General features: G+C 28.4%; 52 protein-coding genes (1 of these 52 cut by a window edge). 36 read left to right on the top strand and 16 right to left on the bottom strand.

Translation table 11 applies throughout. The annotated features are described in order from the left end of the window. Positions 1–223 carry the 5' portion of an IMP dehydrogenase gene (gene guaB / locus KI686_RS11540; RefSeq protein WP_237589465.1) on the bottom strand. It extends 1,253 nt beyond the left edge of the window, so the window shows 223 of its 1,476 coding nt (coding positions 1–223); it begins with the start codon at positions 221–223; the stop codon falls past the left edge of the window. Between the two features lie 219 nt (positions 224–442). Here guaB and KI686_RS11545 point away from each other — a divergent pair, with 219 nt between their 5' ends. The 3 genes from KI686_RS11545 to KI686_RS11555 all read left to right on the top strand — a co-directional run bounded on the left by KI686_RS11545 (position 443) and on the right by KI686_RS11555 (position 4,227). Further along, positions 443–1,657 carry an imelysin family protein gene (locus tag KI686_RS11545; protein ID WP_237589466.1) on the top strand — a complete coding sequence of 405 codons (1,215 nt, stop codon included), beginning with the start codon at positions 443–445 and terminating at the stop codon, positions 1,655–1,657. A gap of 85 nt (positions 1,658–1,742) precedes the next feature. After that, positions 1,743–3,155, top strand: coding sequence for a di-heme oxidoreductase family protein (locus KI686_RS11550; RefSeq protein WP_237589467.1), 1,413 nt, complete (start codon positions 1,743–1,745; stop codon positions 3,153–3,155). Between the two features lie 10 nt (positions 3,156–3,165). Beyond that, positions 3,166–4,227, top strand: a complete 1,062-nt coding sequence (locus tag KI686_RS11555; RefSeq protein WP_237589468.1) for an imelysin family protein — start codon at positions 3,166–3,168, stop codon at positions 4,225–4,227. Positions 4,228–4,323: 96 nt separating this feature from the next. Here the strand turns inward: KI686_RS11555 and KI686_RS11560 are convergent, their stop codons facing one another. The 5 genes from KI686_RS11560 to KI686_RS11580 all read right to left on the bottom strand — a co-directional run bounded on the left by KI686_RS11560 (position 4,324) and on the right by KI686_RS11580 (position 11,590). After that, positions 4,324–6,723 (bottom strand): TonB-dependent receptor family protein, encoded by a 2,400-nt coding sequence (locus KI686_RS11560; RefSeq protein WP_237589469.1) that lies wholly within the window; start codon positions 6,721–6,723, stop codon positions 4,324–4,326. A 4-nt stretch (positions 6,724–6,727) separates the two neighbouring features. Beyond that, entirely contained in the window at positions 6,728–8,110 is a 1,383-nt protein-coding gene (locus KI686_RS11565; RefSeq protein ID WP_237589470.1) for an HTTM domain-containing protein, read from the bottom strand. 64 nt (positions 8,111–8,174) lie between these two features. Beyond that, on the bottom strand, positions 8,175–9,284 hold the full coding sequence (locus tag KI686_RS11570) for an imelysin family protein (protein WP_237589471.1): 1,110 nt from the start codon (positions 9,282–9,284) through the stop codon (positions 8,175–8,177). A gap of 88 nt (positions 9,285–9,372) precedes the next feature. After that, positions 9,373–10,563 (bottom strand): DUF4856 domain-containing protein, encoded by a 1,191-nt coding sequence (locus KI686_RS11575; protein ID WP_237589472.1) that lies wholly within the window; start codon positions 10,561–10,563, stop codon positions 9,373–9,375. 172 nt (positions 10,564–10,735) lie between these two features. Then, positions 10,736–11,590, bottom strand: a complete 855-nt coding sequence (locus tag KI686_RS11580) for a hydroxymethylglutaryl-CoA lyase (protein ID WP_237589473.1) — start codon at positions 11,588–11,590, stop codon at positions 10,736–10,738. 70 nt (positions 11,591–11,660) lie between these two features. Here KI686_RS11580 and KI686_RS11585 point away from each other — a divergent pair, with 70 nt between their 5' ends. Continuing rightward, positions 11,661–12,833: an MFS transporter gene (locus KI686_RS11585; protein WP_237589474.1), complete on the top strand. Its 1,173-nt coding sequence runs from the start codon at positions 11,661–11,663 to the stop codon at positions 12,831–12,833. A 14-nt stretch (positions 12,834–12,847) separates the two neighbouring features. Here KI686_RS11585 and KI686_RS11590 read toward each other — a convergent pair whose 3' ends face one another. From KI686_RS11590 to KI686_RS11600, 3 genes are all read right to left on the bottom strand, one after another. Continuing rightward, entirely contained in the window at positions 12,848–13,072 is a 225-nt protein-coding gene (locus KI686_RS11590) for a DUF8828 family protein (protein WP_237589475.1), read from the bottom strand. Positions 13,073–13,094: 22 nt separating this feature from the next. Beyond that, positions 13,095–14,420, bottom strand: a complete 1,326-nt coding sequence (locus KI686_RS11595; protein ID WP_262913991.1) for an MATE family efflux transporter — start codon at positions 14,418–14,420, stop codon at positions 13,095–13,097. A 200-nt stretch (positions 14,421–14,620) separates the two neighbouring features. Continuing rightward, entirely contained in the window at positions 14,621–15,184 is a 564-nt protein-coding gene (locus KI686_RS11600) for a fasciclin domain-containing protein (RefSeq protein WP_237589477.1), read from the bottom strand. A gap of 148 nt (positions 15,185–15,332) precedes the next feature. Here KI686_RS11600 and tpx point away from each other — a divergent pair, with 148 nt between their 5' ends. The 7 genes from tpx (at position 15,333) to KI686_RS11635 (ending at position 23,019) form a co-directional block, all read left to right on the top strand. Continuing rightward, positions 15,333–15,830 carry a thiol peroxidase gene (gene tpx / locus KI686_RS11605; protein ID WP_237589478.1) on the top strand — a complete coding sequence of 166 codons (498 nt, stop codon included), beginning with the start codon at positions 15,333–15,335 and terminating at the stop codon, positions 15,828–15,830. A 9-nt stretch (positions 15,831–15,839) separates the two neighbouring features. Next, complete coding sequence (locus tag KI686_RS11610; protein WP_237589479.1) at positions 15,840–16,226, top strand: diacylglycerol kinase family protein; 387 nt, start codon at positions 15,840–15,842, stop codon at positions 16,224–16,226. Positions 16,227–16,259: 33 nt separating this feature from the next. Then, entirely contained in the window at positions 16,260–18,713 is a 2,454-nt protein-coding gene (locus KI686_RS11615) for an FtsK/SpoIIIE family DNA translocase (protein ID WP_237589480.1), read from the top strand. Positions 18,714–18,751: 38 nt separating this feature from the next. Then, complete coding sequence (gene lolA1, locus KI686_RS11620) at positions 18,752–19,408, top strand: outer membrane lipoprotein periplasmic chaperone LolA1 (protein ID WP_237589481.1); 657 nt, start codon at positions 18,752–18,754, stop codon at positions 19,406–19,408. Between the two features lie 61 nt (positions 19,409–19,469). Further along, a complete protein-coding gene (locus KI686_RS11625) occupies positions 19,470–20,915 on the top strand; it encodes an LptF/LptG family permease (protein WP_237589482.1) in 1,446 nt (481 codons plus the stop codon). Positions 20,916–20,925: 10 nt separating this feature from the next. Beyond that, on the top strand, positions 20,926–22,071 hold the full coding sequence (gene ribB / locus KI686_RS11630) for a 3,4-dihydroxy-2-butanone-4-phosphate synthase (protein ID WP_237589483.1): 1,146 nt from the start codon (positions 20,926–20,928) through the stop codon (positions 22,069–22,071). A 213-nt stretch (positions 22,072–22,284) separates the two neighbouring features. Then, a complete protein-coding gene (locus KI686_RS11635) occupies positions 22,285–23,019 on the top strand; it encodes an SDR family oxidoreductase (RefSeq protein ID WP_237589484.1) in 735 nt (244 codons plus the stop codon). Positions 23,020–23,022: 3 nt separating this feature from the next. On the opposite strand, the gene pepE is transcribed toward KI686_RS11635, so the two are convergent. Next, complete coding sequence (pepE, locus tag KI686_RS11640) at positions 23,023–23,724, bottom strand: dipeptidase PepE (RefSeq protein ID WP_237589485.1); 702 nt, start codon at positions 23,722–23,724, stop codon at positions 23,023–23,025. Between the two features lie 95 nt (positions 23,725–23,819). On the opposite strand from pepE, the gene KI686_RS11645 reads away from it, so the two are divergent. From KI686_RS11645 to KI686_RS11685, 9 genes are all read left to right on the top strand, one after another. Beyond that, positions 23,820–24,623 carry a peptidase associated/transthyretin-like domain-containing protein gene (locus KI686_RS11645; protein WP_237589486.1) on the top strand — a complete coding sequence of 268 codons (804 nt, stop codon included), beginning with the start codon at positions 23,820–23,822 and terminating at the stop codon, positions 24,621–24,623. Between the two features lie 9 nt (positions 24,624–24,632). Next, on the top strand, positions 24,633–25,445 hold the full coding sequence (locus KI686_RS11650; protein ID WP_237589487.1) for a hypothetical protein: 813 nt from the start codon (positions 24,633–24,635) through the stop codon (positions 25,443–25,445). 10 nt (positions 25,446–25,455) lie between these two features. Further along, positions 25,456–26,250, top strand: coding sequence for a peptidase associated/transthyretin-like domain-containing protein (locus KI686_RS11655; RefSeq protein WP_237589488.1), 795 nt, complete (start codon positions 25,456–25,458; stop codon positions 26,248–26,250). Positions 26,251–26,252: 2 nt separating this feature from the next. After that, positions 26,253–26,780, top strand: coding sequence for a DUF6702 family protein (locus KI686_RS11660; protein WP_237589489.1), 528 nt, complete (start codon positions 26,253–26,255; stop codon positions 26,778–26,780). A gap of 61 nt (positions 26,781–26,841) precedes the next feature. After that, positions 26,842–28,962, top strand: a complete 2,121-nt coding sequence (locus tag KI686_RS11665) for a M1 family metallopeptidase (protein WP_237589490.1) — start codon at positions 26,842–26,844, stop codon at positions 28,960–28,962. Between the two features lie 219 nt (positions 28,963–29,181). Beyond that, a complete protein-coding gene (locus tag KI686_RS11670; protein ID WP_237589491.1) occupies positions 29,182–31,404 on the top strand; it encodes a M1 family metallopeptidase in 2,223 nt (740 codons plus the stop codon). Between the two features lie 176 nt (positions 31,405–31,580). Continuing rightward, positions 31,581–32,321 (top strand): SDR family oxidoreductase, encoded by a 741-nt coding sequence (locus tag KI686_RS11675; protein WP_237589492.1) that lies wholly within the window; start codon positions 31,581–31,583, stop codon positions 32,319–32,321. A gap of 18 nt (positions 32,322–32,339) precedes the next feature. Continuing rightward, entirely contained in the window at positions 32,340–32,816 is a 477-nt protein-coding gene (locus KI686_RS11680) for a DUF1097 domain-containing protein (RefSeq protein ID WP_237589493.1), read from the top strand. A 4-nt stretch (positions 32,817–32,820) separates the two neighbouring features. Continuing rightward, a complete protein-coding gene (locus KI686_RS11685) occupies positions 32,821–33,747 on the top strand; it encodes a helix-turn-helix domain-containing protein (protein WP_237589494.1) in 927 nt (308 codons plus the stop codon). Between the two features lie 99 nt (positions 33,748–33,846). Here the strand turns inward: KI686_RS11685 and leuB are convergent, their stop codons facing one another. From leuB to KI686_RS11710, 5 genes are all read right to left on the bottom strand, one after another. After that, positions 33,847–34,902 (bottom strand): 3-isopropylmalate dehydrogenase, encoded by a 1,056-nt coding sequence (gene leuB / locus KI686_RS11690; protein WP_237589498.1) that lies wholly within the window; start codon positions 34,900–34,902, stop codon positions 33,847–33,849. Positions 34,903–35,004: 102 nt separating this feature from the next. After that, complete coding sequence (locus tag KI686_RS11695; protein WP_237589499.1) at positions 35,005–36,525, bottom strand: hydroxymethylglutaryl-CoA lyase-like TIM-barrel protein; 1,521 nt, start codon at positions 36,523–36,525, stop codon at positions 35,005–35,007. Between the two features lie 30 nt (positions 36,526–36,555). Further along, positions 36,556–37,155 carry a 3-isopropylmalate dehydratase small subunit gene (gene leuD / locus KI686_RS11700; protein WP_237589500.1) on the bottom strand — a complete coding sequence of 200 codons (600 nt, stop codon included), beginning with the start codon at positions 37,153–37,155 and terminating at the stop codon, positions 36,556–36,558. Between the two features lie 89 nt (positions 37,156–37,244). Continuing rightward, positions 37,245–38,642, bottom strand: coding sequence for a 3-isopropylmalate dehydratase large subunit (gene leuC, locus KI686_RS11705; protein ID WP_237589501.1), 1,398 nt, complete (start codon positions 38,640–38,642; stop codon positions 37,245–37,247). Between the two features lie 243 nt (positions 38,643–38,885). After that, positions 38,886–39,806 carry a 1-phosphofructokinase family hexose kinase gene (locus KI686_RS11710; RefSeq protein WP_237589502.1) on the bottom strand — a complete coding sequence of 307 codons (921 nt, stop codon included), beginning with the start codon at positions 39,804–39,806 and terminating at the stop codon, positions 38,886–38,888. Positions 39,807–39,908: 102 nt separating this feature from the next. Between KI686_RS11710 and xerA the strand changes: the two genes are divergently transcribed. From xerA to KI686_RS11730, 4 genes are all read left to right on the top strand, one after another. Then, on the top strand, positions 39,909–41,066 hold the full coding sequence (gene xerA / locus KI686_RS11715) for a site-specific tyrosine recombinase/integron integrase (protein ID WP_237589503.1): 1,158 nt from the start codon (positions 39,909–39,911) through the stop codon (positions 41,064–41,066). Positions 41,067–41,152: 86 nt separating this feature from the next. After that, complete coding sequence (locus KI686_RS11720) at positions 41,153–41,359, top strand: hypothetical protein (protein WP_237589504.1); 207 nt, start codon at positions 41,153–41,155, stop codon at positions 41,357–41,359. A 12-nt stretch (positions 41,360–41,371) separates the two neighbouring features. Next, the gene (locus tag KI686_RS11725; RefSeq protein ID WP_237589505.1) at positions 41,372–42,016 is read left to right on the top strand and encodes a P63C domain-containing protein; all 645 of its coding nucleotides are present in this window, start codon (positions 41,372–41,374) and stop codon (positions 42,014–42,016) included. A gap of 62 nt (positions 42,017–42,078) precedes the next feature. Continuing rightward, complete coding sequence (locus tag KI686_RS11730) at positions 42,079–42,318, top strand: hypothetical protein (RefSeq protein ID WP_237589506.1); 240 nt, start codon at positions 42,079–42,081, stop codon at positions 42,316–42,318. Positions 42,319–42,638: 320 nt separating this feature from the next. Here the strand turns inward: KI686_RS11730 and KI686_RS11735 are convergent, their stop codons facing one another. Further along, positions 42,639–42,824 (bottom strand): hypothetical protein, encoded by a 186-nt coding sequence (locus KI686_RS11735; RefSeq protein WP_237589507.1) that lies wholly within the window; start codon positions 42,822–42,824, stop codon positions 42,639–42,641. A gap of 211 nt (positions 42,825–43,035) precedes the next feature. Here KI686_RS11735 and KI686_RS11740 point away from each other — a divergent pair, with 211 nt between their 5' ends. The 12 genes from KI686_RS11740 to KI686_RS11795 all read left to right on the top strand — a co-directional run bounded on the left by KI686_RS11740 (position 43,036) and on the right by KI686_RS11795 (position 52,088). Further along, entirely contained in the window at positions 43,036–43,536 is a 501-nt protein-coding gene (locus KI686_RS11740) for a hypothetical protein (RefSeq protein WP_237589508.1), read from the top strand. 213 nt (positions 43,537–43,749) lie between these two features. Further along, positions 43,750–45,123 carry a DUF8370 family protein gene (locus KI686_RS11745; protein ID WP_237589509.1) on the top strand — a complete coding sequence of 458 codons (1,374 nt, stop codon included), beginning with the start codon at positions 43,750–43,752 and terminating at the stop codon, positions 45,121–45,123. 133 nt (positions 45,124–45,256) lie between these two features. Continuing rightward, positions 45,257–45,529 carry a hypothetical protein gene (locus KI686_RS11750; RefSeq protein ID WP_237589510.1) on the top strand — a complete coding sequence of 91 codons (273 nt, stop codon included), beginning with the start codon at positions 45,257–45,259 and terminating at the stop codon, positions 45,527–45,529. Then, a complete protein-coding gene (locus KI686_RS11755; RefSeq protein ID WP_237589511.1) occupies positions 45,529–45,870 on the top strand; it encodes a hypothetical protein in 342 nt (113 codons plus the stop codon). Before KI686_RS11750 ends, KI686_RS11755 begins: the two co-directional genes overlap by 1 nt. Positions 45,871–46,036: 166 nt before the next feature. After that, a complete protein-coding gene (locus KI686_RS11760; RefSeq protein WP_237589512.1) occupies positions 46,037–46,723 on the top strand; it encodes a hypothetical protein in 687 nt (228 codons plus the stop codon). 179 nt (positions 46,724–46,902) lie between these two features. Beyond that, positions 46,903–47,826 (top strand): hypothetical protein, encoded by a 924-nt coding sequence (locus KI686_RS11765; protein ID WP_237589513.1) that lies wholly within the window; start codon positions 46,903–46,905, stop codon positions 47,824–47,826. A 170-nt stretch (positions 47,827–47,996) separates the two neighbouring features. Continuing rightward, positions 47,997–48,908, top strand: a complete 912-nt coding sequence (locus KI686_RS11770) for a hypothetical protein (RefSeq protein WP_237589514.1) — start codon at positions 47,997–47,999, stop codon at positions 48,906–48,908. Between the two features lie 183 nt (positions 48,909–49,091). Then, positions 49,092–49,508, top strand: coding sequence for a hypothetical protein (locus KI686_RS11775; RefSeq protein ID WP_237589515.1), 417 nt, complete (start codon positions 49,092–49,094; stop codon positions 49,506–49,508). Between the two features lie 132 nt (positions 49,509–49,640). Then, positions 49,641–49,862 carry a hypothetical protein gene (locus tag KI686_RS11780; protein ID WP_237589516.1) on the top strand — a complete coding sequence of 74 codons (222 nt, stop codon included), beginning with the start codon at positions 49,641–49,643 and terminating at the stop codon, positions 49,860–49,862. A 341-nt stretch (positions 49,863–50,203) separates the two neighbouring features. Continuing rightward, on the top strand, positions 50,204–50,671 hold the full coding sequence (locus KI686_RS11785; protein WP_237589517.1) for a type II secretion system protein GspG: 468 nt from the start codon (positions 50,204–50,206) through the stop codon (positions 50,669–50,671). Between the two features lie 173 nt (positions 50,672–50,844). Next, positions 50,845–51,282 carry a hypothetical protein gene (locus KI686_RS11790; protein WP_237589518.1) on the top strand — a complete coding sequence of 146 codons (438 nt, stop codon included), beginning with the start codon at positions 50,845–50,847 and terminating at the stop codon, positions 51,280–51,282. Between the two features lie 158 nt (positions 51,283–51,440). Next, the gene (locus KI686_RS11795; RefSeq protein ID WP_237589519.1) at positions 51,441–52,088 is read left to right on the top strand and encodes a GIY-YIG nuclease family protein; all 648 of its coding nucleotides are present in this window, start codon (positions 51,441–51,443) and stop codon (positions 52,086–52,088) included. Positions 52,089–52,371 lie beyond the last annotated feature (283 nt).

Genomic DNA, 52,371 nt, shown 5'->3' on the forward strand with positions numbered 1-52,371 from the left:
GTAAAACACCAATACCACCTTCTCTTGCAATAGCAATTGCTAAAGCAGATTCTGTAACAGTATCCATTGCTGCAGAAGCAATTGGTACATTAATAGTAATATTTCTTGTAAATTTTGTTTGAATACTTACTTCTCTAGGAAGTACTTCTGAAAAGGCAGGAACTAATAAAACATCGTCATAAGTTAAACCTTCTCCTAAAATTTTGTTGTTGTGTGCTGTCATGTTGCAATTAAGATATAATTGCGTGCAAATTTACAATTTTTAATTGAATAAAAAGATTAAAATACAGTCACATATAAATAAGCTTAACTTTTAATTCACATTACAAGGTGCTTTATCAATTTTATTATTTTTAATTATTCTAAATAAAGTTTGTGTAATATGATAAAAGTCATTTAATTTGCATCATATTTAAAAACAATCTAAATAAATATAACTATAATGAAATTGAATTTTACAAAACTAACCTTACTTTTATTTGTAAGTGTTTTAACTGTTTCTTGTTCTAAAAATGATGATGAAACACCAACAGATATAGTAACAAAAGCAGAATTTATTTCAAATTACGCTACAATTGCAGCTGCTAATTATGATGATACATACAACACAGCAGTAGCAATGAAAACAAAAATTGACGCTTTTATTGCTGCTCCTTCAGAAACTACTTTAACAGAAGCAAGAGAAGCTTGGTTATATGCTAGAGATTTTTACGGACAAACAGAAGCTTATAGAGAAGCTAATGGACCTATAGATAATGAAAATTTATTAGGTACAGAAGGGCAAATAAATGCATGGCCTTTAGATGAAGGTTATATAGATTATGTATACAACACTACGGGAGGTATTGTACAAAATGGTTTAGTTGGTGATACTTCTTTTGATTTAACAGAAGCTAACATTATTGCTAAAAATGAAGATGGTAAAGATGATAATATTTCTACGGGTTGGCATGCTATTGAGTTTTTACTTTGGGGACAAGACTTAAACTATAATAGTGTAACACATACAACAGATGATTATTCTACTTCTGGTAATAGACCTTATACAGATTACACTACAGCAGATTTTTCGGATAGAAGAGCTACTTATTTACAAATTGTTACAGATTTATTAGTTAGCGATTTAAATGATTTGAACAATACTTGGGCTGTTGGTGGTTCTTACAGAACTACTTTTGAAGCTTTAGATGAAGATGTAGCTTTAACAAACATCTTAAACGGAATTGGTTTTATTTCTAATGGAGAAGTTGCATTAGAACGTTTAGACCCAGCTATAGATGAAGGACAAGAAAATGAACACTCTTGTTTTTCTGACAATACAAACCAAGATATGTGGGCTAATGTACATGGAATTAACAACATTATTATTGGTAGTTACACAACAGAAAGTGGTGCTGTTATTTCTGGTGCTTCTTTAATAGAACTAACAAATGCTAGTAATACAACTATTGCATCTGCTTTAGAAACTAAAGCTTCTGAAACAGTTTCTAAATTAAACACATTATTAAGTTTAGGTAAAAACTTTGATGAAATTATTAGTGAAGAAACATTAGGTTCTAACGGTCCTGCTGGTCAATTATCATCAGCATTAAAAGCACAAGGAACAGCTATTTCTGATGCAGCTAATACATTAGGTGTTAGCATTACAATTAACTAATCTATTAGATTAGACATATATTTTTTAAATAAAACTGGAGACTTTATTAGTCTTCAGTTTTATTTATTTTTGCAAAAAAGAATAAATGAAGTATTTATATATAGGAGTTTTAATATTTATATGTTTTTCTTGTACTTCTGATGGTTTATCTGATGAAGAATATATCAGTATAAATTACGAATTAGATGAAGAAAAATTAGTATCTGATTTATCTATTGAAGCTTTTACCGCAGATAAAGCTTTTGGTAGAGGGATTCCTATTTTATCAGATTTAGAACTTGCTTTTTTTGGTGTTGGTAATGCCATGTTCGATCAAAGTTGGGTTTCTGCTCCTGCCTCTACTACTTCTAGAGATGGTTTAGGTCAAATTTTTAACGCAAGAGCCTGTAGTGCTTGTCACTTAAGAGATGGTAGAGGAAAACCTGTCTTAGAAAATGGCGCTGGTTCAGAAGGATTTTTAATTAGATTAAGTTCTGGTAATGATCTTATAACAGGACCTATAGGTTTTGGTAATTATGGAGATCAATTACAAGATGATTCTAATTTGGGTATTGATAAAGAAGGTACAATTAACGTTCATTTTGAAACAATAACAGGTACTTATCCTGATGGAGAAACTTACGAATTAAGAAAACCTATTTATACAATTGTTGATGAGAATTATGGTAGTTTAAGCAATGCTAAACAATCTCCAAGAGTTGGCCAACAAGTAATAGGTTTAGGTTTTATAGACGCTTTAAGTGAAGCCAGTATTTTAGCCAATGAAGATATTAATGATATTGATGGTGATGGAATTTCTGGAAAAGCAAATTATGTTTGGAATGTTAAAGAAAATAAATCTACCATTGGTAAATTTGGTTGGAAAGCCAATCAACCTACATTAGAACAACAAATTGCTGCCGCGTTTAGTGGTGATATGGGATTAACAACTTCTATTTTTCCTGATGAAAATTGTCCTCCTGGTATTGATTGTGATGAACTTTATAATGGTAATAATGAAGGTGAAACTGTAGAAGTAACCGACACTCAAATGAGCAGAATAATGGTTTATCAAGCAGCTATTTCCGTTCCAATAAGAAGAGATTATAATACAATTGATGTCTTAGAAGGTAAAGCTTTATTTAGTGAGTTAGAATGTGCTAAGTGCCATATTAATAATTTTACAACGGATAATAATTATTCTTTATTAACTCAATTAGAAAACATAACTATAAGACCGTATTCTGATTTTTTATTGCATGATATGGGTGATGATTTAGCAGATAATAGAGCCGATTTTTTGGCTAACGGAAATGAATGGAGAACACAACCTCTTTGGGGATTAGGAATGATAGAAACCGTAAACGATCATACTTTTTTATTACACGATGGAAGAGCTAGAAATATTGAAGAAGCTATTTTATGGCATGGTGGTGAGGCAGAAAATGCCAAAAACAACTTCAAAAATTTATCTAAAGAAAGTCGTGAACAAGTACTTAAATTTTTAAATTCATTATAAATAACAAAAAATGAAAAAACTTTTTTTCTTTTTCTTTTCTATAGCTTTTTTATTAGCCTCTTGTAGCAAAGAAAATTCAGATACTACATCATCAATAGATCTTTTTCATGAAGAATATTATAATGTAAACATATTACCTGCTTTAAATAATTTTAAAACAGAAATAGAAAAGCAAGTAACTCTTACAGAAGCTTTTCAAACAAATATAAATCAAGAAAACTTTACTGCTTTACAAGAGCAATGGTTAAACTCTGCCATTTCTTACTCTAAAACTAGAGTTTATAATGTGGTTGATGTAAAATCACTTTATTTTGATATCATCATTTATAATTTTCCTGCAAATCCAACATTAATAGAAGGTAATATTGCAGATAAAACTACTTTTGATACCGATTATATTAGCAATAGTAGTACAGTTTCTAAAGGTTTAGCGGGTATAGAATATTTGTTATATGAACCAAATAATGATAATCTTGCTCTTTTACAAGAAGATTCTTACAGAGTAGATTATTTATTAGCTATTTCTAAAGAAACATTAAGACAAATAAATCTATTAATTGATTTTTGGGAAGATGGTTACAAAACAACTTTTTCTAATTACAAAAGCTTATCGTGTATAGAAAATGCACGCTGTTTGGCTTTTAATCAACTTATAAATATTATAGATATTATTAGAGTTACTAAAATTGGTAAACCTGCCGGATTAGAAAGTTCTTCTAATATAAATCTAGATATTTTAGAAGCGTACAGAAGTAAAAGTTCTTTACAACTAATAAAAAGTTCTTTAGAAGAAGTGCAAAATGCATATACTTTAAGTAGTGTAAATTTTGCAAATATTGTTGATGAAATAGCGGGTTCTACAGAAATTTCTACAGAAATTGACAACAGTTTTACTACCGTTTTTAACAATATTGATGCCATTGATAACAATTTATACACAGCAATTTCTAATGGTGATGAAAGTGTAGAAACTCTTTACACTTCTTTATTTAGTTTATTGCAATATTTTTCTGTAGATGCAGCAAGTACATTGTCTGTTAATGTTTTACCTACAGATAATGACGGAGATTAACTATAGTATTTGAAAGAAACTTTTATAAAAATCAAACAAAAAAACAACCTATAATTAAATTGTAGGTTGTTTTTTTTACTTCTAAGTTTATTAATTTTAAAACTTAAACTCTAAAGTAATGTAATAATTTCTTGGTGACGATGGAATAATACCCGGTCCTGGATAACCTGTGGCTCTGCGTGTAAAATAACTATTATCTAACAGATTATTTACTCCTGTTTCTATCTTTAAAAACTTGTATTTATAAGAAGCAGAAACATCTAAAATATCATACGCTGGTATTTCTCCAGTAACGCCGCTTATACTACCTCCTGTTGCGTTAGTTGCATCAGAAAATTGACGCGATAAATAAGAATATTGAATGCTTGCTAAAAAGTCTTTATAACCAAAACGAGCTCCTGTTTTTATATTGATGTTTGGTATAAATTCAACCTGATTACCTACTACTCCATTAATTTCTGACTTTGTATATTCTGATGTTATAAAAGAAGAATTAATAAAGTAATTTAATACATAATTAGAATTATTGATAAACAGTTTTTTTAGATTAAAATCAATCAAACTTTCTATTCCTAAAATTCTGGCATCACCAATATTATCTCTTTCTGCTTTACCGTCATCTCTTGTGTAAATATTAATTCTATCATTATAAAACAAACCAAAAACATTGGCATCATAAGAAAAAAAGTTTTTATAATTTCCTCTAAAACCAGCATCAATAGTAAACCCTTTTTCATCTGTAATATCTGGTGAAATTTCAAAAGCAGGGTTTGCTGTACTTATATCAGAAAATGTTACAGAACGGTAATTTTGAGATATATTACCATAAAATTCTGTTGTTTTATTTAATTTATAACTAGATCCTAAGCCTAATAAAACAAAAGTTCTTTCGTTAGTTTCTTCTTCATCTCTTAGGTTTTCATTAATTACATTTCCTGCAGCATCGGTAACAATATCTTTTATAATTTCGTCTCTTTTTGTGTTGATGTACTCTAATCTAAAACCAGGTGTAATTGATAATTTATCATTTATATAAAAAATATTTTCACCAAATAAGCATGTATTTAAATTCGGGAATTTACTGTCAGACTGGTTTGCATAATCTGGATATTCATCTAAATACATATTAAAATCGGCATCAGAACCATCAGAACCAGGACCTTGCATATTGGTGTTTTTTGCTTTGTAAAATTTTGTACCAATTAAAAAAGTAGACTTTTTATCAAAAATGGTATAATTATTTACCAAACGAGACTCAAAACCAAAGTTTTTAAATGTACCTTTTATCAAATCTCTTTCTTCACCAGAATCAACTTGATTTACTCTATTGGTTCTAAAACCTAATGCATCTCTAGAAGCATCTAATCCAAAGAAATTAAAAGAAAAATTGGTGTTATCAGAAAAAGCATGTTCCCATTTTAAATTATATAAAAACCATTCTACTTGAAACCAATTACGTGCTCTGTTACTTTGTAACGGCTCTTCGTTAAACATATCATCAGTTAAACCGCCTGCTTGTTGCGCTAAATATTTTAAACCTGTTAACTCTAAAGACAACTTGCTTTTATTATTTATTTGATACCCTAAATGTGCAAATATGTTGGTAGATTCAAATTCAGAATTTGGTCTAAAACCGTCTCCTTTTTTATAATTGATGTAGGCATAATAACTAAACTTACCATACGTATTACTTAAACTTGTAAAATTTGTATACAAACCATAACTTCCCAAAGTATTTCTAAAAACAATTTCTTGGTTTTTTGTTGGTTTTTTAGTGATAAAATTAACCAAACCTCCAAATTGCGTTCCGTATTGTAAAGAAGCAGCACCTCTAATTACTTGTATTTCATCCAATCCTTCGGATGCGGGTGTATAATAACTTTCTGGATATCCTAAAACATCTGCACTAATATCGTATCCGTTTTGGCGAGTATTAAAATTAGCAGTTCTATTAGGATCTAAACCCCTACCGCCAATGTTTAATTGCAAACCTGCATCATCATTTTGATAAATATTTAAACCTGCAACTTGATTAAAAATTTGACGCGCATTATTGGTAGATAAAGCTGCTGCGGACTGATTAACTAAAACCACTTCTGTTTTTTTACCCGCATAAATTGCAGTGCCTTCTACATCTTTAAGCCTTTTTAACTCAAAAACTTTACGTTTTCTAGATTTAATTTCAATTTCTGATAATTCTTCTGAGAAAGAATCTAATACAATTTTTATATCTGTGTAATTATCTACCTTTAAAACAACTCTTTTAACTTTATAATTATCCGCATAAAAAACTAAAGAAACCGTTTTAGTATTTATAGAAAAAGAAAATGCTCCCAAAGTATTTGTTTCTGCTAACAAACCACCAGATTCATTATAAATTTCTACTTTATTTAAAGTCTTGTTTTCATCAGAAACTACGGTTCCTGATACTTTATACTGACTGTAAATTGTAGTTTGTATTAGGGTAAAAACGATTAAAAAGAATCTAAATTTCATATATCTATAGTCCTGTTATTTTTATGTTTGATGAAAACGGAATAATCCAATCTTTGTGTTTAAAGCTTTCTTTTTGTTGATATAAATCTACTTTTGAATCGATATATCTAGTACTTAAGCGTCCGTTTAAAGCCACGTAACTTTCTGCAAAAATAGCTATATTTTTATGTCCTTGGCTTTTAAAATGATCTCCTAAAAAATGTGCATATTCTAAAATAAAATCGGGCTGAAAACTCATTTGTTTTTCTTGAAATGTGGTTAAAAAATCTTTGTTATCCACCATAAAAAAACGCCCTGTTTTTGTGTCTACTACTTTAAAATTTGTCATTCCTGCTTTTTCCATTAGCATTACTCGCCAAGAAAAACGATATCCTTCTTCTGTCCAAAATAATTCTCCCGGATATAATAAATATCTAAAAGGTAATACAAGCTGAATGATTAGAAATAGACTTAAAAACGGAATAAATAATTTTCTCTTATTTGTTGAAAAATTATAATTATTAATTAATTTTAGATTTCTCGACTGCGCTCGAAATGACAATTTTGACAAAAAATTTTTTATGAAATCAATAATTTTTTGATGAAATTTAGCATCAAAAAATATTAATGTAGAAACAATCATTATAAAAGGAAACATGCCAATTGGAAATAAAACTCTAGTAAAAACATGAAAAATCACTACCAATACAAAAGCAAAAATTCTAGTTCTTTTGTACAATAACAAAAACGGAATAGACAAATCGTACAACATTCCAGACCAACTCATGGCAAAATGAAACCATTCTTGTTGCATAAAGTTATTACCAATTAAAGGCAAATCGTATTTAGAAGGCAACCAAATTTTTAGCGGCATTGCTCTAAATAACCAATCGGAATTTAATTTTGCCAAACCAGCATAAAAATAGACAATACCCAAAAGTATTTTAATAATATCTATTGTCCATTTTGGTATGTTGATATATTTCTTTTTTTTAAATAAATTATCAATAGAAAAAGTAGCATTTGCAGGTAAAAAAATAAGTACAAAACTTATAATCGTTATAAAATAATAATGATTTAAATAAGTAGTTTTATCCATTAATTCTATATAAGTAAAAGATAGAAAGAAGGTAATTATTGCCAGTCTATATTTATAACCAACAGCTATAAATAGTGCTGATAAACCACAAATAACAAATAATAAATAAGTGTAATTTCCTATTGGCTTTATCCAACTAAAACCATAATAAGAAAAAAACATTTTTGGTTCTAAGTACAGTTTTTCTATCCAACCGTTTGCCCAAAAACGGACAATGCTAGCAAACATCATTAAACCAAAAAACAAACGAAACACAGCCAAAGGAGCTGCGTTTGTTTGTTCTTTAAAATTGTACTTCAAAAATTTCATCAAAATAAAAAACCTAAGATTTTATCTATTAGTAAATTCTTAGGGTTTGATTTATACTAATATTTTAATCTCCATCTGCATCAACATAATCTACACTTATATTAAAAGCTTGTAGCATATCTACTTTTAGTAAAACTACTACTTTTTGTAATTCATCATAAGCTTTTAAAATAGCGATATCATTTGTATTAATTTGCTCGTAAAAATCTGAATTTAATGTGTTTATTTGAGTTCTTGCTACTTCTATTTGATTGATAATACTTGTAGAAATATCTTCTCTTTCTATATCTATTAAGTAATCATCAAAACCAACACCAGCTGTTGATGAGTTATAATGATTTCCTTTAAACAAAGCCTCTACAGCTACTAAAGCTTCTAAAGCTAATTCTTTAGAGTAAATTCTACTATAATATGCCTCTACTTTTTCTGGCAAAGCTGTTGATGAAAATACTCCTGCAGGAATACCAAACTTATTGGCTCTCAATCCTTTTTCGTAATAATAAACGTAATCATTAACCAATATATTTACAGCACTTGTTGCTGTATTAGATGTACTTGAAACAAACTCATTTCTATAACTAGACCAATCTATAAAAACTTGCTCTGTTAAGGTAGTCATTTGATTTAAAACATCAGTTAGGTAATTTTTGTAACCTTCAGAATTTTCATCTGTTGTGTATTTTTCAATGATAGTAACATCTGAATCTGCAACACCATATAATAAATAATCTATGGCAGGAAAACCTTGTGCATCTTGGTTATTTACACTAGTTAAATCATAAGAACCATTAGAAATGTTTGTTTCTACATCTAAAACGGTTAACGGATATACATTCATGTAAAATGAATATTGAATCTCTTCTGCTTTACCAAAGTTAAAAACTTCTAAATATTGCCAAGTTTTATATGCTACTAACCAAGAAGATCTTAAATTTTCTAAATTTGTTTGATTTGGAGTTTCCGTAAACGTTTCTCCAGCAGACTTTAAAGCTGTCATTTTTGTGCTAAAGTCTGTGTAGGCAGGAATAATAATATTGTCTGCAATATTGGTTAACATTGCACCTCTATCAAAATTATCTACAACTATTTCTTCCTCTTCTTCTGATGTTGATGAACTACATGAAACAAAAATTGTTGCAACAAATATAAAAAGGATATGAACTTTTTTAATCATTTTATTCTTATTAAATCTAAATATATTGCAAAAATAAGGAAAAGAAATCAATTGAGATTTCTTTTCCGTTCTTATAAATTTTAGACTATTAACTACCTGCTTGAGTAACAGTAAAGTTAAATTTAGATGCTATAGTATTAGAAATATCATCTAAAGTTGTAGATGTTACATCCCAAAAACCATTACCTGCTTGTAAAGTACTCATAAATCCATCTACTTCAGATTTTGTAAGATATGGCTCTGTAGAATTTGGTTTTCTTGTAAACTGTAAGCTATAAACAAAACCTAAACCTTCTGATAAGTCATGAAAAGCAGAAGCGTAATCTGAACCTAAATTTGCTTTACCTTGTTGTAAATAATACACAGCTCTTATACCAATAATTTCAGAAATTTTTTCTTTTATTATAGCTGCTTGCTCATCTCTTGTTGTATAATCTTTATTTACAATTGCAGCTCTACCTAATTTAAAAGCATCATAAATATCTGCAGCAATTCCTGTAAAATCTGCATCACCTTCTACTCTATCTAAATACTTGTTTAAAAAACTATCGGCACCTAAAACAGGTAATGTTACATCTGCTTCTAAGCCGTATAAATAACCAAAAGCTTCATCCCATTTATGCTCCATTGTAGTATAATTGTTATCGCCATCTAAAACATCTGCATCATTATTTGCTACGTTGTCTCCAGCATCTAAAACAGCTGGACTTAAATAATTGTTTAAGATTTGATCTACCATTAAACCACCAATAAGACCTTTGTTTATTACTTGGTTGTATTCTAATCCTTTTGCATTTACATATCTTGTAGATCCTCCACCTGCTTCTTGAATTTTACCTGCTGTACCAGAAACGGCATCTACATTCCAATTAGGATAAACTTCGCTTACTTGTGCTGCTATCCACGAATCAAATTGAGATTTAATTAGAGATGCATCTGATGTGTTTGCAGAATAAAAATCTGTTGAAGCTGCTGTTTTACTTCTTATACTTTTATCTGAAGCATTTAAATCTGCATCAGAAAAATTTGATTCTCCTTCAGAATGTGCAAATTTACCACTTAAAGAGGCTGTTGTTTGGGTATTATCTGAAAGTGCAGATACAAACTCCTCTCCCATTTCTATTCTTGTAGTTTGTCCTGAAAAACTTACAGTTGTTATACCATTTCTTTCAAATGTATAAGTTGATGGTGCTACTGTTAATTGTGTATCGTCTTCATTGTTATTGTTACACGAAATTAAAACTGTTGCAATTGCTAATGATAAAATAATCTTCCTCATCTTTTATTTAGATTAAATTTAAATACTGTTAATTTGATACAATATTACATCTCAGATTTTTTTTTAATCTCTTTATGCGATGAAATGACTTTTTAACAAGTTAAATTGTAATTTTTTATAAGTTGAAATGACTTGATTAGAAGATTTTAATCAAAAAAAGATAATTATAGGTTTAAAAAGTCTCTAAAGCTTTGTTATAAGCGCTTTCAAAACTCATAGGTCTAATATTTGTATCTACTTTTTTTGCAGTAAAATAACTTAATAGTTTTTCTGTTGGCATATTACCCGTTAACTCATCTTTTGCCATTGGGCAACCTCCATAACCTTTCATAGCTCCATCAAACCTATTACAACCAGCTTTAAACGCTGCATCAACTTTTTCGTGCCATTTGTTTGGTGTTGTATGTAAATGAGCACCAAACTCTATAGTTGGGTATTGTGTAATTAAATTGGAAAATAAATAATCTATAATTTTAGGTGTAGAGCTACCAATAGTATCAGAAAGTGATAAAATTTCCACTCCCATTTTAGATAATTTTTCTGTCCACTCGCCTACTATTTCTACATTCCAAGGATCTCCATAAGGGTTTCCAAATCCCATAGATAAATAAGCTACTACTTTTTTATTAGACTTGTAAGCTATGTTTAAAATTTCGTCTAAGGTTTCTATAGATTCTGAAATAGTTTTGTGAGTATTACGCATTTGAAAATTTTCTGAAATAGAAAAAGGATATCCTAAATAATCTATTTCTTCAAATTTAGATGCATCATTTGCTCCTCTTATATTTGCTATAATTGCTAATAATTTACTAGTAGTTTTAGTTAAATCTAATTTTGATAAAACAGCGGCTGTATCTCTCATTTGAGGTATTGCTTTAGGAGAAACAAAACTTCCAAAATCTATAGTATCAAAACCAACTTTTAATAAAGAATTTATGTACAATGCTTTTTGTTCTGTAGAAATAAAATGAGACTTTATTCCTTGCATTGCATCACGTGGACATTCTATGATTTTAACTTTTTTCATTAAAACCAAAGATAAAAATTCTATTTACTTGGCAAAATTTTAAATTTATTATTATTACATTTATTCGTTTATGAACAAACAAAAAATAATACTCCCTATTATAATTATCTCTCAATTCTGTTGTACCTCTTTGTGGTTTGCAAGTAATGGAGTAATGACAGATTTAGTAAATAGCTTTAATTTAGAAAATTTTGCTTTAGGTTACCTTACTTCTGCAGTTCAGTTTGGCTTTATAATTGGCACTTTTGTTTTTGCCCTTTTTACTATTGCTGATAGGTTTTCTCCTTCTAAAATATTTTTTTTCTGTGCAGTTTTAGGCGCTTTTTTTAATCTACGTCTAATTTTTGAAAACCAAACTTTCTTTACTTTAATAGGTATGCGATTTTTAACAGGATTTTTCTTAGCAGGAATTTATCCTGTAGGAATGAAAATTGCTACAGATTATTACCAAAAAGGATTAGGAAAATCTTTAGGTTATTTAGTAGGAGCTTTAGTTTTAGGTACAGCTTTACCACATCTTTTAAAAGATATGATGTCTGGTTACTCATGGAAAAACATCTTGATAGCAATTTCTATTTTAGCTTCTTTTGGTGGCCTAATTATGTTAATTTTTGTACCAAATGGTCCTTACAGAATGAAAAATACTAAATTAGATATTACTCTTTGTTTTTCTATTTTTAAAAACTTAAACTTTAGAAAAGCTGCATTTGGGTATTTTGGGCATATGTGGGAACTTTATACCTTTTGGGCATTTGTACCAATTCTTTTAAAAACATATAACAACATACATACAGAATCTCAATTCAACATTCCGTTATTGTCTTTTTTTATTATTGCAATTGGTAGTTTATCTTGTGTTATTGGTGGTTATTTAGCCGAAAAATATGGCACTAAAAAAATTGCTTTTTTAGCGCTTTTATTGTCTTGTTTTTGTTGTTTAATTTCTCCTTTAGTATTTTATGTGAACAATAAAATGGTTTTTATAACATTTCTATTGCTATGGGGAATTTTTGTAATAGCAGATTCTCCTTTATTTTCTACTTTAGTGGCACAAAATGCACCTTCTAAAAGTAAAGGTACTGCTTTAACTATTGTAAACTGTATTGGTTATGCAATTACAATTATCAGTATTCAAATAATTAGTAATTTAACCAATTCTACAGACTCTAATTTAGTTTATTTAGTATTGGCTGTTGGCCCTATATTAGGTTTAATGGCTATGAGAAGTAAAAAGATTGCTTAAAATAGAAATAGAAATTACTCGTATTTTTTCATTTCTTCATCATAGAACTCGCCAGCTTTATCCATTAAATCTGCTAATTCTGTGGCAATATCTTCTTCATTTTCACCTGTTAAATCTTCAAACCACTCAATTTCATCATCTTTTAAATTAATCATAAAACGTGGAAACTCTGTATGCAATACAAAAATATCTTCCGGAAAATTGCTGTTGTCTGCTAATAAAAATTTAGGTAAATTCATCCTGTTTATTTTTTGTTTTTTTTTAAATTAAAGTATGTTTTTCTTTTATCAATTTTAAAGTTAACCAATTAAATCTGATAAATAAGAGAATAGAAGCTGTTGTTAATCCGGCTAATAAACCTAACCAAATACCAAAACTACCGTACATTTCTTCTGTACCAAGGTAATAAGACACCGGAAAACCAATAACCCAATAAGAAATAAAAGTAAGTATTGTTGGTATTTTTACATCTTGTAAACCACGTAAAGCGCCTAAAACAACTACTTGTATACTGTCTGATATTTGAAAAAAAGCTGCTGCCAATAATAATTTAGAAGCAATAGAAAGTACTGCAATATTATCTACATAATTTGCTTCATCATTTAAATCTACATAGATATTTGGTAAACTTTTATGAAAAATAAAAAATATTAAAGCAAAAAAAGTGGCAAATAAAATACCTAATAAAAATATAGAAAATGCAATTCTTCTTAACTCTTTATAATTTTTTAATCCTTTTTGATTACCAACTCTAATCATAGATGCTACACTTAATCCCATAGCAACCATAAAAGTCATAGAAGATAAATTTAATGCTATTTGATTTGCCGCCTGAGGATTTTTACCTAATAAACCGCTTAACCAAATTGCTGCGGTAAAAATAGCAACTTCAAAAAACATTTGCATAGAACTTAAAGAGCCTAAACTTATAATTTTCTTTATCATTAAAACATCTAAAATAAAGAACTTTATATTTTTTACAATTTTTGCAGATCGTTCTTTATAACGTAATAATCCCCACAAATAAACTACCATAATTACTCTAGAAACTAAAGTACCGTAGGCAGCACCAACAATACCCATTTCTGGAAAACCAAATTTACCAAAGATTAAAATATAGTTTAAAAGTGTATTTATAATATTAGCTATTAACGTAGCATACATTGGATATTTTGTCATAGACATGCCATCACTAAATTGCTTAATTGCCTGAAAAACAACTAAAGGAATTAAAGAAAAAGCTACTAAATCTAAATAAGGAATTGCTATTTCTACAACCTCTTTAGGTTGTTTCATTAAATACATTAAAGGTTTAGAAAAATAAACTCCTAAAAATAAAATAAGACCCAAAGTAGTACATAAAAACAAACCACTTTTGTAGGTAGATCTTGCTTTTTCTAAATTATTAGAAGAGTCTGCTTCTGCAATTAAAGGTGTTATTGCTGTAGAAAATCCAATGCCAATAGACATTGCAATAAACATAAAACTATTACCTAAAGAAACGGCAGCTAATTCTGCAGTGCCTAATTGGCCAACCATAATATTATCTATAAAGCTTACAAATGTATGCCCTAACATACCTAACATTACTGGTGCTGCAAGTTTCCAATTATACTTAAATTCTGATGTATACTGTGTAATATTCACGTAGACTACTATTTTTTTAAAAGTGCAAAAGTACAACTTGTTATTATAAAAGCTTATGCCCTAATAAAAAATAGTAAAAAGAAAAAGCTACTTCATAAAGAAGCAGCTTTTATTCAAATAATTATATTTAATCTATCTTTTTAAGATTTTGGTAATAAAACAGCATCAATAACATGTATAACACCGTTAGATTGATTTACATCTGCAATTGTAACTTTTGCTTTCCCTCCGTTTTCATCAGAAATATAAACGTTACCGTCTTTTTTCCATGCTGTAATTGTACCACCACTTACAGTTTTAATCATCGCTTTTCCATTTCCTTTTTTTATCAATTTTAAAATATCTTTCGCATTCCATTTACCCGCAACAACATGGTATTTTAAAATTGTTTGTAACTTCATTTTATTTTCTGGTTTTAATAAAGTTTCTACAGTACCGTCTGGCAACATACTAAAAGCTTTATTTGTTGGTGCAAAAACAGTAAAAGGTCCATCACTTTTTAAAACATCTACTAAATCTGCTGCTTTTACCGCCGCTACAAGTGTTGTATGATCTTTAGAGTTTATTGCATTTTCTACAATATTTTTAGAGGGATACATTTCTGCTCCACCAACCATTTTAGTTTTTTCTTGTGCTAAAAAAGACTGTGCTGTAAATAAAGTAAATGTTAAAACTGCTACTTTTAAAAATTTTAATGTTCTCATAATTTAATTTTGTTTTAATATTAATTTTGATTCACATATACTTACGAAGATTTATATCCTTTGGTTTTAAAAAAAATTAAACCAACCTAAAAATTTAAAAACATCTATAAATTATTCTTACTTTTGATGTTCTAAAAAATATACTAAAATGGCAAACATCACATTAAAAGGAAACGCAATAAAAACAATAGGTAATTTACCAGAAACTGGTACTAAAGCAGCTGATTTTAAATTAACTGCAGTAGATTTATCTCAAAAAAGTTTAGCAGATTTCTCTGGTAAAAAAGTAATTTTAAATATTTTTCCAAGTGTAGATACAGGTACTTGTGCTGCATCTGTTAGAGAATTTAACAAAAAAGCTGCAGATTTAGAAAATACAGTTGTATTATGTGTTTCTAAAGATTTACCTTTTGCTCAAGCACGTTTTTGTGGTGCAGAAGGTATAGATAATGTTGTTATGTTATCTGATTTTGCTGATGGTAACTTTGGTAAATCTTATCAATTAGAAATTGCTGATGGACCTTTAGCTCACTTACACTCTAGATCTATTGTTATTATAGATGAAAATGGAGAAGTAGTGTATACAGAACAAGTTGCAGAAACAACAGAAGAACCAAATTATACAGCTGCATTAAACGCTATATAATATAGTTTTATGAAAAACCCTAATGACAGCTTTTTAAGAGGTAGAATTCGTAGTTTTAAATTTGCCTTTAAAGGTCTTTGGCTTTTAGTTACTACAGAAGATAGTATTAAAGTACAGATTTTTATTACTTTTATTGCTACCATTATGGGTTTTTATTTTAAAATTTCTAATATAGAATGGATGTTTCAGATTTTAATAATCGGCTTTGTACTTGTTGCAGAAGCTTTAAATACATCCGTAGAAAAAATGGCTGATTTTATTCATCCAGATTATCATAAAAAAATTGGTTTTATAAAAGATATTGCTGCTGGTGCTCCTACCTTTGCTGCAATTACGTCTTTAATTATTGCAGGTTTTATTTACGTACCTAAAATAGCATTGTTTTTAGAAAAATAATTACAGTTTACAGCTAAAAAGAATAATTTATTAATGGCAATAAGAAAAAAAAGTAGAAAAAAAACAATAATGCCTTCGGATAAAAAACCGAGCATTTTTGCCTTTCTAAAAACGAATCAAACAAAAACAATAGTAGGAACCTTTTTAATTTTATTTTCTTTCTTTCTTTGTTTTGCTTTTGTTTCTTTTTTCTTTAATTGGAAAGAAGATCAGAGTATTCTTACAGAATTGGCTGATAAAACTGTAAAAAGCAAAAATTCATTAGGTAAAATAGGACAAAATTTATCTCATTTTTTTATTTATAATGGTTTCGGAATTAGCTCTTTTATTATCTGTTTTCATATTTTAAAAACAGGAATATCAATTCTAATTAAAAGAAAAATATCATCTATAATTATTTCTTGGAACTGGGGTTTAATAGCTACACTATGGTTTTCTATTTCTTTAGGCTTTTTAAATCCTAAACACGCACTTTTATCTGGTATAATAGGTTTTGAAATTAATGAATATTTACAAACATTTATTGGCAAAGTAGGTTTAGTTATCTTTTTATTATTCTATTTAAGCGTATACTTAATTGTACGCTATAAAGTAACTTTTGAAAAATATATAGAAAACTATAAAAGAAAAAGAGAAGAAAGAAGAGCCCAAGAGTTAATTGATACAGATAACCAACAAATTACTACAGCTACAGAAGAAATTAAAAAAGAACCTGTAAAGCCTTTAGTACAAGAAAAAGAAGAAATTGAAAGAACAAAAAAATCTAGTGTAGAGCTTTCTTTAGAAAACTTACAACCAACAATTTCTAAACATTCTGATGTAACAAATAACGATATTTCTTTAAATGTAAAAACAACATCTAAGACAGAAACAGAAGAAACTGTAGAAGATATTAATGATGTTGGTATTGATATTGCAATTAATAAAGAAGAAGAACAATCTGTAGAGAATTTATCTGATAAAGTTTTAAAAGATTTTGGTGAGTTTGATCCTACTTTAGAGTTATCTAACTTTAAATTTCCAACTTTTAATTTATTAAAACAATATAACGAGAGTATTTCTATTGATCCTACTGAATTAGAAGCTAATAAAGATAGAATTGTAGAAACTTTAAAAAATTATAAAATTGGTATTGCAGAAATTAAAGCAACTGTTGGGCCAACAATTACTCTTTATGAAATTGTACCAGAAGCTGGTATAAGAATTTCTAAAATTAAAAATTTAGAAGATGATATTGCTTTGTCTTTATCTGCTTTAGGTATTAGAATTATTGCACCAATACCAGGTAAAGGAACTATTGGTATAGAAGTTCCTAATCAAAAATCAACCATCGTTTCTATGTATTCTGTTATTTCTTCTAAGAAATTTCAAGAATCTCCTATGGAGTTACCTATTGCTTTAGGTAAAACAATTTCTAATGAAACCTTTGTTGTAGATTTAGCAAAAATGCCTCACTTGTTAATGGCAGGAGCTACAGGACAAGGAAAATCTGTAGGTTTAAATGCCGTTTTAACATCTCTATTATATAAAAAACATCCTGCAGAAGTTAAATTTATTTTAGTAGATCCTAAAAAAGTAGAACTTACTTTATTTAATAAAATAGAGCGTCATTACTTAGCTAAACTACCAGATGTAGAAGAAGCAATTATTACAGACACTACCAAGGTAGTGCACACATTAAACTCTCTTTGTATAGAAATGGATAATCGTTACGATTTATTAAAATCTGCAATGGTTCGTAATATCAAAGAATATAATGCTAAGTTTAAAAAACGTAAATTAAACCCCAACGAAGGTCATCAATTTTTACCTTACATAGTTTTAGTTATTGATGAATTTGCCGATTTAATAATGACAGCTGGTAAAGAAGTAGAAACACCAATTGCACGTTTAGCACAGTTAGCTAGAGCAATTGGTATACATTTAATTGTTGCCACACAAAGACCTTCTGTAAACGTAATTACAGGTATTATTAAAGCCAACTTTCCTGCAAGAATAGCTTTTAGAGTAACCTCTAAAACAGATTCTAGAACCATTTTAGATGCAGGTGGAGCAGATCAATTAATTGGTCGTGGAGATTTATTATACACAGCTGGTAATGATATTAACAGAATACAATGTGCTTTTGTAGATACACCAGAAGTAGAAAAAATTACAGATTTTATTGGCTCTCAAAAAGCATATCCAGAAGCTTATCAGTTGCCAGAATATGTAGATGATGAAAGTGGCACAAGTATTGATATTGATATACAAGATAGAGACAAATTATTTAAAGAAGCTGCAGAAATTATTGTTACAGCACAACAAGGTTCTGCTTCTTTATTACAAAGAAAATTAAAATTAGGTTATAATAGAGCAGGTAGATTAATTGATCAATTAGAAGCTGCAGGCATTGTTGGTGGATTTGAAGGGAGTAAAGCTAGACAAGTTTTAATACCAGATTTTATTGCTTTAGAACAACTATTAGAAAACGAAAAAAACAATTAAAATATCATCTAATTTTTAAGATGAAAAGAACTAAAATTATGAAAAAAATAGCAATCTTATTTTTCAGTTTATTTATTACAACAATTACTTTTTCTCAAAAATCTGAAGAAGCAAAATCTCTTTTAGATGAAGTTTCTAAAAAAATGGGAGCATATAAAAACATGAATATTGGTTTTGCACAAACATTAAGCAATGAAGATGCTGGTATTAAAGAAGGTGATGAGCCACCTATTAGAGGAGAAATTACGCTACAAGGAGAAAAATATAACCTAAATTACTTAGGAAATACATTTATTTTTGATGGAAAAAAATTATATGTAATTAATAACGATGAAAAAGAAATATCTATCACAGAAGGAGATATGGGAGAAGATGATGGTTTTATATATCCTTCAAAATTACTAACTTTTTATAAAGAAGGCTATAATTTTGAAATGGGAGATTTAAAAAACCTACAAGGTAGAAAAATTCAGTTTGTTACTTTAAATCCTATCGATAGTAATTCTGATATTGTAAAAGTAGAATTAGGTATAGATGCTAAAACAAAACACATCTATAAATTAATACAAACTGGTTCTAATACATCTAAAACAACCTTTACTATAACTAAACTTAAAAGTAATCAAACATTACCTAACCAGTTTTTCTCATTAGATCTTGCCAAGTATAAACAATTAAAATATACAATAGATTAATTTTTTTCAATTAACAGTTAATTAGTAGCTTCTTTCATCTTAAGAAACTACTTTTGCAGCAATGAAAATTTTAGATAAATACATCCTAAAAACATTTCTAGTTCCATTTGTAGCTACATTTCTTATTGTGCTATTTGTTTTGGTAATGCAAGTGTTATGGCAAACTTTTGACAATATAGCCGGTAAAGGAATTAGTTTTCCTTTTATTTTAAAATTTTTATACTACACAACTCTAATTATAACACCCCAAGCCTTACCCATAGGTGTGCTATTATCTTCTATTATGGCTTTGGGTAATTTAGGTGAAAACTATGAGTTTGCTGCGGCAAAATCTGCAGGTATATCTTTACAAAGATTAGTTAGACCACTTGTTTATTTAACCATATTTTTTAGTGGTATAAACTTTTTGTTTTTAAACAATGTATACCCTTATGCTGTTTTAAAACAAAAAAACCTGTATTTAAATATTAAAAAGAAAAAACCTGCAATGGCTTTAGTACCTGGTAGTTTTAATAGCGATTTACCTGGTTATCAAATTAAATTTACAGAAAAATATGGCGAAGAAGAAAACCTTTTAAAAAATGTTTTAATATATGATTTATCTGGTTTTAAAGGCAACCTTAAAGTAATTACAGCTAAAAGAGGTAAAATTATTTCTGAAGAAGGAAGTAGATATATAACCTTTATCTTAAATGATGGTAATTATTATGAAGAACATTTAAAAAGAGGTACAACTGCAGCCAAAAATAAAAATATGCCTGCTTCTAGTGCTATTTTTGATGAATATGAATTTAACATTGATATTTCTTCTATTTCAGATGAAGGAGATTTAAATAAAACGGATCATACTAAAAACCACATGATGCTTAGTCTAAATCAATTAGGCGACACAATTCCTCATTTAAAATCTAATTATGATGAAGTTTTAAGCTTAAAAGCTAAAAACTTATATACATCAGTAACAGCTAAAGACTTATATAAATATCAAGACTCTTTAAAACCAAAAGACTTAGATCCAAATATTTTAGAAAACTTTAAATTAGAAGATAAAGTAAATATTTTAAACTCTGCAGTAACAAAAGCAAGTAGAGCTTATAGTTCTATAAACAATAACAAAACAAAAATTAAGCTCCAAAGAAAAACCTTAAACTACTTTGATACAGAATATTACAACAGAATAGCTTTTTCTTTATCTTGTTTAATTCTCTTTTTTATCGGAGCCCCTTTAGGTTCTATTATTAGAAAAGGTGGTTTTGGCTTACCTATGATATTAGCTATTGCTATTTATGTAACTTATTTCTTTAGCAACACTTTTGGTAAAAACCTTGCAGAAGAAAGTTCTATTACATCGTTTTTAGGATCTTGGATTGCAGCAATAATTATGGTTCCTTTAGCTATACTATTAACAAGAAGAGCCACAAAAGACAAAGGAATATTTAATCTAGATGCCATTACGCAACCGATTATTAATTTCTTTAAGAAAACATTTTCAAAAAAAGAAGCATAACTTATTTATTATGACAGCTCAAAATATAAAAAACAACACTAAATTAAACTTAATTTCTGAAGCTATACAAGATATTAGAAATGGTAAAGTTATTATTGTTGTTGATGATGAAAATAGAGAAAATGAAGGAGATTTTTTAGCTGCAGCAGAAAAAGTAACTCCAGAGATGATTAACTTTATGGCTACACATGGTAGAGGTTTAATTTGTACTCCTTTAACAGAAACGCGCTGTAAAGAATTAGATTTACATGTTATGGTTAACAATAACACAGACCCTATGGAAACTGCTTTTACCGTTTCTGTAGACTTACGTGGTAAAGGTGTTACAACAGGTATTTCTGCTGGCGATAGAGCTCTAACTATTAAGGCATTAGTAGATAATGAAACTAAACCTTATGATTTAGCAAGACCGGGACATATTTTTCCTCTTATAGCTAAAGAAGGTGGTGTTTTACGTAGAACTGGTCATACAGAAGCAGCCATAGATTTTGCTCGTTTAGCAGGTTTAAAACCAGCTGGTGTTATTGTAGAAATAATGAATGAGGATGGTACAATGGCACGTTTACCACAACTTTTAGAAGTTGCCAAAAAGTTTGATATTAAAATTGTTTCTATAGAAGATTTAGTTGCCTACAGAATGGAACATGATTCTTTAATAGAGAAAAAAGAAGATTTTGATATAAAAACAAGATTTGGAGATTTTAGATTAAGAGCTTACCAACAAACAACAAATAACCAAGTACATATTGCTTTAACTAAAGGTTCTTGGACCAAAGAAGAATCAATTATGACTCGAGTAAATTCTACTTTAGTTAATAATGATATTTTAGGAACATTAACAAATGATGCTGATAAGAAGCTAGAAAAGATGTTTCAGGTTATAAATAAAGAAGGTAAAGGAGCAATTATCTTTGTCAATCAGCAAAATCAATCTCAAAATTTACTAAGCAGATTATCTATTCTTAAAGAAAATCAGCAAGCAGGTAATATGAAAGCGCCAGAAATTAAAATGGACAATAAAGACTTTGGTATTGGTGCACAAATATTACACGATTTAAACATTAGAAAACTACAATTAATTACAAATACTCAGCAATCTAAACGTGTTGGTATGATTGGTTATGGTTTAGAAATTGTAAAGTATATTAGTTACTAAAAAAATTAAAAACCTCTTTTTATTTTTCTTTAACAACCCATTTTTTAAGCTAAATCAATTAGGTTGTTAAAGAAAGTTAATAAAACATACCACTTGGTATTTTTTATTAACTTTGGTTTATACTTAAAATTAGAGTGAATAGAAATCAATTTTAATCAGCTAATTTTTAATTAGTAAATTTTATAATAATTAAGACACTAAAAAAGCACAAAGATGACATTAAAAGACAAGGTAGTTATTGTAACAGGTTCTTCTAAAGGAATTGGTAGAGAAATTGCAATTCTTTTAGCAGAAAATAAAGCCAAAGTAATTGTTAATTATTCAAATAGTAAATCTAAGGCTAATGAAGTGGTAAAAACTATTATAGATAATGGCGGAGAAGCTTTTGCTGTAAAAGCAGATGTTAGTATACGCAAAGAGGTAACTAATCTATTTGATAAAACTATAGAACATTTTGGTAAAGTAGATGTTTTAATAAACAATGCTGGTACAATGAAATCTAAAATGTTAAAAGACAACACAGAAGAAGATTTTAACAATCATTTTAATGTAAACGTAAAAGGTATTTTTAATACATTACAAGAAGCAGAAAAAAAACTTGCAGATAATGGAAACATCATTAATATATCTTCTAGTACAGTAAAATTAATGTTGCCTACTTATGCAATTTACTCAGCAACAAAAGCAGCTGTAGAGCAAATGACTCGCGTATTTTCTAAAGAAATAGGTAGAGGAATTTCGGTAAATGCTTTAGCTCCTGGTCCTACAGAAACAGAGTTATTTTTAACAGGTAAAACACCCGAGTTTATAGAAAAATTAAGTGGTATGAATGCTTTTAATAGATTAGCAAAACCAATAGATATTGCTAGAGTTGCATTGTTTTTAGCAAGTGATGAATCTAAATGGGTTTCCGGACAAATTATTGGCGCTAATGGAGCAATGGTTTAATTATTAAACCTCTACCTCTACTCCACTTTCTAATTCAATTGGCTGCTTGTTTTGTTCAAAAAGACGAGCAGTTAGTTCTCCTCTTAAAATAACTTTATCGTTATTTACTTCTAACCAACTTCCTTCACGTAAACCTAAAACGGGTATATTATTAAAAACATGAAACTCTTTAATACGAGTTTCTCTAGTTTCTCCCATATGTGTAGAATCTTTAATTGGGTCTAAATAATGTGCATTAATATTAAAATTGATGCAGCCTAAAGTGGTAAAATCTGGTGGATAAACTATAGGCATATCATTGGTATTCATCATATTTACACCACAAATATTACTTCCTGCACTTGTACCTAAATATGGCGTTCCATTTTCTAAAACCTCTTTTAAAGTAGTTAGCACATCATTTTTATATAGCTGATTTACCAACTCAAACGTATTTCCTCCTCCGGTAAAAATAGCTTCGGCATTTTTTATTGCTTCTTTAGCATTTTTGTGCTCATGAATCCCTTTTACATCAATATCTAAAACAGAAAATGCCTTTTTTGCAATTGCTGTATAATCATCATAAGAAATACCACTAGGTCTTGCATAAGGTATAAACAACAACTCTTTTACATCATTAAAATGTTTTTTTAAAGTTGGTAATAAATAAGCTAAATATTTGCTTCCATGAATTGTAGAAGTACTTGCAATTATCATTTTTTTCATACATCAAAAATAAGAATTTATAAACACTCCATTTAACAGAAATTTACAATTCTATTAGTAGAGTTTTAAGAGCATCATCTATTTACTTTGTATTGATGAAAAAAATACTTGTTTTATTTTGCATGTTTTCTTGCTTAATTTCTGTAAATGCACAAGAAAAAAGGACTCTTATAAAAGGAAAAACTATTTTAGGTAACTTAGCTACCATTGATAGTATTGGCACTTTTGATATACATGTTATTAATATAAACACAAATAAAGGTACAATTACAAATAACAATGGTTCTTTTGAAATTGCTGTAAAATTAGGTGATAGCTTATATTTTTCTCATATAAATCTTCAGAAAAAAATAATTTATATTACTGATAAAATTCTTTCTGATAAAAATATTACCGTTACTTTAAACGAAAAAACAGAAACTCTAAATGAAATTGTGTTAGAAGAAGCTAGAAGTATTTTTTATCAAGATCCAGAAATAACAACTTATAAAGGCCCAACTATAAATGCAAAATCACTTCATCTTCCGTATGCAAATACTAAAGCCAAAAAAAATACTAAAATTGCAAATCTTAATATAACTAGTGCTTCTGTAAATTTAGATAATTTATTAAACGCTTTAAACGGAACTAATAAAAAAAGAAAACAGCTACAAAAATTTTCTGATGAAGACAATATGATTTCTAAAATTAGAAAACACTTTACTGATGATTTTTTTGTTACAGACCTTAATATTAAACAAGAATATATTAATCAATTTCTAAATGATTGTGTAGATAAAAATATTATTAGTATTTTTAAGAGTGATCAAAAAATTAAATTAACAACTATTTTAATAGAAGAAAGTAGGCTCTTTCCTCATAAAAAAAACATAGAGGATTTACTGATAACCAACCAATAAAACCAAATAATGATAAAAAAACTACTACTCTTTTTTACTCTTTTTTTAAGTTTTTCTATTTTATCGCAAAACAAAAAAGTTTTACTTTTTGGAAAAATAGTAGATTCTGTAGGTGTTGTTAAAAATGCAAACGTTGTTAATTTAAAAACAAATCAAGGTACTTTTTCTTCAGATAGTGGTGGTTTTCATATTTCTGTTTCAGAAGGTGATTCTTTACAAATATCATCTGTACAACATATTACTCTTAAGCTTGTAATAAACAAGAAAATTGTAGAAGATAAAACAATTATTATCAACTTGATATCTAATGTATATGTTTTAGACGAGTTTGATTTAAGAAAACATAATTTATCTGGTAATTTAGGTGTAGATGTTAATGATATTCCTAAAGAAAAAAAAGATTCTCTTTTAAGAGTAAATATGGATTTTTCTAATGTAGATTTTAGTGTTGTAGACCAAAGAATAGATGAAAATATTAGGGCAATGCCTAAAGTTGTAAACACGGTATCTAATACTTACCAAGGTATAAATGCAGGTAAAATTATTGGTAAATTAAACCCTTTTAAAAAATCTAATAAATCTACCAATATAAACGAAGCTTTTAATCAAAAAAAAGTTATTCCACTTAAAATTTTATCAGAACTTGGCGAAGATTTTTTCTTTGATAAATTAAAAATTCCTGAAGAAAAATATTATCACTTTTTACAATATTGTAACAACCAAAAAATAGAACAATTATATAAAGAAAATAAAGTATTAGATATCATTCAAATATTTCAACAAGAAAGTACCAATTATTTAAAACTCTTAGAAAAAAAGTAACTTTTAAAAGATGATAAAAAAACTACTATTACCATTTATTTTAATTTTAGCTTTTACAACTTTTGCCCAAAATCAAAAAACATTAATTTTAGGTAAATTAACAGATTCTATTGGCCCAATTAAAAATGCTAACATCATAAATTTAAAAACCAATCAAGGTACTTTTTCTTTAGATGATGGTACTTTTAACATCCATGCAAAACAAGGAGATACTTTACAAATTTCATCTATACAGCATAAAACGCAAAAATTTGCCATAACTAAAGAAATTATATCATCTAGAATTTTAAAAATAAAATTAAACGCTACTACTTATATATTAGAAGAATTTGAATTAAGAAAAAACAATTTAGTAGGTACGTTAACTGTAGATTTAAATGATGTACCCAAAAACAGAAAAGACTCTTTACTTAGAGAAACTATGGATTTTTCTAATGTTAATTTTAATCAAAAAGATTACACAATTGATGCTATTTCTAAAGCAAAACCTCCAATAGTTAATACTGTACCTAATTCTACACCAGTTGGTGGAGCTTCTGCTAGTATTCCTTTTAAGGATAAAGAAAGTAAATTGCGTAAAGAATTAGCACAAAAAAAAGCGGTTCCAGATAAAATTTTATCAGAACTTGGAGAAAGTTTTTTCTTTGAAGTATTAAAAATACCTAGAGATAATTATTATCACTTTTTAGAATATTGTAACCCTTTAGGTATTGAGGATTTACATAAAGAAAATGAGACTTTAGAGCTTATAAAAATATTTCAGAAAGAAAGTATACCTTATTTAAAAATCATTAAAAATGACTAGTTTTGAAAAATAATAACTCTTTTAAAATAAACATGAAGTTTAAAAAAACGTATTTACTACTTTTCATAATTCCATTACTTTCTTTTTCTACTCATAAATATTATTTGAGTTTAACACAAATAGAATATAGAAGCGATTTAAAATCTGTACAAATAACAATAAATGTTTTTATGGATGATATAGAAGAAGCTTTAAATAAAGACAATAATATTGATTTACAATTAACAACTAAAAAAGAGTTAAAAAATAATGATGTTTATTTTAAAGAATATTTAGAAAAAAAATTGCACTTTAAAGTAAACAATACCAACAAAAATTTTACATATATAGGTAAAGAATATGATGCCGATTTAGTTTTCTTTTATTTAGAAATAGAAAATGTAGAAAACTTAAAAACTATAGAAATAGAAAACAAAATTTTAACTACACACTTTCCAAAACAACAAAATTTAATAAAGAGTAAAGTGGGTAAAAAACACAAAAGTATTTTACTTACCGCAAAGAATGATAAAGGTTTGTTAAAATTTTAACTCATTTTAACTTTTATACTAACTTATTATTAATTTGTCCCCTTAATCAATTCAAGTACAAATGAAAAAATTTACATTCTTATTATTGAGTATGTTTTTTGTTGGGTCAGCCGCATTCGGTCAAGAAAAAACAACACAACAAGGCCACACAAACCAAAATAAGTTTAGACAACTTAAAGATGTTTTGGCAACGCCAAATGAGCAAAGAACTGCATCTGGTGCGCCAGGAAAAGGCTACACACAGCAAAAAGTAGATTATGTAATGGACATTGTTTTAGACGATGAAAAAAGCAGAATTACAGGTTCTGAAACTATTACATATCACAACAATTCTGCAGACGAGTTATCTTATTTATGGGTACAATTAGACCAAAATATGAGAGCTGCAGACTCTAAAACTCCAGACATCCAATCTAGTAAAGTACCTACTAAACTTAGTAAAACTAGATTTGAAAGAGCTTACCCAGAAGAACCTTTTGATGGTGGTTTTAAAATTACAAGTGTAACTACTAATGATGGAGCAGAATTATCGCATACCATTAACCAAACAATGATGCGTATTAACTTACCAAAACCTTTAGCATCAGGAGAAACTTATAAATTTAAAATAAAATGGTGGTATAACATCAACAACCACAGAACACAAGGTGGTAGATCTGGTTATGAATATTTTGAAGAACATGGTAATAAAAACTATGTAATTGCTCAATTTTACCCAAGATTATGTGTTTACGATAATGTAGAAGGATGGCAAAATGACCAATTCTGGGGAAGAAGTGAATTTGCTTTAGAATTTGGAGATTTTACAGTAAACATTACTACACCAGATGACCACATGTTAGGTGCAACAGGTGTATTACAAAATGAGACTGAAGTTTTAACAAAAACAGAATTAAAAAGATTAGAAAAAGCAAAAACTTCTTTTGATAAACCTGTTATCATTCGTACTCAAAAAGAAGCTACAAAAATTGAAAAAACTAAATCTAAGAAAACTAAAACTTGGAAATTTTACGCAGAAAATGTAAGAGATTATGCTTTTGCAACTTCTAGAAAATTTATTTGGGATGCACAAGCTGTAGATATTAATGGTAGAACTGTAATGGCTTATTCTTTATATTCTAAAGAAGCAAACCCTTTATATGGTGATCATTCTACTAGAGCTGTTGTACAAACTTTAAAAACATACTCTAAGTACACATTTGATTACCCTTACCACAAAGCTATTTCTGTTGATGGACAAATGGGTATGGAATATCCTCAAATTTGTTTTAATCCAGGTAGACCAGATTTACCAGATGGTGGTTATTCTGACAGACAAAAATACAGAACAATTGGTGTTACAATTCATGAAGTAGGACATAACTTTTTTCCTATGATTGTAAACTCTGATGAAAGACAATGGACTTGGATGGATGAAGGTTTAAACTCTTACGTGCAAATGTTAGCAATGATGGAATATGAAGAAGGATATCCATTAGGTAGAGGTTTACCTAAAAATATTGTAAAATATATGGCAGGAGATCAATCTAAAATTGCACCAATTATGTCTAAAGGAGATAATGTTTATAGTTTTGGTAACAATGCATACGGTAAACCAGCAACTGCTTTATGGATTTTAAGAGAAACTATTATGGGGCAAGATTTATTTGACCATGCATTTAGAACATATTCTCAAAGATGGATGTTTAAACACCCAACTCCTGCAGATTTCTTTAGAACAATGGAAGATGCTTCTGGTGTAGATTTAGATTGGTTTTGGAGAGGATGGTTTTACACTACAGATGTAACTGATATAGGTATTAAAGGAGTTAAAAAATTCTATACAAAATCTAACAGCGATTCTGTAGAGTTTATAGAAGATACAGCTGATGGTTTAGGTTTTTCTAGTAAGCACAAAAAATATCATTACGAAATTACATACAATAAGCCAGGTGGTTTAGTAATGCCTATTATTGTAGAATTTACATACAAAGATGGTACTAAAGAAAAGAAAACATATCCTGCACAAATTTGGAGATATGATGATGCTGAAGTTACAAAAGTATTTTCTTCATCAAAACAAATAGAAAGTATTGTAATAGATCCTGATTTAGAAACTGCAGATGTAGATACTTCTAACAACAGTTTCCCTGTAAATACTAATAACAAGTTTGATAAATTTAAAACAAAAGTAAAAGGTTAATCTATTTTTTTCTTTTAAATAATTATAAAAAGCATCTCTATAACAGAGATGCTTTTTTTTATCTAAAATTCTATATTTAGAGTCCCAAATTGCCTTTAAACTATTTAAATTTTATTTTTGTAGTCCTTTTTTATAAAAATATGTTAAAGTTTTAACCTTTTTTAACTTATTAGCTACTATATTCTTAGCTTAGCTCAGTTATTAATTCAAATATACCAAATGAAAAAAATTTCTTTATTATTATTTTCTTTACTCTTTGTAGTTGCCACAAACTTTGCGCAAGAAAGAAGAAGAGGAGAAACTAAAAAAACTGAGACGCAACAAGGACATACCGACCAAAACAAATTTAGACAAATGAAAGATGTTTTGGCAACTCCTAACGATCAACACACTGCTTCTGGTGCGCCTGGTAGCCAATATAGTCAACAAAAAGTTGATTATATTATGGATATTAGATTAGAAGAAAGTACCAACAAAATTTATGGTAACGAAACAATTACTTACCATAACAACTCTAAAGATCAATTAGATTATTTATGGGTGCAGTTAGATCAAAACATGAGAGCAGATGATTCTCAAACTCCATTAGCTAAATCTGATAGAGCTTCAGAATTTATTACTCCTTCTAACTTTCAAAGTACTTACATGAAAGAAGGAAAAGGTTTTGGTTTTAACATCGAAGAAGTAAAAAGTAACGGTAAACCTTTATCGCACTTTATCAATAAAACGATGATGCGTATTAACTTACCTCAACCTTTGGCTTCTGGAGAAACTTTTGAATTCAGCATTAAATGGAATTATAAAATTAATGACATTAATAAAGATGGTGGACGATCTGGTTTAGAAACTTTTCCTGATGGAAACAACAACTATACAATAGCTCAATTTTTTCCAAGATTAGCTGTTTATAATAATGTAGAAGGATGGCAAAATATGCAATTCTGGGGTAGATCTGAATTTGCTTTAGAATTTGGAGATTACACAGTAAACTTAACTGTACCAGAAGATCATATTGTAGATGCAACAGGTGTTTTACAAAACGAAAAAGATGTTTTAACAAAAACACAACGTAAACGTTGGGAACAAGCAAGAAAATCTTTTGATAAACCAGTAATTATTGTAACACAAGAAGAAGCTGAAAAAGCTGAAAAAGGACGTGCTACAAAAACTAAAACTTGGACATTTAAAGCTAATAAAGTAAGAGATTTTGCTTTTGCAACATCAAGAAAATACATTTGGGATGCAATGGCAACTAATGTAAACGGTAAAACTGTAATGGCTGTTTCTTTATATCCAAAAGAAGGAAACCCTTTATGGGAAGAGCACTCTACAAGAGCAGTTGCACACACTTTAATAGAATACTCTAAATTAACTTTTGATTATCCTTACCCTAAAGCAATTTCTGTACACTCAGAAAGACAAGGTATGGAGTACCCAATGATTTGTTTCAACTTTGGTCGTCCAAATCCTGATGGAACTTACTCTGATAGAACTAAAAAAGGAATGTTAGGTGTTATTATACATGAAGTAGGACACAACTTTTTCCCTATGATTGTAAATTCTGATGAAAGACAATGGACTTGGATGGATGAAGGTTTAAACTCTTTTGTAGAAATTTTAGCAGAATTAACATACGATCCAGAATTATTTGCAACAAACCCTGCAAAAGATATTACAAGATATATGGGTGGAGATCAAAGTAACATCTCTCCTATTATGTCTCAAGGAGATTATGTAAAACAATTCGGACCAAATGCTTACTCTAAACCAGCTGCTGGTTTATACATGTTACGTAAAACAATTATGGGACCAGAATTATTTGATCATGCTTTTAGAACATATTCTAAAAGATGGATGTTTAAACACCCAACACCTGCAGATTTCTTTAGATCTATGGAAGATGCATCTGGTATGGATTTAGACTGGTTTTGGAGAGGTTGGTTTTACACAACAGACGTAACAGATATAGCTATTAAAGAAGTTAAGCCATTATATTTAACTGACAAACCAAGCGAAAGAATTTCAGAAATTATAAAAAGCAACCCAAGAGCAAAAACTTATTTTGAAGGATTAGGTGATTTAGTTTACATAACTGATAAAAAAGAAGATGCTAACTCTAAAGCAATGGATAAATATGTTGATGGAAAAGAAGTTCCTTCTTACATTTATTCTGTAGAGTTTGAAAAACCAGGAGGTTTAGTTATGCCACTTATTGTAGAGTTAACTTATGCTGATGGTACAACAGAAAGACAAACTTTTCCTGCTCAAATTTGGATGAAAGATGATAATACAGCAAGAAGAGTATTTGCTTCTACACAAGAAATTACTAAAATTACTGTAGATCCAGATTTTGAAACAGCAGATGTTGATACATCTAACAACAACTGGCCAAAAAAGGAATCAAATAAATTTGATAATTTTAAAAAGGAAGCAAAAAATTAATTTTTAGTTTCTCTTTTTTAAAGCAGAATACAAAAGCTAGTGATAAAATATCACTAGCTTTTTTTTATTTGGTAAACTCCACAAAACAATAAATAGGACAAACAAAACCAAGATTTGGAAAAATCTAAAATGTAGAAATAACTCAACTTTGTATTAAATTTTTAAAACAAAGAATTATGGGTAATCTAAAAGGAAAAATTGCAATTATAACGGGTTCTTCTAGAGGTATTGGAGCTGAAATTGCAAAAGATTTAGCTAAAAACGGAGCAACAATTGTAATTAATTATACTTCTAGTAAAGAATCTGCAGACAAAATTGTTAAAGAAATTATTAATAATGGTTATAAAGCAATAAGTATAAAAGCAGATATAAGTCAGAAAAAAGATGTTATTCGTTTATTTGATGAAACAATTAATCATTTTGGTAAAGTTGATATTTTAGTAAATAATGCAGGTGTTATGCATAATACTTTAATTAAAAACACAACAGATGATCTATTCGAAAAACAAATAAATATAAATTTAAAAGGAGTCTTTTACACACTAAGAGAAGCATCAACCAAATTAGCAGACTGCGGAAGTATCATCAATCTTTCATCATCGGTCACTCGTACTATTTTTCCAACCTATGGTATCTACTCAGCAACTAAAATAGCAATAGAACAAATGAGTAAAGTATTTGCTAAAGAAGTTGGTTATAGAGGTATTAACGTAAACTGTATATTACCTGGCCCAACAAGTACAGAATTATTTTTAAAAGGAAAATCGGAAGAATTAATTACACAACTTGCAAACAACAATGCTTTTAATAGATTAGGTACTCCAAACGATATTGCAAAAATAGTTACTTTTTTAGCAAGTGATGAAGCTAAATGGATTTCAGCTCAAAATATTGGAGCTAATGGAGCCATGGTATAACCTAAATAACACCTATTTATGAAACAATTTTTATCTGCCATAACAATGGCTATTTTAGGAGCTTTGGCCGTTTTTTTATCAACTTTATTTAATTTACCTACTTGGGCACTCTTCTTATCATGGTTAAGCTATTATTTATTTGGTAAAACTTTAAAATCTGCTTTATATACATTAATACCTATTACTGCAGGTATTATAATGGCTATTATAACACAAACTTTAGGTGATTTTCTTGGTAAATATTTTGGCTTTATTGGTTTTCCTATAGCAGTATTTATATGTATTACATTATTAAACTATTTAGCACAGATTAAATTATTAAGTAACATTTCTGCGTGGTTTGTGGGGCTAATTATTTTCTTTGGTATTCATCCAACTATAGAATTTAAAGAAATATTAAATATATTTATACCTATATTTATTGGACTTTTGTTTGCCTTTTTAAATGATACAACTACTATTAGAATTCAAAAAAATAAAATAGTTTTAAAATAGCACTATGTTAAATATACAGAGCTTCTCTAAAATAAAAGACTATCATAATTTTGCTAATTTAAGTGCACCTAAACATCCTTTAATTAGTTTAATAGACTATAGTGAAGTTAAATATCCTAAAAATATAAAAGGAATAAAATTTAAACAAGAATATTACACCATTGGTTTAAAACGAAATATTTCTTATGAGTTTTATTATGGACAACAAGAATATGATTTTGATGAAGGGATAATGACTTTTATTTCGCCAAATCAAGTTTTAAATATGGAAAGCAACCCAAATATTAATCTAAATAAAGAATCAAAAGCCTCGGGTTGGTTGCTTTGTATTCATCCAGATTTTTTTTGGAATACATCTTTATCAAAATTAATTAAATCTTATGACTTTTTTGGATATGCTATTAACGAAGCTTTATTTCTTTCTGAAAAAGAAGAATTAATGATGATAGAGATATTGAAAAATATCAAACAAGAATATGAAGCTAATATTGATGCTTTTAGTCAGAAAATAATTGTCTCACAAATAGAGCTGCTTTTAAATTATGCAGAAAGGTTTTATGGTAGACAATTTATTACTCGTAAAAAATCTAATCATCAACTTTTAGAACAAGTAGAAAATTTACTATCAAATTATTTTAATCAGAATAATTTAATAGAACTTGGTTTGCCTAATGTAGAATATGTTTCTAATAAACTTAATTTATCTTCTAACTATTTAAGTAGTATGCTTAAATCTTTAACAGGCATGAGTACACAACAACACATACACAATAAAATAATAGAAAAAGCCAAAGAGCAATTAACTACAAACCAATCTAATATTAGCGAAATTGCTTATAATTTAGGTTTTGAATATCCTTCTTCTTTCAACAAACTTTTTAAAAATAAAACTAAAATATCGCCTTTAGAATTCAGAAAAAATTACAGTTAAAAGACACAAATAATTGTAAATAAAAAGACAATAATATTAAATTACTGTCTTTTTTATTATCTAATAATGTTTCCCTTTAAAAAGGTACATTTTAATGTTTTAGATATTTTCTGCTAACCAATCTCCTACTTCAGAAGTTCCGTAAGCTTTTCCTCCATCTGCTAAATCTTCTGTTACAATACCTTTGTTTAAAGCACTGTTTACTGCATCTCTAATTGCTTTACCTTCTTCTTGTAAACCAAAGTTTTCAAACATCATTGCTGCAGATAAAACTGTAGCCATTGGGTTTGCAATATTTAATCCCGTTGCTTGTGGATAAGAACCATGAATAGGCTCAAATAAACCAATATCAGATCCTAAAGATGCACTTGGCATTAATCCCATAGAACCAGAAATTACAGAAGCTTCGTCTGTTAAAATATCCCCGAATAAGTTTTCTGTAATTAACACATCATAGCTATTTGGCCATTGTACCAAACGCATTGCAACTGCATCTACAAACTCATAAGAAACCTCAACTTCTGGATAATCTTTTTCCATTGCTTGTACAGTTTCTCTCCATAATCTTGATGTTTCTAAAACGTTTGCTTTATCTACACAACATAATTTCTTACCACGAGTCATTGCTAGTTCAAAACCTTTTTTTGCTAATCTTTGTACTTCTGCTCTAGTATATACACAATTATCAAAGGCCGTTTCTCCTTCTTCTCTTCTACCTTTTTCACCAAAGTAAATTCCACCAGTTAATTCACGTAAAAAAACTAAATCTGTACCTTCTATTCTTTCTCTTTTTAAAGGAGATTTATCTAACAAAGAAGGAAAAGTAAATGTTGGTCTAACATTTGCAAATAATCCTAACTTTTTACGCATTTTTAATAATCCTTGTTCTGGACGAACTTTTGCTGATGGATCATTATCAAATTTTGGATGCCCAATTGCCCCAAATAAAACAGCATCAGATGAAGCACAAATTTCATGAGTTTCATCTGGATAAGGTTCTCCAACTGCATCAATAGCTGCGGCACCAGTTAAAGCAGGTCTCCAATTAATTTCGTGGTTAAATTTTTTTGCAATTGCATCAGATACTTTTACTGCTTGGTCTATTACTTCAGGACCAATTCCGTCTCCTGCTAATAATGCGATATTTAATTTCATTCTTATTAATTTTATAAAGTTTAAAGTTTATAAAGTTGTAAAGTTATTTGTTTTTAGGTTCAATTAAGTACTTTTAAACAATCTGCTTTCTAACTTTTTAAACTATATTATATTCAACATTTTTTCTGTAGCTTTAATTGCAGATACTGTTTGATCTGAATCTAAACCATGTGTTATAAATTCTTTTTTATTTCTTTGCCAAGTAATAATTGTTTCACACAAAGCATCAGAATGACTTCCTGGCGGGATTCTTACTGCATAATCTATTAACTTTGGTAATTCTATTTTACCATGTGTTTTATACAATTTTTTTAATGCTGTCATAAAAGCATCAAACTGTCCATCTCCTTGTGCATGCGCTTCATATTGTACACCTTCTACTATTAATTGTAACGTAGCAGATGGTTTCATGCCTTTTGCATGTCCTAAAACATAATTTTCTACAATTACACTTTTTTCTATAGTATCACTATCTAAAACATCAGAAATAATATAAGGTAAATCTTCTTGAGAAACTACTTCTTTCTTATCACCAAGCTCTATAATTCTTTGGGTAACCTTCTTAAGATCTTCATCATTTAAGCTTAAACCTAAATCTTGTAAATTCTTTTGTATGTTTGCTTTACCAGAAGTTTTACCTAAGGCATATTTACGTTTTCTACCAAAACGTTCTGGCATTAAATCGTTAAAATAAAGGTTATTTTTATTATCACCATCGGCATGAATTCCGGCAGTTTGTGTAAAAACATTAGCACCTACAACTGGTTTATTTACAGGAATTCTAAATCCTGAAAATGTTTCTACTAATTTACTAACTTTATTTAATGCTTTTTCGTTTACAGAAACCTTTACTCCGTCTAAAAAATCATTAATTACGGCAATAACACTTGCCATTGGTGCATTTCCTGCACGTTCTCCCATACCATTTATGGTTAAATGCAATCCGTTTGCACCAGCTTTTACAGCTTCCATAACATTTGCTACACCTAAATCATAATCATTATGTCCATGAAAATCAAAATGAATTTTTGGGTATTTTTCACAAACTTCTGTTATAAATTTAAAAGTTTCTTCTGGGGTTAAAACTCCTAAAGTATCTGGCAATAAAACACGTTCTATCTTTTGAGTAGCTAAAAAATCTAAATATTTAAAAACATAATCTTTAGAATTTCTCATTCCATTAGACCAATCTTCTAAATACACATTGGTTTTAATGTTATGCTTTTCTGCCAAAGCTATATTTGCAGCAATATCTGCAAAATGTTGTTCTGGTGTTTTTTTAAGTTGATGCGTTAAATGATTTAAAGAACCTTTAGTTAATAGATTTTGGACTTTAGCATCAGCCTCTAACATCCATTCTATAGATTTTCCACCATCAACAAAAGTAAGTACTTCTATATTTTCTAAAAAACTTGTTGTTGCTGCCCAAGAAGTAATTTTCTTTACAGATTGTAATTCTCCTTCAGAAACTCTAGCAGATGCTATTTCTATTCTATCTACTTTTAATTCTTCTAAAAGTAATTTTGCTATTGTTAACTTTTCTGAAACTGAAAACGACACTCCTGATGTTTGTTCTCCATCACGCAGTGTCGTATCCATTATTTCTATCTTTCTACCTGCCATAATAATTCCATCAACCTTTAAAAAGTTTTTTTAAAATGGTCTTGTTTCAGCGAATGCAGAAATTTCGTTTTCGATGTTTTTTAAATAATCGATATCATCAAAACCGTTTAGCATATTGTCTTTTTTGTAGCCGTTAATATCAAAAGATTCAAATTCTCCTGTTGCTACCAAAGTAACTGTTTGGTTTGGTAAATCTACCTTAATTTCTGTTTTTGGGTCTGCAAAAATTGCATCAAATAATTTATCTGCAAATTCAGCAGAAACTTGTACTGGTAAAACCCCAATATTTAAACAGTTATTTTTAAATATATCTGCAAATTCTGATGAAATTACACAACGTAAACCAAAATCGTAAACAGACCAAGCTGCATGCTCTCTAGAAGAACCAGAACCAAAGTTTCTACCCCCTACTAATATTTTAGAACCTGCATAAATTTCTTTATTTAAAGGAAAATCTGCTTTTGGTGTTCCGTCTTGATTAAATCTCCAATCACGAAAAAAATTGATATCAAAATCTTTACGCTCTGTAGCTTTTAAAAAACGAGCAGGAATTATTTGATCTGTATCTACATTTTCTGTTGGTAATGGATATGCTGTACTTGTTAGTACATTAAATTTATCGTAAGCCATTGTTTTAATTTGTTTGTGGTTGAAAGCTTAAATGTTTATCTTAAAAAAACAACTAATTTTTGCTTATCAACTTTTGCACTTTGTAACTTTTATACTAATAATGTTCTTGGATCTGTAACTTTACCTTCTACTGCAGATGCTGCTGCAACTAATGGAGAAGCTAATAATGTTCTAGACCCAGGACCTTGTCTTCCTTCAAAGTTTCTGTTTGAAGTAGATACTGATAATTTTCCTGCAGGAATTTTATCATCATTCATAGCTAAACAAGCAGAACAACCTGGTTCTCTAAGTACAAAACCTGCGTCTGTTATAATTTTATCTAAACCTTCTGCTTTAATTTGATCTACAACTTTATGAGATCCTGGCACTAACCAAGCAGTAACATTGTCTGCTTTTTTGCGTCCTTCTACAATAGAACAAAATGCTCTAAAATCTTCTATTCTACCATTAGTACAAGATCCTAAGAAAACAAAATCTATTTCTTTACCAATCATAGCATCGCCTTCGTTAAAAGACATATAACCTAATGATTTTTTGTAAGTTTCTACACCACCTTCTACATTTTCTGCATTTGGTATCGATTTTGTAACACCCATCCCCATTCCTGGGTTTGTACCGTAAGTTATCATTGGTTCAATATCCGATGCTTCGTAGTTAAACTCTACATCAAATTCTGCTCCTTCTTCTGTGTAAAGAGTTTCCCAATATTTCATAGCTTTGTCCCAATCTGCTCCTTTAGGAGTTTGAGAACGACCTTTAATATATTCGAAAGTTTTTTCATCTGGCGCAATCATACCTCCACGTGCTCCCATCTCTATAGATAAGTTACACACAGTCATACGACCTTCCATTGTCATATCTTTAAAAACATCACCGGCATATTCTACAAAATACCCTGTTGCACCAGAGGTTGTTTGTTTTGCAATAATATATAAAGCTACATCTTTTGGTGTAACACCAATACCTAACTTACCATTTACGTTAATACGCATTTTTTTAGGTTTTGGTTGCATAATACATTGTGTAGATAAAACCATTTCTACCTCTGAAGTACCAATACCAAAGGCAATTGCACCAAATGCACCGTGAGTAGATGTGTGAGAATCTCCACAAACTATAGTTGCACCTGGTAATGTAATTCCGTTTTCTGGTCCTACAACGTGTACAATTCCGTTATTAATATCTCCTAATCCCCAATGAGAAATTCCGTGCTTTTTAGCATTTCTTTCTAAAGCATCTAACTGATTTGCAGATAAAGCATCTTCTACAGGTAAATGTTGGTTGATAGTTGGCGTGTTATGATCTGCAGTTGCAAATGTACGCTCTGGATAAACAACACTGTTTCCTCTACTTTCTAATCCTAAAAATGCTACAGGACTTGTAACTTCGTGGATAAAATGACGATCTATAAAAAACACATCTGGCCCGTCTTTAACTTTACGTACTACATGTGAATCCCAAACTTTGTCAAATAATGTTTTTGCCATTTTTGTAACTTTTATGATTTTATTTATAATCAGTTACCAAAAATATAAATTAAATTGGTTTACCAGTCTATTTTAATGAGTAGCTATACTATATCCAATTGTTAAAGAATAACCTATAACACTAATAAACAATTACTTAAATACACAAAAAATACGATGTCTATTTATTTTATAGTTTATATTTTTTTATCATTATTAATAAAAAATAAATAAAATGATAGAATTTTTTATCATTTTTTACCTTTATATTAATTTTAATACCTTTTCTATATTCTTTATGTGTGCTAAATCTGAACCTTCGCTTAATGTTGCAGAAACCCCGCAAGCAACACCCCAACGTAACATTTCTTTAGCATCTTTACCTTTTACTGTTCCGTAAATTAAACCCGCTACCATACTGTCTCCTGCACCTATTGTACTTTTTACAGTTATTTTGGGTGCTGCTATGTAATCTATACCATTTTTATGTGCAATAAATGCTCCATCCTTACCTAAAGAAACTACTACATATTTAGCTATTTTATCAGTAACCATTTTTAATGCAAAAGCCTCTTGTTCTTCTTTTGTTTGTGATTCTTTACCTGCTAAGCGAGCTAACTCTTTTTGATTTGGTTTTATTAGGTATAATTCGTTTTCTAACACTTCATTAAATACAGGACCAGAAGTATCTACAACAACTTTAACTCCTTTAGAATTTAAGTTTTTAATTATTTTAGAATAATAATTAACAGGTAAACCCTTAGGTAAACTACCGCTAATTACTAAGATATCGTTTGTTGTTACACTTTTATTTATTAATTCTTCAATTTGAGTCATCTCTTTTTCTAGAAAGGGTTCTGTAGGCATACCAAACCGAAATTGTAAACCTGTTTTAATATCAAAAACAGCAAAGTTTTCTCTAGTTAAAATAGAAATTGGGGTTGCTAAAACAGAAATATTTTGCTCTTGTAAAAGTTCTACTAAATGTTCTCCCGTTTTACCACCGTATGGAAATAAACAATTACTTTCTATACCTAACCTATGTAAAACTCTAGAAATATTTATACCTCCTCCACCAGGATGATATGTAATATTATTACATTCTAATTTATCAAAGGGAGTCATTTCTTCAACTTGTGCACTTTTATCTAAAGCTGGATTAATGGTAAGTGTTACTACTTTCATTTAGTTTGATTTTTTAATAAATATATAAAAGTAAATTTATTGTATTTTAAGATAGTAAGATATTAATTTATTTTAATTAAATTAAAAAGTTATATTTAAAGGATGAAGAAGTTACCAACCATATTTTTAGAGCGAAAAGAGTACAAAAAAATACCCGTATTACTAGTAAAGTTTGATTACAACAATAACCTAATAAATTTAATTAGAAAAATACCAGATGCCACTTGGAGTAGAACTTTAAAATCTTGGTATTTTAAAGATAATAAAGAAAACTTAGATTTAGTTTTAAAAACTTTTAAGGCTATTACAAATATTGACTCTAGTAAATTATCTCAAAAAAATAATTTTAAAAGAAATTTAACTGAAGATCAAAAGCAACTTTTAAATAATTTTTATTTGTACCTAAAAGGTAAAAGATATAGCCAAAGCACGATACAAACTTATACTTTTTTTGTTGCTGATTTTATAAATTTTAATACAAAAACAATTTTAGAAGAGCTAACAAATAGACACGTAGAACTATTTATTGAAAGGGTTTTTATTGAAAGAAATTACTCTGTAAGCTCTCAAAGACAATTTATTAGTGCTTTAAAGATTTTTATTAATTTTTATCCAAGTACAAAAATTAACGATTTAGTTTTAGAGCGACCTAAAAAATCTAGAAAATTACCTAATGTTTTGTCTCAGGAAGAAATTTTAGAAATTATTAGATGTACACAAAACCTAAAACACAAAGCTATTTTAGCTCTAATATATAGTTGTGGTTTAAGAATAAGTGAACTAATCAATTTAAAATTAGTTGATTTTCATATTGAAAGGAAACAACTAATAATAAAAAATGGAAAAGGTAGAAAAGATAGGTATGTTAGTTTAGCTGACAGTTTTTTACCCTTACTTTCTAATTACTATCATTCTTATAAACCAAAAAATTATTTTGTTGAAGGTTTAAACGGTGGAAAATATAGTACAGAATCTGTAAGACAATTTTTAAGAAAAAGTTGTAAAAAAGCAGGTATTAAAAAGGTTGTTACTCCACATACTTTAAGACATAGTTATGCAACACATTTATTAGAAAACGGCGTAGACATTAGATATATTCAATCTTTATTGGGACACTCTAAACCGGAAACAACAATGATTTACACTCATGTTAAAAGAAAAGATTTAATGCAGATTCAGAACCCGTTAGATATAGCTCTAAAAAAACTTAACGATATAGATAAAGACAAGGAAAACCTTTTATTATCCCGTAATATTTAAGGTAAATGTAATATATTTGATTTTATATAACACGTTGTATTAAATACAAAAGAATATACTAATAGAGAAAAGGAAAAGAAAAAAGAATGAAAAAGAAAATGAAAGCAACACACGAAGGAATTTTAAAAATTGGAGAAGCTGAAATATCTGTAGCTGTTTTAGAAAACGGACAGAGAATAATTACACAATCAGCTGTTTTTAAAGCTTTAGGAAGAGAACAAAGAGGAAATTCAAGAATAGATCAAATACCCTCTTTTATGGATGCAAAAAACCTTCAAGAATTTGTAAATTAGGATATTAAAGAGGTGATCAATAAAGTTGAATTTAAAGGAATGAATGGTAAAAACCAACAAGGATATGATGCAAACATACTTCCTTTAGTTAGTGACCTTTACTTACAAGCTAGAGCGTCCGGGGATTTATTAAAAAGTCAATATGAAACAGCTTTGAAATGTGAGATTTTAGTTAGGAGTTTAGCTAAAATTGGAATTACAGCTTTAGTAGATGAGGCAACAGGTTATCAATATGATAGAGAGAAAGAGGAATTACAAAAAATATTAAAAGGGTATATTTCTGAAGAGCTTTTACCTTGGCAACAAAGATTTCCCCACGAATATTACAAACAAATATTTAGGTTAAACGGTTGGGAATACAATGTTTCTAATTTGAAACTAAAACCTTCTGTTGTTGGTAGATGGACTAATACATATATTTACAAACAACTACCAAAAGGAGTACTTGATGAATTAAAAAGAATAACCCCAAAAGATAAAGACGGAAAACACACAGAGCATTTACATAGGAGGTTAACAGAGGATACTGGTCACCCAAACCTAAATAATCAAATAGTTACTGTGGTTACAATTATGAAATTATCTAAGAATTGGAAAGATTTTATAAAAAAATTCAATGATTTGTTTGGACAAACCACATTTGATTTTAAACAGTAATTAAAAAAATCTTATAAATTAACAAAATATAAAAAAAGTACTATGAAAAGTAAAAAATAATTATGGAAATAACGCAGAAACTCTTAAATAATATCGGTTTAATTATGAATATAACAGGAGTTATAATCACTTTTAAACACGCTCTTCCTAATGCTGTTCAAAAGTATTCTAAAAATATAATTTATAGTAAGCCAAGTAAATCAGAAATAATGAAAATACTATATTCTGGAGTATATTCGTATATAGGAATTATATTGATTCTTTTAGGTTTTGTTTTTCAACTTGCCTCTAATAATCTTTAACACTAATTTTATTACTTTTCTATTTTTATAAGGAACAGAAAGAATATAGTACAATAAAAGTAAAACCGAAATAATTATCCAAAACATATGTGTAAATATAATATTAATAACTATGGAATGTATATTAATTGTAATTAATAAAAAACAAATAATTAAATCAGAAACAACAAGTGTAGGGGAAACTCTACGTGTAGGAGACACCCATTCACATAACGGAGAATGGTATATTGTTACTGAAATAGTACTTGAACCCAATAAAGAATGTCCTTTAATATATTGCAAAATAAGAAAAGATATAAAAGATAGGGAACGAATAGTCACTAAATGGAATTAATATAATCTAAATATAAATCACAATCTGATTTTAGTTTTAAAACTGCTGTTTTTAAATCATCAACTTGGTCTTCTAAATATGTTTCAGTTATGAAAGGGAAATGGAATGAAGCTATTTGTTTGATTTTTTCATCAATAGCGTTAGATTGTGGATATTCAGGAAATTTAGCCATTTGAATAAAGTACTTAATACAACAGCGTATATAGTAAATAAGGGTTCACTTATTGTTTTGATTAATATTATTATTTTTACATATTTCAATGACGGAAATGGTAGCTACATACTTAACCCTTACTTACCATATACAATCACGTTGTAATTAATTGCTCAGGAAAATCCTAATGTTGAAAAAAAAATGAATTAGTTGAAATTATTTTATAAAAATGGAATTTTTAAAATCTAGAATAAATATACTTTACTTCTGTTTGTATCTTACTGAGAGAACTTTACATTTTGCTTTTAACAAAATAAATATTTTTTTATTAATATATAAAATACCTTCTGTAAAAAAAAGAATGAAAAATAAATATGGAATAGAAAATCCTTTGGAATATTACAATAATTTTTGGACTAATAAGGAATATGGTTTTAGTCAAAACTTTGTTTTTGGAGCATTTTTAGTAATAATTTCAATATTAATTTTAACTTTAGGCATACATATCAATAAACTGTTTGAATTAAAAATAGTTTTTGAAAGTTATCATTTGATAATTTTGATATTAGTTTCCTTTATACTTAGTAATTTATTAGTGTATAATAACAACACTTATTTGAAGTACTTTGAAAAATTTGAAAAGTGGTCTATAAAGAGAAAAATAATGAATGTTGTTTTATCCTTTTTATTTATCTTTTTTATTTTCAGATTATTTATATTAAGCATATAACATCAGGAGTGAATTAAAAATATAGAATTTATAAATATGTAAATAATTTAATGTTTCACAACTAATTACAACACCGTGTATAAAAAATTGCTTATTTTTAGCTTAATCAAAGGTCGTTGCAATTTTAAAGTTCTTCAATTTTCCTTCGGAAAATAGCCGAACATTTAAATCGCAACTTTCTATAACACAAACACGTTACCCAACATTTGAAAAATGAGCATAATACGACCAAGACTTAATGATTTTTTCAATATCCCAATAACTCAAGAAGAGGTCGATTTTGCAATTCCATTTATTGATGAAGATATTCCTTTATATGTTGACCCGTTTTTGATGTGGAAATCGCCATCACTTCAAGATACTTCATTACATCTTTTAATTACAAATAGTTTTAATCATATTGGTCACTTATTCAATAAAGGAAAAGAAAAAGAAGCAATTGAATTATTAATTCGAGCTTCAGAATGTGATGAAGTTGGTCTTGGAAATTCAAAAACTAAAAAAGGTAAAAGAATTGGAGAAAAACTTGCGTCTAAAATTTTAAATCAATTTAATTCAATACCACAAATTCAAAAAAATGGATTCGTGCATTTTGAGGAATTACAATTGTTAGTTGAAAATTTCTCTAAAGATAGAGTCAGCGATATTTCTTGCAATTTTATTCAATCCTTTTTGGTCGATTTCACAATTGAACAATCCGAAAAATATGGAATACCAATTGAAAAAGTCACGCTTAATAACATTTATAATCCAAAGAAATTAGAATTTGGAAAAGAAGAAACACATTTACCTGTAAACCCAATTACAAAAGAACCAATTCTATTTACCCCAAAAAGATGGCTAAAACACATTCCTTGGATAAATCCAGATGATTATTTTAAAAATTATTACGTTAATAACATTCATGATAAAGGTGATGAATTTCCTGATAGAATCAAGCTTTTGAACTTTAATCGACATAATTATGATATAGTAAAAGCTTATACTGCAATTAAAGAAAAACAAAGTGAAGATTGTAAAAATGACCCGCTTTTTAATCAAATACCTATAACTTCTGCTAAAAGAAAAATTTCTACTATAACAAAACTACCTACTGGAAAGACAGACAATGCAGACAGAAAATTTGAAGATAACACTTGTCAACTTTTAGCTTCATTACTATATCCACATTTGGATTTTGCTAAAGAACAAAGTAGAACTGATTCAGGAGTATTAATAAGAGATTTAATATTCTACAATAACACTTCGACAGATTTTCTAAAAGAAATTTATAACGATTATGTTTCCAAACAAATAGTATTTGAATTAAAAAATGTTGCAGAAGTTAGTCGAGAACATATTTTTCAACTTAACAGATATTTAAATGACCAATTTGGGCGATTTGGAATAATTATTACTCGAAAACCACCACCAAAAAAAGTATTTAGAAATACAATTGATCTTTGGTCAGGTCAAAGAAGATGTATTTTAATTTTGGACGATTCTGATTTAAAATTAATGACTCAAGTATTTATTAGTAAACAAAGAAATCCGATTGAAGTAATCAAAAAAAAATATATAGAATTTATAAGGGCTTGTCCTTCTTAAAATACAAAACCATATGAAAATAGACGTAGATGAATTTAAAAAAATACTTAACCAATTAGAAGGCTTACACGTAGAGATAAGCACTCTCTCAAAAAAATCATACACTGATGCTTTAAACTTGTTCAAATTGAAAATGACAAATCAAGTTATTAAAAGAGCAAACAGACTTCTTGGAAAGAATTATAAGCCATTTGATGATTTTGAACAATTTGAAGAAAATGAATTACCAAGTAATAGTGACGTAACATTAGTTTTATCACAATACATAAACTGTATGGAAAGTTTACGTGAAGAGAATATTTCATCTAAAATAGAATATACAATGAGCGGAAGTGTTGCGAAGATTTACTGGTCTTGGAAAGGAACAACAATAGAAACATATCCACCGAAAAACATAAAAAAATAATGGCAAAGAAAGAATACTATTATCAGAAGTCAGAAAACATCGAGAAATTCAAAATGTTAAGTGAACTTATAGATTCCATTTATATGGAAATGAAAGAATTTTCAAAAAAGAAACCAGATGAACCTTTAAATACTTTCAAAGTTAAAAATGTTAATAGAGTTCTAACTCAATTAAAAGAATTATTAATAGAAGAACCGACTATAGGTTTTTTAGATTTACTTGACGAGGAAACATTGCCTACAAATAGTGATGCTATATTAGTTATTGGACAATTTCAAGCTTCTATGAAAAGATTTAAAAATAAGTATACAGACGAATATAGAAATTGGAATATAAAATAAAAAACGTTGGGTAACACCGTATATAATTTATTGCTAGTGCAAGCCTACTTACGAAAATTCTCGCGGATTTTCTATTCGTTTTTTATTTGCTAAATTTAGTGCTTAAACCACGCAACAAACCATATACAAACACGTTGCCAGTAATAAAAGTGGAAACCAAAATAGAATGCAAAAAATTTTCAACATAGTAATAATTACTTTTTCAATTATATTAAGCTTATTTTCTTTATTAGCTTTTTTAATTGTTCATTTGGAATTGATTGAAAGAAATTTTCAATTTGATCTAGAAGGAATTAATAATTATTTCGCAGAAATAACTAAATTCAAAGAACTTTTTGCGGGAACAATAACTCTAATTTTGGGTTTTTATGGACTAAAAAGGCTGAAAACTGCTGAAAAATCTCACAAAGAAAAAATAAAAAATGATAGGTTCTCTGATTGGAAAAGTATAACTGATTTGAGAATAAATGAAATTGGTGCCGAAAACAAAATATTTGTTAGAGAATTTAGTAGAATGAGATATAATTTATTTGAAGATATTTATGCTAATAAAATGTCAATCTTGAATAAAAAAGAATTGAACTTAATTTTCGACAAACATTTTAATCATATAACGAAAGTATTTGAAGAAAATAATAAAGAATATAAAGGAATGCAAGGTATTTACAAAACTGAACAATCGACTTATTTTTTTAAAGATTTTTATTTTGTTTTTATAGGCTCTTTAGATAATTATTATGATGAAATAGACACAGATCTTAAGGAACGATATTTAGCAACACTAAATATAGAAAGAAAAATTGGAGTTGATTTATATAATAGAGCTTATAAAGCTTACACAGGACTAGTATAATTACTACTGGCAACACCGTGTAATAAAAATTGCTTAATTTTAGCTTAAATTAAAGTTGCTGCTTTTTTATTCACTTTCTATTTTCCTACGGAAAATAGCCGTTCACAAAAATCGCAACTTTCAATACACAAACACGTTGTGCGTCACCTAGAAATCAAGAGAGATAAATTATAAATTTAATGAATAATTATTATTGGACAGTTTATAAAAATTTAGAAAGAGAATTATCTGATTTATCTAATTTAATTCATATCGACGATAAACAACTGAATGTATATTCAATAAAAATAGCTGAATTATTATTAAGAACAGTTGTTGAAATTGAATCAATATCAAAAACTTTGTACTTCCAAAATGGAGGAGAAAAACCAGACGATTCAAATTTATATTTTGATACTGACTGTTTGAACCTATTAGAAAAAAAATGGCAATTAAGTAAAAAAAAGGTTCAAATATCTGGAACAAATTTTTACTTTTCAATTGCTGAAAATCAAATTTTAACACCTCTGAAAAAAGCTAATCAAAGAGGAACAAGTTCTTCTGATTGGCAAAGAGCATATCAAGCAGTAAAACATAATAGAGTTAAATCATTAACAAAAGCTAATCTGAAAAACTTAATCCGTTCAATGGCTGCTTTATATATTCTAAATATCTACAATAATGAAAATAATTATCAATTAGGAAAAGAGGGTTCAGGAGTAAATTTTGACAGAAATATTGGTTCAAAAATTTTTTCAGTTAAACTTCATATAAGTCAAAGTGTTTTAGTTGGAGTAGATTATTCAAAAAAAGAAGATTTTGACGAATGTATATACCTATTAAAACCTACAGATGAAACTAGAGATTCATTTCAAAACAAACTTAATGATCTAAATAATAAAGTTTTAGAGAAAACAAAAGAAAGCTTACTCAATAAATTATCAGTTGAAGTAAAAAATTCCAACATCACTAATCAAGAAATTCTAAATGAAAAGATTAAAAAACTAACAACAGAAATACAAACTGAAAATATGTTGAACACAGCTAGGGAAAATGCTCGTGACATAAAAAACTTAATAAATAACTTGAAATATGAATGTATATTGAATAAACATCAATACTAAAAAAGGCGAACGCACAACACCGTACAAAATTAATTGCTTGCTTTTTGCTTACTTACGAAAATCCTCTCGGATTTTCTTTGTCTGTAATTATTTAGTAAATTTAGTGCTTAACCACAGCAACTAACCTTGTACAAACACGTTGTAATGCATAAAAGCTCAACAATAAACTTATGAAATACCAGATATTATTTCTTCTTATATTTTTGACTTTTGGATGTAATTCTCAAGCACAAAATAAAATGTTTGAGAAAGAAGAAAAGAAAGCAATTGAGTTTATGGAATCTCAAATAACGGAAATTTATAATAACCAATTTAAAACAGAATTTATTGGAACTTGGCACGAGTTTGGAAAAATTTACGGATTTCAGTTTTATGTAGTAGAAAACAATGACTATCCTATCGTGGTTGAATACAACCTTGAAAACCTAAGTCCTTTTGAATTTGACAAGCAAAGGTTTGAAAAAGAATATGAGGTAATTAAAGTAAAGATTAAAGCTTCTGAACAACTTGAAAATGACATTCGGGTTTATTTTCCAAAAGCAAGAGCAATTTCCAATCGAATTAAAAATCATGATGGAACTTTTCGTTGGGTAAATAAGATTTATTCTACAAAACCATTAGATAAGAAAAAAGACAAAACATTTTCGGAATTAGATTCTCTATGCAGTTTGTTGACTAACAAAATTAATGAGAATAAAGTGTTTTTCAACTTCTACTTTCCAAAAGAAAATGACAAAACTGAATATACAGACAACCGATTTTCTTTCTTTGAATTTGAGAATTTTAACAAAAAGCATATTCATCATTATCGCGTTGACTTTGAAAAAATTGGAGAGCAATTTGAGATAACTAACCAAAAGCTTTACGACAATCTAAAAGACGGACAATCTGAAAGACTAAAGAAATCAATTAAAAAATGGAAAAATGAAAATGGATTCGAAAATTGGGAAATATCCTTATTGACTGAAAGTAGTACTGAACGTGACCTTGAATTCAAAAAATTTATGTTAAAGAGTTCAGATGGAGAGAAAAAATTCGGATTTATTAAACTTGAAACAAACGAACTCAAATTTGAAAAATAAAAATTACGCATTACAACACCGTACAAAATTAATTGCTTGCTTTTTGCCAACTTACGAAAATCCTCGCGGATTTTCTTTGTCAGTAATTATTTAGTAAATTTATTGCTTAAACCACGCAACTAACCTTGTACAAACACGTTGTATTAAATACAAAAGAATATACTAATAGAGAAAAGGAAAAGAATGAAAAGATACGATACTCTAACTGATATAAATTTAAAAGTATTATACGAAAAAGAAAGTAAACGAATGTATGAATCTGAATTTATAAATGAAGATGGTAATCAAATAGAAAATTGGGACGTAAGAACTGAATTACTTTCTGAGTATATGGAAAGTAAAGGGTTAATTAGTATTGATGGAGAGATGTGTTATATATCTAAATTTGGAGAAGAGTTAGTTGAAGATAATGGGTGGTTGAACTACTTAGAAAAGGAATTAAAAAGTTATGAAAATAAAAAAAAGAAAGAAATCAGAAAAGAAACACAAGAAGAAATTATAAGAAAAGGAACTATTGAAAGTTTTAAGTATGGTAAATGTGGATTTTATTTAGCTATAATTTCTATTGTAATAACCGTTTTATTAGAATTATTAAGGTGAAAACAAAAGCAATAACACTTGTATAAAACTGAACTTTAGGGTTTTCAGATTTTTTATCAAACCAAACAAAAAAAGAAATTAAATAATTAATCATAATATATATAATTTAAAACAGCACTAAAACAAATAACTATGGAATGTATATTAATTGTAATTAATAAAAAACAAATAATTAAATCAGAAACAACAAGTGTAGGGGAAACTCTACGTGTAGGAGATACCCATTCACATAACGGAGAATGGTATATTGTTACTGAAATAGTACTTGAACCCAATAAAGAATGTCCTTTAATATATTGCAAAATAAGAAAAGATAAAAAAGATAGGGAGCGAATAGTCACTAAATGGAATTAATATAGTCTAAATATAAATCACAATCTGACTTTAGTTTTAAAACTGCTGTTTTTAAATCGTAAACTTGGTCTTCTAAATATGTTTCAGTTATGAAAGGGAAATGGAATGAAGCTATTTGTTTGATTTTTTCATCAATAGCGTTAGATTGTGGGTATTCAGGAAATTTAGCCATTTGAATAAAGTACTTAATACAACAGCGTATATAGTAAATAAGGGTTCACTTATTGTTTTGATTAATATTATTATTTTTTACATATTTCAATGACCGAAATGGTAGCTACATACTTAACCCTTACTTACCATATACAATCACGTTGTAGCACATTTACCAAAACGACCGAATGATTGAATTAATACTATCTACTTTAGCTGAATTCGGACTTATTCGAGAGGATTTTAAACATCATAAAAAAATCTCGAAAATGGAAAAAGCCGACGGAAAAAAAAGACCATTTCAAAGGTATTTTCTACAACCGAGTTCAATAATGGTTATTACAGTTTTGGTAGTTGGAAGTATCAGTGCATTTCTATTTTTCAGTTATCAGAGAACATCTATTTTCCCAGAAAAAACTAAAAATGAAATAGTTGAAATAACCGAAAGAATGGAAAAATGGAATGAGAAGTTCGGAAAATACCCAAACGAATTAAACGAATTGATAGGAAATAATCCTATGAGACAGGAATGGAAAAAAGATTCGTGGAATCGACCTTACAAATATTACGTGACTGAAAATGGAAAAAGTTTTTTAATCGTTTCAGCAGGTTCAGACGGAAAATTCGAGACAGAAGATGACATTAAATCGGAATAAAAAACGTGCTACAACAATGTATAACCGCAATTACGGCGGATTCGACTACGTCCGAATCCACTCGGAATTGCTAACGTCAGTTCTTAACCGAAAATTATTAACTTTAATCCCGTAACTGACGGTTATACGAGACCGTTGGCAAACAGTTAAAATAACGCAATCAGAAAGAGAAAATGGGAATTAAGGAATATTTAGATAATAGTCTGAACAAATATTTTGTCGATATTCTGAATAACAATGGATTTGAATTAACTGAATCTAATATTAGCGGAATGGGCGGAATTTATCGCTTTAAAAACAGTTGGTTGAATTTTGACATTGTAAATGATAGAGGAATAATTGAAACTCGAATTTCCTCACTCTACTCTGAAAGCTTTTATGATTTTGACTTAATAAACGCATACTTAAATCGGAGAAATAAATCAGAAATAGAAAACACAAAGTTTGGAAAATCTGATTTATCAAAACGGCTGAATTTGGAGCAAGAAAGCGAATTGTTTGAAAACAATCTGACTGAATTAAAATCAATGTTCAACGAATTGAATTACAAACAAACCGAATCGGAATTGAATAAAATTGGAAATGAACGAGCGAAATTACTATTCGGATAAAAAAACCGATTTGCCAACAATGTATAACCGCAATTACGGCGGATTCGACTACGTCCGAATCCACTCGGAATTGCTAACGTCAGTGCTTAACCGAAAAATTTGCGTACTTTAACCCGTAACTGACGGTTATACGAGACCGTTGGCAATAATTAATAAATATGGCATTAAAAGAATTTATAAGAACAAAAATTGAATCAGATGAATCTGTGGTATCTATTCGAGATAACAGATTTTACTTCAATGTTGCCTTTTTAAAAATGGCGAATGCTTTAGATAAGCACTATGTTATTTATCTAATAGATGAAACAACTAATGAGATATTCTTTAATTTCCAAGAAGAGAGAATAAGTGACAATTGCTACAGCTTTGATGCAAAACGTAAACGTTCAAGTGCTGGTGAAGTAATTAAACGGTTTAATTGGGTAGAAAATATTAATTCTTCAAGAAATAATGAAGAAAAAAAATTTGTAGCATTTCAAAGAAAAAATCTTTGGGGAATAAGAATACGTCCATCTTTTGAATTAAAAGTCACTTATGAAAATAGAAGAGAAATTGATTCTAATTTAAGTGGAATTTACAGGTATTTGGATAGTGAAAACAAAATAATATATATCGGAAAAGGAAATATCAGAAATAGGTTAAATGAAAACGGTCGTGATAAATGGGAAATAAAAACGATTGAATACTCCTATATTGAACAAGACGATGAACAATTAAAATGGGAAAACTATTGGCTTGAAAAATACAAAGAATTAAATTCAAAATCGTTACCTGCTTTCAATCGTATTTCAGGCATAAAAAAATAACTATTGCCAACACCGTATATATTTTATTGCTGGCTTCTTGCCTACTTGCGAAAGTCCTCGCGGACTTTCTTGGTCAGTAATTATTTACTAACTTAGTTGCTTAAACCACGCAACAAACCATATACAAACACGTTGGCAACAAGCTAAAAAAAACCGGGTCTATTCAATAACTTAACGCAACAAATCTAAAATTATAGATTTGTAAAATGGAAGTAAAAAAACATAGACGATTAACCCTTAAAGAAAGAGTCATTATTCAGACCCTTTTAAAAGAAAAAAAGAC

Origin of the sequence: Polaribacter sargassicola (assembly GCF_021991835.1) — a bacterium.
Classification (GTDB): domain Bacteria; phylum Bacteroidota; class Bacteroidia; order Flavobacteriales; family Flavobacteriaceae; genus Polaribacter; species Polaribacter sargassicola.

Coding starts and splice junctions, on each gene's coding strand:
- leuD (WP_237589500.1), bottom strand. CDS start 37,155: ATGGCTTACGATAAATTTAATGTACTAACAAGTACAGCATATCCATTA.
- KI686_RS11695 (WP_237589499.1), bottom strand. CDS start 36,525: ATGGCAGGTAGAAAGATAGAAATAATGGATACGACACTGCGTGATGGA.
- KI686_RS11560 (WP_237589469.1), bottom strand. CDS start 6,723: ATGAAATTTAGATTCTTTTTAATCGTTTTTACCCTAATACAAACTACA.
- KI686_RS11680 (WP_237589493.1), top strand. CDS start 32,340: ATGAAACAATTTTTATCTGCCATAACAATGGCTATTTTAGGAGCTTTG.
- KI686_RS11770 (WP_237589514.1), top strand. CDS start 47,997: ATGAAATACCAGATATTATTTCTTCTTATATTTTTGACTTTTGGATGT.
- KI686_RS11745 (WP_237589509.1), top strand. CDS start 43,750: ATGAGCATAATACGACCAAGACTTAATGATTTTTTCAATATCCCAATA.
- leuB (WP_237589498.1), bottom strand. CDS start 34,902: ATGAAATTAAATATCGCATTATTAGCAGGAGACGGAATTGGTCCTGAA.
- KI686_RS11675 (WP_237589492.1), top strand. CDS start 31,581: ATGGGTAATCTAAAAGGAAAAATTGCAATTATAACGGGTTCTTCTAGA.
- KI686_RS11735 (WP_237589507.1), bottom strand. CDS start 42,824: ATGGCTAAATTTCCTGAATATCCACAATCTAACGCTATTGATGAAAAA.
- KI686_RS11635 (WP_237589484.1), top strand. CDS start 22,285: ATGACATTAAAAGACAAGGTAGTTATTGTAACAGGTTCTTCTAAAGGA.
- KI686_RS11755 (WP_237589511.1), top strand. CDS start 45,529: ATGGCAAAGAAAGAATACTATTATCAGAAGTCAGAAAACATCGAGAAA.
- tpx (WP_237589478.1), top strand. CDS start 15,333: ATGGCAAACATCACATTAAAAGGAAACGCAATAAAAACAATAGGTAAT.
- KI686_RS11565 (WP_237589470.1), bottom strand. CDS start 8,110: ATGAAATTTTTGAAGTACAATTTTAAAGAACAAACAAACGCAGCTCCT.
- KI686_RS11625 (WP_237589482.1), top strand. CDS start 19,470: ATGAAAATTTTAGATAAATACATCCTAAAAACATTTCTAGTTCCATTT.
- KI686_RS11615 (WP_237589480.1), top strand. CDS start 16,260: ATGGCAATAAGAAAAAAAAGTAGAAAAAAAACAATAATGCCTTCGGAT.
- leuC (WP_237589501.1), bottom strand. CDS start 38,642: ATGGCAAAAACATTATTTGACAAAGTTTGGGATTCACATGTAGTACGT.
- KI686_RS11795 (WP_237589519.1), top strand. CDS start 51,441: ATGGCATTAAAAGAATTTATAAGAACAAAAATTGAATCAGATGAATCT.
- KI686_RS11590 (WP_237589475.1), bottom strand. CDS start 13,072: ATGAATTTACCTAAATTTTTATTAGCAGACAACAGCAATTTTCCGGAA.
- KI686_RS11740 (WP_237589508.1), top strand. CDS start 43,036: ATGGAATTTTTAAAATCTAGAATAAATATACTTTACTTCTGTTTGTAT.
- KI686_RS11790 (WP_237589518.1), top strand. CDS start 50,845: ATGGGAATTAAGGAATATTTAGATAATAGTCTGAACAAATATTTTGTC.
- KI686_RS11600 (WP_237589477.1), bottom strand. CDS start 15,184: ATGAGAACATTAAAATTTTTAAAAGTAGCAGTTTTAACATTTACTTTA.
- KI686_RS11685 (WP_237589494.1), top strand. CDS start 32,821: ATGTTAAATATACAGAGCTTCTCTAAAATAAAAGACTATCATAATTTT.
- KI686_RS11655 (WP_237589488.1), top strand. CDS start 25,456: ATGATAAAAAAACTACTATTACCATTTATTTTAATTTTAGCTTTTACA.
- KI686_RS11610 (WP_237589479.1), top strand. CDS start 15,840: ATGAAAAACCCTAATGACAGCTTTTTAAGAGGTAGAATTCGTAGTTTT.
- lolA1 (WP_237589481.1), top strand. CDS start 18,752: ATGAAAAAAATAGCAATCTTATTTTTCAGTTTATTTATTACAACAATT.
- KI686_RS11760 (WP_237589512.1), top strand. CDS start 46,037: ATGCAAAAAATTTTCAACATAGTAATAATTACTTTTTCAATTATATTA.
- KI686_RS11720 (WP_237589504.1), top strand. CDS start 41,153: ATGAAAAAGAAAATGAAAGCAACACACGAAGGAATTTTAAAAATTGGA.
- KI686_RS11650 (WP_237589487.1), top strand. CDS start 24,633: ATGATAAAAAAACTACTACTCTTTTTTACTCTTTTTTTAAGTTTTTCT.
- KI686_RS11550 (WP_237589467.1), top strand. CDS start 1,743: ATGAAGTATTTATATATAGGAGTTTTAATATTTATATGTTTTTCTTGT.
- KI686_RS11575 (WP_237589472.1), bottom strand. CDS start 10,563: ATGAGGAAGATTATTTTATCATTAGCAATTGCAACAGTTTTAATTTCG.
- KI686_RS11595 (WP_262913991.1), bottom strand. CDS start 14,420: ATGTTAGGTATGTTAGGGCATACATTTGTAAGCTTTATAGATAATATT.
- pepE (WP_237589485.1), bottom strand. CDS start 23,724: ATGAAAAAAATGATAATTGCAAGTACTTCTACAATTCATGGAAGCAAA.
- KI686_RS11785 (WP_237589517.1), top strand. CDS start 50,204: ATGATTGAATTAATACTATCTACTTTAGCTGAATTCGGACTTATTCGA.
- ribB (WP_237589483.1), top strand. CDS start 20,926: ATGACAGCTCAAAATATAAAAAACAACACTAAATTAAACTTAATTTCT.
- KI686_RS11570 (WP_237589471.1), bottom strand. CDS start 9,284: ATGATTAAAAAAGTTCATATCCTTTTTATATTTGTTGCAACAATTTTT.
- KI686_RS11665 (WP_237589490.1), top strand. CDS start 26,842: ATGAAAAAATTTACATTCTTATTATTGAGTATGTTTTTTGTTGGGTCA.
- KI686_RS11775 (WP_237589515.1), top strand. CDS start 49,092: ATGAAAAGATACGATACTCTAACTGATATAAATTTAAAAGTATTATAC.
- KI686_RS11750 (WP_237589510.1), top strand. CDS start 45,257: ATGACAAATCAAGTTATTAAAAGAGCAAACAGACTTCTTGGAAAGAAT.
- KI686_RS11585 (WP_237589474.1), top strand. CDS start 11,661: ATGAACAAACAAAAAATAATACTCCCTATTATAATTATCTCTCAATTC.
- KI686_RS11730 (WP_237589506.1), top strand. CDS start 42,079: ATGGAAATAACGCAGAAACTCTTAAATAATATCGGTTTAATTATGAAT.
- KI686_RS11645 (WP_237589486.1), top strand. CDS start 23,820: ATGAAAAAAATACTTGTTTTATTTTGCATGTTTTCTTGCTTAATTTCT.
- KI686_RS11580 (WP_237589473.1), bottom strand. CDS start 11,590: ATGAAAAAAGTTAAAATCATAGAATGTCCACGTGATGCAATGCAAGGA.
- KI686_RS11710 (WP_237589502.1), bottom strand. CDS start 39,806: ATGAAAGTAGTAACACTTACCATTAATCCAGCTTTAGATAAAAGTGCA.
- KI686_RS11765 (WP_237589513.1), top strand. CDS start 46,903: ATGAATAATTATTATTGGACAGTTTATAAAAATTTAGAAAGAGAATTA.
- KI686_RS11780 (WP_237589516.1), top strand. CDS start 49,641: ATGGAATGTATATTAATTGTAATTAATAAAAAACAAATAATTAAATCA.
- KI686_RS11555 (WP_237589468.1), top strand. CDS start 3,166: ATGAAAAAACTTTTTTTCTTTTTCTTTTCTATAGCTTTTTTATTAGCC.
- xerA (WP_237589503.1), top strand. CDS start 39,909: ATGAAGAAGTTACCAACCATATTTTTAGAGCGAAAAGAGTACAAAAAA.
- KI686_RS11545 (WP_237589466.1), top strand. CDS start 443: ATGAAATTGAATTTTACAAAACTAACCTTACTTTTATTTGTAAGTGTT.
- KI686_RS11670 (WP_237589491.1), top strand. CDS start 29,182: ATGAAAAAAATTTCTTTATTATTATTTTCTTTACTCTTTGTAGTTGCC.